General features: G+C 71.0%; 46 protein-coding genes and 1 pseudogene. 25 read left to right on the forward strand and 22 right to left on the reverse strand.

What is annotated here, in order from left to right; genetic code table 11:
* The 3 genes from E1202_RS14695 to E1202_RS14705 all read right to left on the reverse strand — a co-directional run.
* A partial coding sequence (locus E1202_RS14695) for a serine/threonine-protein kinase (protein WP_235878380.1) occupies positions 1 to 934 on the reverse strand: 934 nt, incomplete at its 3' end.
* A 162-nt stretch (positions 935 to 1,096) separates the two neighbouring features.
* Positions 1,097 to 2,137: a hemolysin family protein gene (locus E1202_RS14700; RefSeq protein WP_132683626.1), complete on the reverse strand. Its 1,041-nt coding sequence runs from the start codon at positions 2,135 to 2,137 to the stop codon at positions 1,097 to 1,099.
* A complete protein-coding gene (locus E1202_RS14705) occupies positions 2,134 to 3,474 on the reverse strand; it encodes a hemolysin family protein (RefSeq protein ID WP_207918638.1) in 1,341 nt (446 codons plus the stop codon). Before E1202_RS14705 ends, E1202_RS14700 begins: the two co-directional genes overlap by 4 nt.
* A gap of 413 nt (positions 3,475 to 3,887) precedes the next feature.
* Between E1202_RS14705 and E1202_RS14710 the strand changes: the two genes are divergently transcribed.
* Positions 3,888 to 5,366: a peptide MFS transporter gene (locus E1202_RS14710; RefSeq protein ID WP_328590983.1), complete on the forward strand. Its 1,479-nt coding sequence runs from the start codon at positions 3,888 to 3,890 to the stop codon at positions 5,364 to 5,366.
* A 64-nt stretch (positions 5,367 to 5,430) separates the two neighbouring features.
* Here E1202_RS14710 and E1202_RS14715 read toward each other — a convergent pair whose 3' ends face one another.
* The 3 genes from E1202_RS14715 to E1202_RS14725 all read right to left on the reverse strand — a co-directional run bounded on the left by E1202_RS14715 (position 5,431) and on the right by E1202_RS14725 (position 9,794).
* Complete coding sequence (locus tag E1202_RS14715) at positions 5,431 to 6,948, reverse strand: alpha/beta hydrolase (RefSeq protein ID WP_132683627.1); 1,518 nt, start codon at positions 6,946 to 6,948, stop codon at positions 5,431 to 5,433.
* A gap of 100 nt (positions 6,949 to 7,048) precedes the next feature.
* Positions 7,049 to 9,130, reverse strand: a complete 2,082-nt coding sequence (locus tag E1202_RS14720) for an FUSC family protein (protein ID WP_132683628.1) — start codon at positions 9,128 to 9,130, stop codon at positions 7,049 to 7,051.
* Between the two features lie 70 nt (positions 9,131 to 9,200).
* Positions 9,201 to 9,794: a TetR/AcrR family transcriptional regulator gene (locus tag E1202_RS14725; protein WP_132683629.1), complete on the reverse strand. Its 594-nt coding sequence runs from the start codon at positions 9,792 to 9,794 to the stop codon at positions 9,201 to 9,203.
* Between the two features lie 196 nt (positions 9,795 to 9,990).
* On the opposite strand from E1202_RS14725, the gene egtA reads away from it, so the two are divergent.
* From egtA to egtD, 4 genes are read left to right on the forward strand one after another with little or no spacing between them, the layout of a single operon-like run.
* Entirely contained in the window at positions 9,991 to 11,208 is a 1,218-nt protein-coding gene (gene egtA / locus E1202_RS14730; protein WP_328590984.1) for an ergothioneine biosynthesis glutamate--cysteine ligase EgtA, read from the forward strand.
* A 26-nt stretch (positions 11,209 to 11,234) separates the two neighbouring features.
* The gene (gene egtB, locus E1202_RS14735; protein ID WP_408006474.1) at positions 11,235 to 12,560 is read left to right on the forward strand and encodes an ergothioneine biosynthesis protein EgtB; all 1,326 of its coding nucleotides are present in this window, start codon (positions 11,235 to 11,237) and stop codon (positions 12,558 to 12,560) included.
* 2 nt (positions 12,561 to 12,562) lie between these two features.
* Entirely contained in the window at positions 12,563 to 13,339 is a 777-nt protein-coding gene (gene egtC, locus E1202_RS14740) for an ergothioneine biosynthesis protein EgtC (protein ID WP_132683632.1), read from the forward strand.
* Positions 13,321 to 14,286 (forward strand): L-histidine N(alpha)-methyltransferase, encoded by a 966-nt coding sequence (gene egtD, locus E1202_RS14745; protein ID WP_235878383.1) that lies wholly within the window; start codon positions 13,321 to 13,323, stop codon positions 14,284 to 14,286. The genes egtC and egtD overlap by 19 nt, the downstream gene beginning before the upstream one ends.
* A gap of 1 nt (position 14,287) precedes the next feature.
* On the opposite strand, the gene E1202_RS14750 is transcribed toward egtD, so the two are convergent.
* Positions 14,288 to 14,518, reverse strand: coding sequence for a hypothetical protein (locus tag E1202_RS14750; RefSeq protein WP_132683634.1), 231 nt, complete (start codon positions 14,516 to 14,518; stop codon positions 14,288 to 14,290).
* 459 nt (positions 14,519 to 14,977) lie between these two features.
* On the opposite strand from E1202_RS14750, the gene E1202_RS14755 reads away from it, so the two are divergent.
* From E1202_RS14755 to E1202_RS14765, 3 genes are all read left to right on the forward strand, one after another.
* The gene (locus E1202_RS14755) at positions 14,978 to 16,267 is read left to right on the forward strand and encodes an aspartate aminotransferase family protein (RefSeq protein WP_132683635.1); all 1,290 of its coding nucleotides are present in this window, start codon (positions 14,978 to 14,980) and stop codon (positions 16,265 to 16,267) included.
* 107 nt (positions 16,268 to 16,374) lie between these two features.
* Entirely contained in the window at positions 16,375 to 17,823 is a 1,449-nt protein-coding gene (locus E1202_RS14760; protein ID WP_132683636.1) for a PrsW family intramembrane metalloprotease, read from the forward strand.
* Between the two features lie 101 nt (positions 17,824 to 17,924).
* Complete coding sequence (locus E1202_RS14765) at positions 17,925 to 18,800, forward strand: LysR substrate-binding domain-containing protein (protein WP_132683637.1); 876 nt, start codon at positions 17,925 to 17,927, stop codon at positions 18,798 to 18,800.
* Positions 18,801 to 19,271: 471 nt separating this feature from the next.
* Here the strand turns inward: E1202_RS14765 and E1202_RS14770 are convergent, their stop codons facing one another.
* The 3 genes from E1202_RS14770 to E1202_RS14785 all read right to left on the reverse strand — a co-directional run bounded on the left by E1202_RS14770 (position 19,272) and on the right by E1202_RS14785 (position 22,404).
* Positions 19,272 to 19,994 carry a haloacid dehalogenase type II gene (locus E1202_RS14770; RefSeq protein ID WP_132683638.1) on the reverse strand — a complete coding sequence of 241 codons (723 nt, stop codon included), beginning with the start codon at positions 19,992 to 19,994 and terminating at the stop codon, positions 19,272 to 19,274.
* A 76-nt stretch (positions 19,995 to 20,070) separates the two neighbouring features.
* On the reverse strand, positions 20,071 to 21,072 hold the full coding sequence (locus E1202_RS14775) for an aldo/keto reductase family protein (protein WP_132683639.1): 1,002 nt from the start codon (positions 21,070 to 21,072) through the stop codon (positions 20,071 to 20,073).
* A 114-nt stretch (positions 21,073 to 21,186) separates the two neighbouring features.
* Positions 21,187 to 22,404 (reverse strand): helix-turn-helix domain-containing protein, encoded by a 1,218-nt coding sequence (locus E1202_RS14785; RefSeq protein WP_235878385.1) that lies wholly within the window; start codon positions 22,402 to 22,404, stop codon positions 21,187 to 21,189.
* A 155-nt stretch (positions 22,405 to 22,559) separates the two neighbouring features.
* On the opposite strand from E1202_RS14785, the gene E1202_RS14790 reads away from it, so the two are divergent.
* Positions 22,560 to 23,252 carry a type 1 glutamine amidotransferase domain-containing protein gene (locus tag E1202_RS14790; protein WP_132683641.1) on the forward strand — a complete coding sequence of 231 codons (693 nt, stop codon included), beginning with the start codon at positions 22,560 to 22,562 and terminating at the stop codon, positions 23,250 to 23,252.
* 50 nt (positions 23,253 to 23,302) lie between these two features.
* Here the strand turns inward: E1202_RS14790 and E1202_RS14795 are convergent, their stop codons facing one another.
* Entirely contained in the window at positions 23,303 to 25,126 is a 1,824-nt protein-coding gene (locus E1202_RS14795; RefSeq protein WP_132683642.1) for a glycoside hydrolase family 3 protein, read from the reverse strand.
* Between the two features lie 339 nt (positions 25,127 to 25,465).
* On the opposite strand from E1202_RS14795, the gene E1202_RS14800 reads away from it, so the two are divergent.
* Entirely contained in the window at positions 25,466 to 26,911 is a 1,446-nt protein-coding gene (locus tag E1202_RS14800) for a glycoside hydrolase family 30 protein (RefSeq protein WP_132683643.1), read from the forward strand.
* A gap of 45 nt (positions 26,912 to 26,956) precedes the next feature.
* Here E1202_RS14800 and E1202_RS14805 read toward each other — a convergent pair whose 3' ends face one another.
* Positions 26,957 to 28,153 (reverse strand): cytochrome P450, encoded by a 1,197-nt coding sequence (locus E1202_RS14805; RefSeq protein ID WP_132683644.1) that lies wholly within the window; start codon positions 28,151 to 28,153, stop codon positions 26,957 to 26,959.
* A gap of 216 nt (positions 28,154 to 28,369) precedes the next feature.
* Between E1202_RS14805 and E1202_RS14810 the strand changes: the two genes are divergently transcribed.
* Positions 28,370 to 29,800 carry a serine/threonine-protein kinase gene (locus tag E1202_RS14810; protein ID WP_132683645.1) on the forward strand — a complete coding sequence of 477 codons (1,431 nt, stop codon included), beginning with the start codon at positions 28,370 to 28,372 and terminating at the stop codon, positions 29,798 to 29,800.
* Between the two features lies 1 nt (position 29,801).
* Here E1202_RS14810 and E1202_RS14815 read toward each other — a convergent pair whose 3' ends face one another.
* On the reverse strand, positions 29,802 to 30,455 hold the full coding sequence (locus tag E1202_RS14815) for a response regulator (protein ID WP_132683646.1): 654 nt from the start codon (positions 30,453 to 30,455) through the stop codon (positions 29,802 to 29,804).
* The gene (locus E1202_RS14820) at positions 30,452 to 31,546 is read right to left on the reverse strand and encodes a sensor histidine kinase (RefSeq protein WP_132683647.1); all 1,095 of its coding nucleotides are present in this window, start codon (positions 31,544 to 31,546) and stop codon (positions 30,452 to 30,454) included. The genes E1202_RS14815 and E1202_RS14820 overlap by 4 nt, the downstream gene beginning before the upstream one ends.
* A 209-nt stretch (positions 31,547 to 31,755) precedes the next feature.
* Between E1202_RS14820 and E1202_RS32180 the strand changes: the two are divergent.
* Positions 31,756 to 32,230: pseudogene (locus E1202_RS32180) on the forward strand (ATP-binding cassette domain-containing protein); the annotation flags it as partial.
* Between the two features lie 5 nt (positions 32,231 to 32,235).
* Here the strand turns inward: E1202_RS32180 and E1202_RS14830 are convergent.
* On the reverse strand, positions 32,236 to 32,433 hold the full coding sequence (locus E1202_RS14830) for a hypothetical protein (RefSeq protein WP_132683648.1): 198 nt from the start codon (positions 32,431 to 32,433) through the stop codon (positions 32,236 to 32,238).
* A 128-nt stretch (positions 32,434 to 32,561) separates the two neighbouring features.
* On the opposite strand from E1202_RS14830, the gene E1202_RS14835 reads away from it, so the two are divergent.
* The 8 genes from E1202_RS14835 (at position 32,562) to hpnH (ending at position 41,860) form a co-directional block, all read left to right on the forward strand.
* Positions 32,562 to 33,755, forward strand: a complete 1,194-nt coding sequence (locus E1202_RS14835; protein WP_132683649.1) for a dipeptidase — start codon at positions 32,562 to 32,564, stop codon at positions 33,753 to 33,755.
* 372 nt (positions 33,756 to 34,127) lie between these two features.
* Positions 34,128 to 35,036 carry a squalene synthase HpnC gene (hpnC, locus tag E1202_RS14840; RefSeq protein WP_132683650.1) on the forward strand — a complete coding sequence of 303 codons (909 nt, stop codon included), beginning with the start codon at positions 34,128 to 34,130 and terminating at the stop codon, positions 35,034 to 35,036.
* A complete protein-coding gene (gene hpnD / locus E1202_RS14845) occupies positions 35,000 to 35,896 on the forward strand; it encodes a presqualene diphosphate synthase HpnD (protein WP_132683651.1) in 897 nt (298 codons plus the stop codon). The genes hpnC and hpnD overlap by 37 nt, the downstream gene beginning before the upstream one ends.
* On the forward strand, positions 35,893 to 37,254 hold the full coding sequence (gene hpnE, locus E1202_RS14850; protein WP_132683652.1) for a hydroxysqualene dehydroxylase HpnE: 1,362 nt from the start codon (positions 35,893 to 35,895) through the stop codon (positions 37,252 to 37,254). Before hpnD ends, hpnE begins: the two co-directional genes overlap by 4 nt.
* Positions 37,251 to 38,258 carry a polyprenyl synthetase family protein gene (locus E1202_RS14855; RefSeq protein WP_132683653.1) on the forward strand — a complete coding sequence of 336 codons (1,008 nt, stop codon included), beginning with the start codon at positions 37,251 to 37,253 and terminating at the stop codon, positions 38,256 to 38,258. The genes hpnE and E1202_RS14855 overlap by 4 nt, the downstream gene beginning before the upstream one ends.
* Positions 38,255 to 40,195: a squalene--hopene cyclase gene (gene shc / locus E1202_RS14860; protein ID WP_408006484.1), complete on the forward strand. Its 1,941-nt coding sequence runs from the start codon at positions 38,255 to 38,257 to the stop codon at positions 40,193 to 40,195. The genes E1202_RS14855 and shc overlap by 4 nt, the downstream gene beginning before the upstream one ends.
* A 1-nt stretch (position 40,196) precedes the next feature.
* Positions 40,197 to 40,856 carry a 5'-methylthioadenosine/S-adenosylhomocysteine nucleosidase family protein gene (locus E1202_RS14865; RefSeq protein WP_132683654.1) on the forward strand — a complete coding sequence of 220 codons (660 nt, stop codon included), beginning with the start codon at positions 40,197 to 40,199 and terminating at the stop codon, positions 40,854 to 40,856.
* 2 nt (positions 40,857 to 40,858) lie between these two features.
* Positions 40,859 to 41,860 carry an adenosyl-hopene transferase HpnH gene (hpnH, locus tag E1202_RS14870; protein WP_132683655.1) on the forward strand — a complete coding sequence of 334 codons (1,002 nt, stop codon included), beginning with the start codon at positions 40,859 to 40,861 and terminating at the stop codon, positions 41,858 to 41,860.
* A 79-nt stretch (positions 41,861 to 41,939) separates the two neighbouring features.
* On the opposite strand, the gene E1202_RS14875 is transcribed toward hpnH, so the two are convergent.
* The 4 genes from E1202_RS14875 to E1202_RS14890 form a co-directional block, all read right to left on the reverse strand.
* Positions 41,940 to 42,626: an SDR family NAD(P)-dependent oxidoreductase gene (locus E1202_RS14875; RefSeq protein ID WP_132683733.1), complete on the reverse strand. Its 687-nt coding sequence runs from the start codon at positions 42,624 to 42,626 to the stop codon at positions 41,940 to 41,942.
* Complete coding sequence (locus E1202_RS14880) at positions 42,623 to 43,531, reverse strand: DMT family transporter (protein ID WP_132683656.1); 909 nt, start codon at positions 43,529 to 43,531, stop codon at positions 42,623 to 42,625. The genes E1202_RS14875 and E1202_RS14880 overlap by 4 nt, the downstream gene beginning before the upstream one ends.
* A complete protein-coding gene (locus E1202_RS14885) occupies positions 43,528 to 45,900 on the reverse strand; it encodes a wax ester/triacylglycerol synthase domain-containing protein (RefSeq protein ID WP_132683657.1) in 2,373 nt (790 codons plus the stop codon). The genes E1202_RS14880 and E1202_RS14885 overlap by 4 nt, the downstream gene beginning before the upstream one ends.
* A 109-nt stretch (positions 45,901 to 46,009) precedes the next feature.
* Positions 46,010 to 46,642, reverse strand: a complete 633-nt coding sequence (locus E1202_RS14890) for a carbonic anhydrase (protein ID WP_132683658.1) — start codon at positions 46,640 to 46,642, stop codon at positions 46,010 to 46,012.
* Positions 46,643 to 47,444: 802 nt separating this feature from the next.
* Between E1202_RS14890 and E1202_RS14895 the strand changes: the two genes are divergently transcribed.
* Positions 47,445 to 50,414 (forward strand): AfsR/SARP family transcriptional regulator, encoded by a 2,970-nt coding sequence (locus E1202_RS14895; RefSeq protein ID WP_132683659.1) that lies wholly within the window; start codon positions 47,445 to 47,447, stop codon positions 50,412 to 50,414.
* Here the strand turns inward: E1202_RS14895 and E1202_RS14900 are convergent.
* The 3 genes from E1202_RS14900 to E1202_RS14910 all read right to left on the reverse strand — a co-directional run bounded on the left by E1202_RS14900 (position 50,392) and on the right by E1202_RS14910 (position 53,110).
* Positions 50,392 to 51,648, reverse strand: coding sequence for an APC family permease (locus E1202_RS14900; RefSeq protein ID WP_268952324.1), 1,257 nt, complete (start codon positions 51,646 to 51,648; stop codon positions 50,392 to 50,394). The two genes, E1202_RS14895 and E1202_RS14900, sit on opposite strands and share 23 nt — an antisense overlap.
* A gap of 4 nt (positions 51,649 to 51,652) precedes the next feature.
* A complete protein-coding gene (locus E1202_RS14905; protein ID WP_132683660.1) occupies positions 51,653 to 52,306 on the reverse strand; it encodes a class I SAM-dependent methyltransferase in 654 nt (217 codons plus the stop codon).
* Positions 52,307 to 52,444: 138 nt separating this feature from the next.
* Entirely contained in the window at positions 52,445 to 53,110 is a 666-nt protein-coding gene (locus E1202_RS14910; protein WP_132683661.1) for a YitT family protein, read from the reverse strand.
* Positions 53,111 to 53,326: 216 nt separating this feature from the next.
* Here E1202_RS14910 and E1202_RS14915 point away from each other — a divergent pair, with 216 nt between their 5' ends.
* The 4 genes from E1202_RS14915 (at position 53,327) to E1202_RS14930 (ending at position 57,364) form a co-directional block, all read left to right on the forward strand.
* The gene (locus E1202_RS14915) at positions 53,327 to 53,800 is read left to right on the forward strand and encodes an Lrp/AsnC family transcriptional regulator (RefSeq protein WP_207918640.1); all 474 of its coding nucleotides are present in this window, start codon (positions 53,327 to 53,329) and stop codon (positions 53,798 to 53,800) included.
* A 123-nt stretch (positions 53,801 to 53,923) separates the two neighbouring features.
* The gene (locus E1202_RS14920) at positions 53,924 to 54,616 is read left to right on the forward strand and encodes a haloacid dehalogenase type II (protein WP_132683663.1); all 693 of its coding nucleotides are present in this window, start codon (positions 53,924 to 53,926) and stop codon (positions 54,614 to 54,616) included.
* 174 nt (positions 54,617 to 54,790) lie between these two features.
* Complete coding sequence (locus tag E1202_RS14925) at positions 54,791 to 56,284, forward strand: long-chain-fatty-acid--CoA ligase (RefSeq protein ID WP_132683664.1); 1,494 nt, start codon at positions 54,791 to 54,793, stop codon at positions 56,282 to 56,284.
* 78 nt (positions 56,285 to 56,362) lie between these two features.
* Positions 56,363 to 57,364, forward strand: coding sequence for a LacI family DNA-binding transcriptional regulator (locus tag E1202_RS14930; protein ID WP_132683665.1), 1,002 nt, complete (start codon positions 56,363 to 56,365; stop codon positions 57,362 to 57,364).
* The last annotated feature ends 307 nt before the right edge of the window (positions 57,365 to 57,671 follow it).

A 57,671-nucleotide genomic window follows, 5' to 3' on the forward strand; every position in this document is an offset into this window, starting at 1 on the left:
CCACGGGAGCGGGGATGCGCTCGGTCGCCTCCGGGGCGTTGGGGTCCAGCAGGGGTTCGAACGGCTCGTCGCCGGCGGACCTGACGATCTCGTGCAGCCTGCGCCGCACCTCCACCAGCGGCATCCGCCGACCCGGTTCCTTGACCAGGAGCCCGCCGAGGACCTCGCCGATCGGTCCGGTCTGGTGGTGGCGGGGGAGCGGCCCGTGCACGATCGCGCTGATGATGACCAGCGGATCGCTGGTCTTGTCGTACGGCGGGCGGCCCTCGGCGGCCGAGTAGAGCGTGGCGCCGAGGCTCCACAGATCGGCCCGGGAGTCGAGCGCGCCGCGGCGCGCGATCTCCGGGGGCAGGTAGGCGGGCGTGCCCAGCAGCATCTCGGAGCGGGTCATGGTGGTCTCGGCGATGTTGCGGGAGAGCCCGAAGTCGGCGAGCTTGACCTGCCCGCGCGGCCCGAGCAGCACGTTGCCCGGCTTGACGTCGCGGTGCACGATGCCGACCCGGTGAGCGGCGTCCAGCGCCGCCGCCACACCGTCGATCATGACGGCCAGCTGGTAGTGGTTGAGCGCGCGGTGCTTCTTCAGGATCGCCGACAGGCTCCGACCCGGCACCAGCTCCATGACCACGAACGGGCCGGAGGCGCCCTCGCGGACCACGTCGTAGAGCATCACGGTGTTCGGGTGGCTGAGGGTCGCCATCGCCCGCGCTTCCCGCAGGGCCCGTTCGCGCAGGTCAGCGGCCCCTTCTTCGGGCAGGTCGGCGGGCAGGTGGAGTTCCTTGACCGCCACCGGGCGCTCCAGGACCTCGTCCGTCCCGGACCAGACGTAGCCCATCCCGCCCTTGCCGATGGTGCGGTCCAGCCGGTACCTGCCGCCGATCACGCGGCCCGAAGAAGATGTGTCCGCGTGGGACGGCGAGAGCTGATCATCTCGCACGCATGGACACTACCGAGCGGAGTTCCCGGTTCGCGCCGGGGGCATCCCCGGCGCGAACTGGGAAAACGGGATTTTGCGGCCGTTCGGGCAATCCCGTGCACCCGCGGTTTCCCCAGAAGTTGCGCCATCTGGAGGAGGCGCGTCCGCCCGCGCCTCGACCGGTCAGTGGACGTGCGTGCCGTCGCGGACGGTGCCCACGTACTCCTCGACGAGGTCCTCCAGGGCCACCACGCCGACCGCCGCGCCACCGGCGTCCACCGCCGCGGCCAGGTGGCTTCCCGCCCGGCGCAGCGACGTCATGGCCTCATCCAGGCGCGCGGTCACCGGCACCGTGGGCAGGTCGCGCCTGCGGGCGTCGGAGATCGGCGTCTGCGGATCGTCGCCCGCCTGGTCGAGCACGTCCTTGACGTGCAGGTAGCCCAGCAGCCTGCCGTCGTCGCCGCGCACCGGGAACCGGGAGAAGCCGGTGTCGGCCACCACCCGCTCCACATCGCCCAGCGTCGGACGACCCGGCAGCGTCGTGACCTCGGGGAGCGGGACCAGGACGTCGGCGACGGTGTGCTCCACCGACGACAGCGTCTGGGCGAGCCTGCGGTGCTCGGAGTGCTCCAGCAGCCCCTCGCGCCGCGATTCCACCAGCAGCTCCGCCAGCTCGGCGGAGGTGTAGGCGGTCTCCAGCTCGTCCTTCGGCTCGATCCGCAGCAGCTTGAGCACCGCGTTGGCCATCATGTTGAACAGCGCGATGAACGGGCGCGCCAGCTGCACGAACCCGACCAGCGCGGGCACCAGCCACAGCGCCATGCGCTCCGGCTCGGCCAGCGCCAGGTTCTTCGGCACCATCTCGCCGACCAGCACGTGCAGGATCACCACGATCGTCAGGGCGATCGTGAACGCCACCGCGTGCGTCACCGGCTCCGGGATGCCCAGGGCGCTGAACGGCGCTTCCAGGGTGTGGGCGACGGCGGGCTCGCCCAGCCGCCCGAGACCCAGCGAGCACAGCGTGATGCCCAGCTGCGCGCTGGTGAGCATCAGCGAACCCTCCTGGCTCGCCTTGATCACCGTGCGCGCCCGGCCGACCCCTTGGGCCAGCAGGGCCTCCAGCCGGTCGCGGCGGGAGGACAGCAGGGAGAACTCCGCGCCGACGAACAGCGCGTTGAGCAGCAGCAGGAGGACGCCGAGCAGCAGCGCGTAGGAGTCGCTCATCGGGTCGCCTCCATCGCCTCGGCCTGGGCCGGCTGCTTGGTGAGGCGCAGCTCGGCGATGCGGTGCTTGTCCATGCGCATGACGGTCAGCCGCCAGTCCTCCACCTCGAGCTGGTCACCGACCGACGGGATCCGGCCCAGCCGCCACAGCAGCAGGCCGGCCACGGTCTCGTAGTCGCCCTCGGGCATCTCGAAACCGGTGGCCTCGGCGAGCTCGTCGGGGCGCAGCAGCCCGGAGATCAGCCAGGAGTCCTCGCCGAGCCTGCGCACGGCGGAGATCTCCAGCCGGTCGTGCTCGTCGCGAACGTCGCCGATGATCTCCTCGACCACGTCCTCCAGGCTCACGATGCCCGCGGTGCCGCCGTACTCGTCGACGACGACCGCCAGCTGCAGGCCCGAGCCGCGCAGCCGGTTGAGCAGCGCGTCTCCGTCCAGCGTGGCCGGCACCGTCGGCACCGGGCGGGTCAGCGTCTCCACGCGGGTGGACTCCCGGCGCGAGGCCGGAACGCCGAAGGCCTGCTTGACGTGCACGACTCCCTGGATCTCGTCGAGGTCGCCGCCGTGCACCGGGAACCGGGAGAACCCGGTCCGGCGGGCGAGGTCGAGCAGGTCCACGAGGGTCTCGCCGACCTGCAGCGACGCCACCCGCACGCGCGGGGTCATCAGTTCTTCCGCGCTGCGGTCGCCGAAGCGCAACGAGCGGTCCATCAGCCGGGCCGTGGACTCGTCGAGCGTGCCGTGCGCGGCGCTGGAACGCACGATCGAGCCGAGCTCGTCGGGGGAGCGCGCCGAGCGCAGCTCCTCCTGGGGCTCGATGCCGAACCTGCGCACCACCCAGTTCGCGCTGTTGTTCATGGCGTCGATCAGCCACTTGAACACCTGCGAGAACCGCGCGTGGTAGCCGGAGACGGCGCGCGCCGTGGGCAGCGGGCGGGCGATGGCGAGGTTCTTCGGCACCATCTCGCCGAAGACCATCGACAGCGCCGTCGCCAGCAGGATCGCCAGCGCCAAGGACACGCCCCCGGCCACGCCCAGCGGCATGCCCAGGGCCGTCAGCACCGGCTGGATCAGGTCACCGATGAGCGGCTCGGCCACGTAACCGGTGATCAGAGTGGTCAGGGTGATCGCGACCTGCGCGCCTGAGAGCTGGAACGACAGCGTGCGGTGCGCGCGCTGCACGGCGCGGGCGCGCTTGTCGTCCACGGAGTGCACGTGCGCGTCCACCGTGGAGCGTTCCAGCGAGGTCAAGGAGAACTCCGCTGCCACCGCGAGACCGGTGCCCAGCGTGAGCACTGCGATGAACAGAAGGCCGACAACGGCCAACAGGATTTCGATCAACCCTCGGCCCGCCTCGTGTGAGTGACCGATGATCGGAGATAGCCGGGTCTACTGCCCGGCTCGGTACTGCTTCCCTCTGGGGATTGTGCCGCTGGCACTGAAGTGCTCACTCCCGTGAATTGAATGGGCCAGTTGGAAAAGGTCGTTCCGAGTATACCGGCGCTGATGCGATGCAATCGGTAGCGGCGCGATCACGATTCCCGGCTTTCCCGGAGTTCGGCGGCTGCCGGGTGCGCGCGCAGGTGCTCCTCGCGGCCTGCTCCCACCAGGTGCGTTGGGGCGGAGCGGAGTCCGTTGTGGCCGGTCGTTGGCTGCTTCTCGCCCCGATGGTCTGATCCTGTCTACCTAGAAGTAACCTGCGACGAAGTTGTCGCGGTCACCGCCGCGCTGAACAATCACGAGAGGACGTGATCGTGAGCACACCCACGGTTGCGGACGCGCCGCAGAAGGGTTTCTTCGGACACCCGCGCGGTTTGTTGACGCTGTTCTTCACCGAGATGTGGGAGCGGTTCTCCTACTACGGCATGCGCGCCATTCTGGCGTACTACCTCTACTACGCCGTGTCCGAAGGCGGCCTGGGAATCCCCGAATCGACCGCGCTGTCGGTGGTCGGGGTCTACGGCGCCTCGGTCTACATGACCGGCGTCCTGGGCGGCTGGCTGGCGGACCGGGTCGTCGGAGCCCAGCGCGCGGTCCTCTACGGCGGCGTGATCATCATGCTCGGCCACATCGCACTGGCCATGCCCGGTGGCATGACCACCGTGCTGATCGGCCTGGTGCTGCTGGTCATCGGCACCGGCCTGCTCAAGCCGAACGTCTCCGGGCTGGTCGGCGGCCTCTACGGCGAGCAGGACAACCGCCGCGACGCCGGTTTCTCGATCTACTACATGGGCATCAACCTGGGTGCCTTCATCGCGCCGTTCGTCGTGGGCACCCTCGGCGAGAAGGTCAACTGGCACCTGGGCTTCGGCGCCGCCGCGGTCGGCATGGCGCTGGGCCTGATCCAGTACACGCTGGGACGCAAGAACCTCGGCAGCGCGGGCCTCGTCCCGGTCAACCCGCTGCCCGCCGACCAGAAGGGCCGCGTCCTGGGCCGCGCGGGAGGCATCGCCCTGGGCTTCGTCGTGGTGCTGGTCGCGCTCTCGGCGACCGGCGTGATGGGGCTCGACGGTCTGGTCAACCTGATCAGCATCATCTCCGCGGTGCTGCCGATCATCTACTTCGTGGTGATGCTCTCCAGCAAGGAGATCACCAAGGTGGAGCGCGACCGGCTGATCGCCTACATCCCGCTGTTCCTGGCCACCGCGCTGTTCTTCCTGCTGTTCGAGCAGCAGCCGAACACGCTGGCGAACCTGGCCGAGGCCGACACCGACCTCAACGTGTTCGGCTTCGCCGTCCCGGCGTCCTGGTTCCAGTCGGTCAACCCGCTGGCGATCATCATCCTGGCGCCGGTCATGGCCGCGCTGTGGATGAAGCTGGGCTCGCGGCAGCCGTCGACCCCGCAGAAGTTCGTCGGCGGTCTGTTCTTCGTCGGCGTGTCGTTCCTGTGGGTCGTGCTGTCGAAGTTCGCCGCCGGTGACGACGGCAAGCACCTGCCGATCATGCTCGCGCTGGTGTTCGTGATCATGACCGTGGGTGAGCTGATGCTCTCGCCGGTCGGCCTGTCGGCGACCACGAAGCTCGCGCCGAAGGTGTTCACCTCGCAGATGATGGGCCTGTACTTCCTGGCCCCGGCGATGGGCCAGGGCCTGGGCGCCCAGGCTGTGAAGCTGTACTCGGTGGAGAACCAGCAGCTGTACTTCTCGATCGTCGGCATCGCCACGATCGGGTGCGCGGTGCTGCTGCTGGTCTCGGCGCGCGTCATCAAGCGCTACATGCACGGCGTGAACTGACGGTTCAGCGCGCGAAGAAGGCCGGTCCCGTTCCCGGGGCCGGCCTTCTTCGTCGTGGCGAGGTTCAGCGCAGGTCGAACGTGCGGGAGTCGCGCGTGTCCGATGCCGAGGGGTCCGGCTCGGGGTGGCCCGGGATGGCGACGTCCTCGGCCGGCAGGGCGCCGTGCACCAGGTAGTCCGCGCCGATCCGGTCCGCCTCGGCGTTGCCGGACAGCGCCCAGACCCCGTGCTTGCCCGCGTCGCGTTCGGTGACCAGCACCGACGACGGCAGCGAGTGGTGCATCTCGACGGCACCCGCGTACGGGGTCGCGACGTCGTGCTCGGAGTTGAACATCAACACCGGCGGCAGCTTCTCACCGGTGATCTTCGTGGGTTGCTGCCGGGGCGCGTGCCAGGTGCGGCACGGCGCGACGGTCCAGCTGTTGAACCACGCGGCGAACGGGTTCCCGGTCGCCATCCGGCGGGAGTCTCGCTCCCATTCCGCGCGGCGGGTCGGCCAGGGCGCGTCGGCGCACTCCACGGCGTTGTAGATCGCGTTGCCGTTCTCGGCCAGCGCGTCCTTCGGGGTGACCATCGCGGCCAGCGCGCGGTCGTCGCCCCGCAGCTGGAAGTCGGCGAGCCCCTGCGCCAGCGGCTGCCAGTCGGACTCGCCGTAGAGCGCGTTGAAGCTGATCTCGATCAGCTCCGAGGGCCCCAGCGGTCCGCGCGGTGCCTTGCGCAGCTCCTCCTGCGTGCGCTGCCACGCGGCCTTCACCTGCAGCCCCTCGGTGCCGAGGTGGAAGACCCGGTCGTGCCGGGCGACCCAGTCGAAGAAGTGGTCGAGCCGCTGCTGCGCGGCCACGTCCTGGGCGAGGTTGTTGCCGTACCAGATCTCCGAGACGTCGGGGTTGACCGAGCTGTCCAGGACCATCCGGTCCACCCGCTCCGGGAACAGCTGCCCGTAGACCGCGCCGAGGTAGGTGCCGTAGGAGTAGCCGAGGAAGCTGATCTTCTGCTCGCCGAGCGCGGCCCGGACGAGGTCCATGTCGCGGGCGTTGGTGGGCGTGTTCAGGTGCGGCAGGTACTTCCCGGCGCGCTGCGCGCAGCCGTCGGCGTAGGCCTGCGCGCGCTGCCAGTTGGTCTCGCGGGCGGCGGGGGAGTCCGGGTCGGGCAGCGGGTTGGCCCAGTAGGTCGCCGGGTCCACGCAGCTGATCGGCGTGCTGTGCGCGGTGTTGCGGGTGTCGAAGCCGATCAGGTCGTAGGAGTCGCGCACCTGCGGCGGCACCAGACCGCCCAGCGTGCCGGCGAAGTCGGCTCCGGGGCCTCCGGGCCCGCCGGGGTTGACCAGCAGCGCGCCGCGCCGCGCCTGCGGATTCCGCGCGGGCAGCTTGGAGACCAGGATCTGCACCCGCTCACCGCCGGGGTTGGCGTGATCGAGCGGGACCTCGACGGTCGCGCAGCTCAGCTGCGGGTACGGCGTGGCGATGTCCTGCGGGCACTGCCCGAACTGCAGGGCAGGTCGGGGCGCCGCGACGACCGCCGCGGGTGGCGCGACGGCCAGTGCCGCGACCGCAGCCAGACCGAGCGCGATCGAACGCTTCACGTGGGGGCTCCTCAGACGCGTGGAGGCAGTTGATCTCGCAGCGTAGGAGCGGGGGCGGTGGCGACCTACGGACTCGGTGCCGTGTCGCCGGGAGGGGGTGTCAGCTTCGCCCGGCCAGGTGAGCGTCGGTGCCGAGTTCGCGCGGCAGCTCGTCGAGGACCTGCGTCGTGCGGTCCAGCCAGCGGATGCTGCGGTGCAACGACGTCGGTCCGTCGGTGAGCGATTCGGCCAGGTCGTGCAACTCGTCGGAGCGTCGGTGCGCCGCCGCGATCGCCTCCTCGAACGGGACCTGGCCCTCGTCGGTGAGGGACTCGGCGGCGTCGGCCAGCGCCCACAGCTGCTCGGCCAGCCGCTCCCGCGTGTCGGCGTCGACCATCTCGGCCGCATCGCCCAGCGCCACCGAGAGGTTGCGGACGTAGTAGGCGCAACCGCTGAGCTTGGTGGCCGTGCGCTGCACCTGGCTGCGCCGGGACCGGAACCGGTAGGCGGTGAGGGGGTTCGCGCTGGTGAGCACCTGCTGCAGGGCGTCGTCGAGCGCGCGCGTGGGTTCCTGCAAGCCCGAGGCGGTCCCGTGCTCGCTGAGCTCGGTGCCGGTGCTGCGCAGGAAGTCCCGCAGAGCCTTGAGGAACTCGCCGGTGTTGGTGCGGACCAGCTCGCGGGTGCGGGTCGGCAGCACGAACACCGCGGCCAGCACCCCGGCGAGCGCCCCGACCGCGGTCTCGGCCAGGCGGGTTTCCAGCACCGAGGCGTCGAAGGTGCCGAGCATCCCGTACAGCGCCCCGAGCAGGGTGGTGATGAAGAAGGTCATCGCGGCGTAGGAGTAGCCGACGAAGTAGAACGCCAGGAACACGCACAGCAGGATCACCGCCAACTCGGCGGTGAGGTCCCCGCCGACCTGCGCGGCGACCACGATGCCCGCCAGCACGCCGAGGATGGTGCCCGCCGTGCGCTGCCAGGCGCGCACCAGCAGCTCGCCGCGGCTGTTGGCGCTGATGAACACCACGAACGCGGTGATCACCGCCCAGTACCAGCGGTTCGGCGAGACCAGCTGACCGAGCACGATCGCCAGGCCCGCGGCCACGGTGACCTGGATGGCGGTGCGCAGTTCCGGGCGTGCCAGCCCGGTCTGCTCATCACCGGGCTCCTCGGCGTCCTCCTCGGCAGCGCTGTCCGGTTCGTCCCGCTGCTCGCCCAGCTCCCCGGCGGCTTCGGCGAGCTCGGACAGTTCGGTGCCGAGCCTGCGGACCGCCATCGCCAGGTCGACCGACCCGCGGTCCTCGATCTGCTCGGACACCCGACGGGTGGCCTCCCGGATCTCGCGCGGGCGGCTCTCGAGCACCGACAGCAGCGCGCCGACCGCGTGCGGCACGGCACCACCACCGCTGGGGTGGTCGACCAGCCGCAGCAGCCGGGTCACCAGGTTCTCCGCGGCCAGCTCGACGTCCAGGATCCGCTGCCGGAGCACGTCGCGGCCGGACTCGGAGAGCTCGTCCATCCGGCCGACGGTGGTTTCCAGCATCAGCGAGGTCTCGTTCAGCCGCACCGAGCGGTTGTGCAGCTTTCGCCGCCGTCCCGCGGACGTCGGCTGGTCGGCGACGTCGCGCACCGCGTGCAGCAGGCCGTGCACCTGCGCGCGCAGCGTGCGGCGGCCGCGCGCCAGCACCCCTTCGGGATCGTCGCGCAGCACCAGGAACCGCAGGCCGGCGGCCATGATCGTGCCGATGAGCACCGCCGCGACCAGCGCCGGGAACTGCGCGGACTGCGGGCGCAGGAACATCGCGAAGAAGTAGCCCATGAACGCGACCATGCCCAGCGGGAAGTACCGCGGGCCGAACCTGCGCACGTAGACTGCCACGAAGATGACCAGCAGGAAGACCCCGCTGTGCAGCGGCGGCGAGAACTGGGTGGCGATCGCCAGACCGAGGGCCGCCAGCACCGGCAGCGGCAGCAGCGCGTAGGTGATGGCCTGGCCGCGCCGGTCCGGGTCGTTGACGCCGAGCGAGCCGTTGATGGCCACCACCGCGCCGATCATGGCGCTCGGCAGCGGCTGCCCCCACCAGGCCAGCAGCGGCACCGCGGCGGCCAGCGTCAGCGCCACGGCGAGGGTGACGCGCACGGCGGTGCGCAATCTCCGCAACGACGGATCGGAAGCGAGGAAGCGGTTCCACCACTCGCTGCCCATGCCGCGCGGTCTCCTTCGCCTCAGCCGTCGTTGGCGTGAGATTACGCCGAACCGCGCTCGAGCTGTTGGATCACCGGCCTCGGTGCCGTCGCACGCTCTCCTCGACGACGTCGAGCACCGAACCCAGGTGCTTGGCCGGAAGTCCCATCGCCAGGTGCGAGACCAGTCCTTCCAGGACCAGTTCCAGGTAGGCGGTCAGCACGTCGACGTCGACGTCGTCGCGCAGGTTCCCGGCCCGGTGCTGCCACTGCAGACGCGCCCGGGTGGCTGCCGTGAGCAGCTCGGAGCGCTGCGCCCAGCGCTCCCGGAACTCGGTGTCGGTGCGCAGCCTGCGGGAGACCTCCAGCCGGGTTCCCAGCCAGTCGGCGCCGAGCGCCCTCGCCTCGGCGCCGGAGGGGGCGTCGAGCAGGTTGCGCATCACCTGCACCAGGCCCTGCTCGGCGACCACGTCGGCCATCCGCGCGGCGTCGTCCTCGGCCAAGGCGAGGAACAGCGATTCCTTGTCCTTGAAGTGGTGGAAGATCGCGCCGCGGGACAGGCCGGTGGCTTCTTCGAGGCGTCGCACGGTGGCACCCTCGTACCCGAAGCGCGCGAAGCAGGACCGCGAACCGTCGAGGATCTGACGGCGTCGCGCGTCCAAGTGGTCCTGGCTGACCCGGGGCATGGCGTGAATCCTGGCAGGACAGTCCGCGCCATTGCAATCCGTACGTACGTTTTGTTGACTTTTCAAGCCGATGCCCGCGCAACTGCACCGGATCGGGCGGAGTTTCGCGCCGCTTCTAACAGCTGCCCGAGCGCAGAACAAGGGTCGCGACTGTCGGGGGCTGACGGTAGCGTCGGTAACCGGCCAATCACGGGCGGTGATCATCTTGGCGATATCGACCGATCCTGCAACCGGCGAGTTCCCGACCTCACGAGTGCGCACCAGGGCGGAGGCGGAAGCCTACGTCGCGTCGGTGTGCTTCAAGCACGGACCTCCCCGGCTGCTGGGTGTCGAACTCGAATGGACCGTGCACCACCGATCTGATCCGGGACGTGCCCTCGACGCCGCGACGCTCATCGCCGCGCTCGGCCCGCACGCACCCCGCTCCCTGGTTCCCGACAGCCCGCAACAACCGCTGCCGAACGGCTCCGTGCTCACCGTTGAGCCTGGTGGCCAGGTCGAGATCTCCAGTCTTCCCACCACATCGCTGCGCTCCCTGCTGAGCGTCGTGGCCGCTGACGCCGACTACCTGCACCGCCTGCTGGACCGAGCGGGCTTGGCGCTGGGCGACAGCGGAACCGACCCCTACCGGCATCCGAACCGGATCCTGCGCGTGCCGCGCTACCAGGCCATGGAGACCGCGTTCGACCGCATCGGCCTGGACGGCAGGCTGATGATGTGCAGCACCGCAGGCGTGCAGGTGTGCCTGGACGCCGGTGAACCGGACCGGATCGCCGCGCGCTGGAACGCGCTGCACGCCCTCGGACCGGTCATGATCGCCGCCTTCGCCAACTCCCCGCGGTTGTTCGGCGAGGAGACCGGCTGGGCCTCCACCCGCACCCGCGTGCTGCTCGACACCGACCCGCCGCGCACCCGACCCGGCCCGACCAAGGGCGACCCGGTCAGCGGCTGGGCGCGCCGCATGCTCGACATGGCGGTCGTCTGCCGACGCCGCGAGGGCGAGGACTGGTCGGCGCCCAGCGGCCTGAGCTTCGCCGAGTGGATCCACGGCGGGCTCCCGGAACCGCCCACCCGCGAAGACCTGGACTACCACCTGACCACGGTGTTCCCGCCGGTCCGCGCCCACGGCTACCTGGAGGTGCGCTACCTCGACGCGCAGTCCGGAACCGACTGGATGCTGCCCACCGCCGCGCTCGCCGCGCTGTTCGGCGACGAGTCCATCGTGGACAAGGTCGCCGTGATGGCCGCGCCCGCCGCCGGGCGCTGGGTGCACGCCGCCCGCTTCGGCCTCGCCGACCCCGTGCTGGCCCGCTGCGCCCGCGACATCTTCGACCTGGCCTGCCGGCTCCTGGGCGGCACGGGCGACGGCCTGTCCGACCGACTCGCCGAGCACGTCGCCCGGCGCCTGAGCTGAACCCGTCACGACCGGAGGTGTGCACGGTGAAAGACCTTCACGAACTGGGAACCGAAGACCTGCGCGAGCACGTCGCCGCCGAACTGGCGCGCACCCGACAGCGCAGCGCGCAGCTCACCGACGCCGTCGACGACGAGGACCTCGTCAAGCAGCACTCACCGCTGATGTCGCCGCTGGTCTGGGACCTCGCGCACGTCGGCAGCCAGGAGGAGCTGTGGCTGGTCCGCGACGTGGGCGGGCGCGAGGCCGTCCGGCCCGACATCGACGACCTCTACGACGCCTTCCAGCACCGCCGCGCCGACCGGCCCGAGCTGCCGCTGCTCGGTCCGCGCGAAGCCCGCGACTACGTCGCCACCGTGCGCGACAAGGTCTTCGACCTGCTCGACGAGACGCCGATGGAAGGCCGCAGGCTCGTCGAGCGCGCCTTCGCCTTCGGCATGATCGTGCAGCACGAGCAGCAGCACGACGAGACGATGCTGGCCACCCACCAGCTCCGCGACGGCCCGCCCGCGCTCACCGCCGAACCGCCGCCGCCCTCCTCCGGCGCGCTGCCCGCCGAGGTGTTCGTGCCGGGTGGACCGTTCACCATGGGCACCTCCACCGAGGCGTGGGCGCTGGACAACGAACGTCCCGCTCACGAAGTGCACGTGGACGCCTTCCACCTGGACACCGCACCGGTCACCAACGCCGCGTTCGCCCGCTTCATCGACGCCGGCGGCTACCACGATCCGCGCTGGTGGAGCGAAGCCGGACAGCACTACCGGCACAAGGCCTCGCTGGAAGCGCCCCGGTTCTGGTTCCGGGACGGAGAGCGGTGGATGCGCCGGCGCTTCGGCCACGTCGAAGAGGTGCCCGGCGACGAACCCGTGGTGCACGTCAGCTTCTACGAGGCCGAGGCCTACGCCGCCTGGGCGGGCAAGCGGCTGCCCACCGAGTCCGAGTGGGAGAAGGCGGCCCGCTACGACCCCGGCACCGGGCGCTCCCGCCGGTACCCGTGGGGTGACGAGGACCCGACGCCCGAGCACGCCAACCTCGGTCAGCAGCACCTGCAACCCGCACCCGCCGGGGCCTACCCGCTGGGCGAGGCGCCGTGCGGTGCGCGGCAGCTCATCGGTGACGTGTGGGAGTGGACCTCCAGCGACTTCCTGCCGTACCCGGGCTTCGCGGCGTTCCCGTACCGCGAGTACTCCGAGGTGTTCTTCGGCTCCGACCACAAGGTGCTGCGCGGCGGCTCGTTCGGCACCGACCGGTCGGCCTGCCGAGGCACCTTCCGCAACTGGGACTTCCCGATCCGGCGGCAGATCTTCGCGGGCTTCCGCTGCGCCCGCACCCCGAACGCGGACGAGCGCTGAGCATGTGCAGGCACCTGGCTTACCTCGGAACACCCGTGCCGCTGGCCGAGCTGCTGCTCGACCCGCCGCACTCGCTGCTGGAGCAGTCCTGGGCGCCCAACGACATGCGCGGCGGCGGGACCGTCAACGCCGACGGCTTCGGCGCGGGCTGGTTCCGCGACGACGGCGCCACCGGCGTCTACCGCAACGGCGCGGCGATGTGGACCGACACGTCGTTCCCGCGGCTCGCCCGGGACCTCCGGGCCTCTGCGGTGGTGGCGGCCGTGCGGTCGGCGACCGTCGGCATGCCGGTGGGACCCGAGCTGTGCGCGCCGCTGACCGACGGCCGGTGGCTGTTCAGCCACAACGGCAAGGTCGGCGGCTGGCCGGACTCGCTGGCCAAGCTCGCCGCGCGGCTGGACCCGGCCGATCTGCTCACCGCCCAGCCCACCGACTCCGCCGTGCTCTGGGCGCTGCTGCGCAGAAGTCTCGCCGACGGTGCCGAACCCGAGACCGCGATGGCGGAGCTGGTGCGCGACGTGCACGCCGCAGCCCCCGACTCGCGGCTGAACCTGCTGCTCGGCGATGGCACCCGGATCGTGGCCACCACCTGGACGCACTCGCTGTGGGTGCGCCGGGATCGCGATGCGGTGACCGTCGCCTCCGAACCCTTCGGCCAGGCCGCTGAGCCCGGCGGAACCCGATGGGTCGAGATCCCCGACCGCTGCCTGCTGGTCGCCGACACCGAACACACCGAGGTCGTTTCCCTGGGGGAGGATTCGTGCGAATTCCCGAGCTGACCGTGCGCTTCACCGAAGCCGATGCCGATCGCGAGCTGCGCGCCGAGGTCCGAGAAGGACTCACCGACCACCCGAAGTGGCTTTCGCCGAAGTGGTTCTACGACGCGGCGGGCAGCGAGCTCTTCGAGCGCATCACCGAGCTCGACGAGTACTACCAGACCCGCGCCGAGCACCAGATCCTGCGGCGGACGGCGCTGACCATCGCCGAGCTGACCAACGCCGCCACGCTGGTCGAGCTCGGCTCCGGCTCGTCGGAGAAGACCCGGCTGCTGCTCGACGCGCTGAGCAAGCACGGCACGCTGCGCCGGTTCGTGCCGCTGGACGTCTCCGAATCGGCACTGCGGTCAGCGGTCGCCGCCATCGAGGCCGACTACCCGGACCTGGAGGTCTCCGGAGTCGTCGACGACTTCACCACCGGCCGCCTCGACCACGGCGAGAACAGGCTGGTGGCGTTCCTGGGCGGCACGATCGGCAACCTGCTGCCGGAGGAGCGCGCCGGGTTCTTCGCCTCCCTGCACGCCGCGATGCGGCCGGGGGAGTGGCTGCTGCTGGGCACCGACCTGGTCAAGGAGCCGTCGCGGGTGATCCGCGCCTACGACGACGCCCGCGGCGTGACGGCCGAGTTCAACCGCAACGTGCTCAGGGTGCTCAACAACCGGCTCGGCGCGGACTTCGACGCGGACGCCTTCGAGCACGTGGCCCGCTGGAACACCGATCAGGAGTGGATCGAGATGCGGCTGCGCGCCACGCGGGCGGTGCACGTGCGGGTGCGCGAGCTCGCGCTGGACGTCGACTTCGCCGAGGGCGAGGAGATCCGCACCGAGATCTCGGCGAAGTTCCGGCGTAATCGCATCGCCGACGAGCTGGCGGTGGCCGGTTTCGACCTCGGGAGCTGGTGGCTGGACGACGCGTCGGAGTTCGCGCTGTCGCTGTCGATCGCGCGCTGACTCACCGCTCGAGCTCCGGCTCGGAGGAACCGGGCAACCGCGACATGCACCGCACGCAGGGCATCCCGGCCGGGTGGTCGGACACCTCGGCGACGTACGACGGGATCTGGATGCCGCACAACGTGCGCCACGCGGCTGGGAACGGTCCTTCCGGCTGGGCCGCGAGGTGCGTTTGGCGACGCGACTCGGCCACCACTCCCGCGGCGAACCTGACCGCGACCACTGAGCTCATAGTGCCGCCCCCGGTGGTTGTGCCCGGCCCGGCCGCAGGCTGGTGTCCACCGGGTCTCCCGGCAGACCGCGGGCGGGCAGGGCGATGTGGACTCGGTTGATCATCTGCCACCTCCTGCGGACGGGACTCGTCCGCAGGAAGCACGTGACGCGAGGTTAGGCGTGTTGACCCGTTCGGCCTAGCGACGTTGCGCGAGAACGACCAACTGATCACCCGAAGGGATTGCCCAGGTGCGGCCCTCCGACCTGCTGAGCACGGGGAGTGGAGCTGATAGGGCCGGCCACGCGGCGCCAGCTACTGGGGGGAGGTGCTGGTGCGGCGTGACCGGCGGGGCACAGGCTACACCCGGTGCGCGAACGATCATCGGGGGTAGCCGACAAGTCGGCGGGTCATGGCCCGGAGGCCTTCGACGCGCGACACTGGCCTGACCGCAACGTGGTCGCAAGAGCAGGAGGAAGCATGTCGGATTCGCTGCTGGCTCGGCACAAAGCCGTGCTGCCGGACTGGCTGTCGCTGTACTACCAGGAGCCGATCGAGATCGTCAGCGGCTCGGGACGGCACGTCACCGACGCCGACGGCAACACCTACCTGGACTTCTTCGCCGGCATCCTCACCAACGCCATCGGCTACGACATCGACGAGATCAGCGACGCGATCCGCCGCCAGGTCGACACCGGAGTCCTGCACACCTCCACGCTGTACCTGATCCGGCAGCAGGTGGAGCTGGCCGAGCGCATCGCCGAGCTGTCCGGGCTGCGCGAGCCGAAGGTGTTCTTCACCAACTCCGGCACCGAGGCCAACGAGACCGCGCTGATGCTGGCGACGCAGAAGCGCCGCAGCAACCAGGTGCTGGCGCTGCGCAACTCCTACCACGGTCGGGCTTTCGCGACGCTGGCCGTGACCGGCAACCGGGGCTGGTCGGCGACGTCGCTGTCGCCGGTGAAGGTCAGCTACGTGCACGGCGGCTACCGCTACCGCAGCCCGTTCTCGGCGTTCTCCGACGCCGACTACATCGCCGCCTGCGTCGACGACCTGCGCGAGGTCATCGAGACCACGACGGCCGGTGACGTGGCCTGCATGATCGCCGAACCGATCCAGGGCGTCGGCGGCTTCGCCACCCCGCCGGACGGGTTGCTGGGCGCCTTCGCGGAGGTGCTCGACGAGTACGGCATCCTGCTCATCTCCGACGAGGTCCAGACCGGCTGGGGACGCACCGGAGAGCACTTCTGGGGCATCCAGGCGCACGGCGTCACACCGGACGCGATGACCTTCGCCAAGGGGCTCGGCAACGGTCTCGCCATCGGCGGTCTGGTCGCCGAGGCCTCGCTGATGGACGACATCGGCGCGAACTCCATCTCCACCTTCGGCGGCAACCCGATCTCCACCGGTGGAGCGCACGCCGCGCTGGAGTACCTGCTCGCGCACGACCTGCAGGGCAACGCCGCGAAGCTCGGTTCCCAGCTGCTGCAAGGACTTCGCTCGCACGACAGCGCGCTCATCGGCGACGTGCGCGGCAAGGGCCTGATGATCGGCGTCGAGCTCGTGGCGCCGGGAGGCAAGAAGCCGGTGCCGGAGGCCGCCGCGCGGGTGATGGAGCTGGCCAAGCAGCGCGGCCTGCTGATCGGCAAGGGCGGGCTGCACGGCAACGTGCTGCGCCTGGCACCGCCGATGACGCTCACCGAGTCCGAAGCGACCGACGCGCTGCGGATCCTGACCGACGCGATCTCGCAGGCCGAACGCGAGCTGTGACGTCCTCTGTGGACTCAACGGTGAGGCGGTGATGCACGTCCGGTCGGTCCGGGTGAAAATCGGGGCTGACCGGACGTGATCGGGGTTCATCTCCTACGCTGCCGGGCATGCCCGCTCTGAGCCCGCAGTCGGTCCTGGAAGGCCGCAACTCCAACCGCGCGCCGGTATCGCTGATCATCGGCCTGGTGGTCTCCGGCATCTGCATGCTGCTGGCCCTGGCGTCCTACTTCCTGCTGGTGCCCGGTGCGCCGGGCAACGTCGTGCTCGGCATGCTGCTGGCGCTGCCGACCGCGATCGTGCTGGTCGCGCTGTTCCTGCTGGTGGACCGCCTGGAACCGGAGCCGCGGCTGAACCTGCTCGTCGCCTTCGGCTGGGGCGCGGGCGTGGCGCTGCTGGGCGCCTTGATCGTCAACACCGTCGGCGAGTCGGTGCTGGCCGTGGTCTTCGGGCCGGAAACGGCGACGGTGCTGACCGTTTCGGTGATCGCACCGGTGGTGGAGGAGAGCTTCAAGGGCGCCCTGCTGCTGTTCCTGCTGGTGGTCCGCCGCAACGAGATCGACGGCCCGACCGACGGCATCGTCTACGCGGGCTTGTGCGGGCTGGGCTTCGCGCTGGTCGAGAACGTCCTCTACTACATGCAGGGCCTGGCCTCGGTTCCCGGCGAGATCTGGGGCACGGTCCTGATCCGGGGCGTGGTGGCCCCGCTGGGACACCCGATGTACACGGCGATGACGGGGCTGGGCATCGCCTACGCGGCCACGCACCGGGGTTTCGGCCGGATCTTCGCGATCTTCTTCGGCTGGTGCGCGGCGGTGTTCCTGCACGCGCTGTGGAACGGCGGGTCGGTGCTGTTCGGGCTCGGCGGCCTGATCCTGGCCTACATCGTCGAAGCCGTCGTGCTGCTGATCCTGGTGATCATCCTGGTCCGCGACCGCAGGCGCCTGGTGCACCTCATCGGCCGGTACCTGCCCGCCTACGTCCCCAGCGGTCTGGTCGCCCCGAACGACCTGAACATGCTCGGCACCATGCGGGGGCGCAGGCAGGCCCGGCACTGGGCGCGCTCCCAGGCGGGCAACGTCGGCGCGCAGGCCATGGGTGACTACCAGCTCGCCGCGACGGAACTCGCGCTGCTGCACTCCCAGGCCGAGCGCCGCACGATCGAGCCGCAGGCGTTCTTCACCCGCCGGGACCAGATCGTCGCGCTGATGCGCGTGGCCCGGGACGCCTTCTTCCTCCGCAGGCCCCAGCCGGCACCGGCCCCGTGGGCCCGCAACGAGCAGTCGGGCTTCTTCACGCTGCCCAAGCAGCTCAACGAGATGCCGACCCACAAGCTGCACGTCCAGCCGCCGCAGCATCCCGGTCAGCCGCCGGGAAACTCGCCCCACCCGGGACCGCAGCAGCCGCCGATGCCCCCTGGCCAGCAGATGTCTCCTGGACAGCAGATGCCTCCGGGTCAGCAGATGCCGCCCGGTCAGCAGTGGCCGGGCCAGCCGGGTCCGGGTCAGCCGAGGCCTCCGCAGGGGCCGGGGCAGCAGGGACCGTGGCCGCCGCGGTAGTGGCGGTCTGACAGTCGGTTTCCGGCTGCTGCCTCGGTAGGGTGAACCACTGATGCAGGACCGGACCTGCTGAGGCGGCCACCGATACTGAGGCGGCATCGATGTTCACCCTGACCCACCTGACCGGTTTCGTCGCGGTGGCCGAGGAGCAGCACTTCGCCCGCGCCGCGCAGCGGCTCAGCATGACCCAGCCACCGCTGACGCGGCAGATCCAGCAGCTGGAGAAGGAGCTGAAGGTCCAGCTGTTCGACCGCACCAGCCGCACCGTGCGGCTGACCCCGGCCGGACGTGCCTTCCTGCAGGACGCGCGGCGGTTGCTCAGCGAAGCGGAGAACGCGGCGCTGTCGGTGCGGCGGGTGACGGCCGGGCAGGCCGGGATGATCCGCGTCGGTTTCACCGCGACGTCGTCCTACGGCGAGCTCGGCAGGGTGCTGGCGACCGTTCGGGAACACCTGCCGCACGTGGACGTCGTGCTGCACGAGCTCGTCACCCGGGACCAGGTCGAACGCCTCTCCGGCGGTTCCCTGGACCTGGGTCTGGCGAGACCGCCTGCCGCACGGCCGGAACTGGCGTCGCGCCGGTTGCGCGCCGAACCACTCCTGGCCGCCCTGCCCGAGGGGCATCCGCTGGCCGACGGCTCGGAACCGTTGGAGCTGAAGCGGTTCCACGGCGCGGACATGGTGATGTACTCACCGACCGAGGCCCGCTACTTCCACGAACTGCTGGTCACGATCTTCGGCAACGCCGACGTCCAACCGACCTACGTCCAGCACGTCAGCCAGATCCACACGGCCCTCGCCCTGGTCCAGGTGGGACTCGGCTCCGCCCTGGTCCCCGCCACCGCAGCCCGGCTGCGCCTGGAGGGCGTGACCTTCCGCCCGATCCGCCTCCCAGAACCGGAACCGGTCGAACTCCACCTCCTCTGGCGCCACGCCAACGACAACCCAGCCCTCCACGCCTTGCTCGGCCTGCTCTGAGAGGTCAGCTCGGGGGAGTGTCGGGTTCTTGGCGCGAGTTGGTCTTCGGGTTCGTTGGTGCTGGCAACGATGGGCGTTCGACTGCGGGGGCGACGGCGCTGAGGGGTCGTTCCAGCGCACGATCCAATTCGCCCGACCTGCGCCGGTGGCGTCGAGTGCAAGTGCGCTCCCCGAAGACAAGGCCTATCGGCCATTCCGCCCCCGAACATGCTCGACGCCTCAGGACCACCGACCTCAACCGGCCAACAGCCCCACCGCCTCGTCCCGCACCTGGATTCCCGATTTCAGTGGAAGTCAGGTCCCGGATCTCCACTGAAATCCGGGACGCTGGGCGACCGCCGCGTGTCCGGGCGGTCTACGACGCCGATTCCCGCCGAAATCAGGGACCGGATTCTGCCGCAATCCGGTCCCTGGACCAGCGGATCATCGGTCGGCGGTTCCGGCCGGGTCCGCCATTCACCGGACAGCCCCTCAGCCCGGGGCGTGCTGGGGTAGCTGGACCGAGAGGTCGACGATGTCCTGGGCGATGACGTCCCACGGGCCCGTGGCGTGGAGATCGCGGCGTTGGGCCGGGCCGTACTCGGTGGGGCGTGGGATGAACGCCGTCCGGAGGCCCGCCTGTTGCGCTGCCTCCAGGTCGGTGTTGTGGGCCGCGCACAGCATGACGCGTTCCGGTGGGAGGCGAAGGATGTCGGCCGCGCCGAGGTAGGCGCGGGGGTCGGGCTTGTAGGTGCGGAGCAGATCGGAGCCGAGGATCACGTCCCACGGCAGGCCCGCGTGCTTGGCCATGTTGGTCAGCAGGGCGGTGTGGCCGTTGGACAGCGGGCCGATGATGAAGTGCCGCTTGAGCTCGGTCAGCCCGGGGACGCTGTCGGGCCAGGCGGGGAGCCGGTGCCACGCGCGGTTGAGCCGGTCCACATCGGACGGATCGGCGGTGTCGAGGGGGAGTCCGAGTTCGGCGGCGGTGGCTTCGAGGTTCTCGTGGTGCAGGACGTCGAGGTCGACGAACTCCCGCTCACCGCTGCGAACCGGGGCCATCGACGGCTGGTAGCGGCCGCGCCACGCCAGCGCGAACTCGTCCGGGTCGACGGCGCCGGAGAACTCCGCCACCGCCTGCGAGATGCCGCTCCTCCAGTCGACGACGGTGCCGAACGTGTCGAACAGCACCGCGTCCACCAGGCGTTCCGGTCGCATCGTCGCCCTCCCGGGTCGTGTCCAACGCTCGCAGGTTACGGGCTCGTCGGGACGCCCGGAAGGGCGACGTGGTGGGTCAGCTGCGGGACTTCGGGGCGTTCTCGGCGGTCTTGCCCGGATCGGTGACCGCGACCGGGGCGAGGACGTCGTTCATCTTCGCCACCAGCTCCCCGTCCAGCTGCACACCTGCGGCGACGGCGTTCTCCGACACCTGCTCGGGCCGGGAGGCGCCGATGATGGCGGCCGAGACGTTGTCGTTCTGCAGCACCCACGCGACCGCGAGCTGCGCGAGCGACAAGCCCGCCTCCTCGGCCAGCGGTTTGAGCTGCTGGACGCGGTCCAGGACCTCGTCGCGCAGGTAGCGGGCCACGAACGTCGAGCCGCGCTCATCGGTGGCGCGCGAACCGGCAGGTGGCTCGGCACCGGGCCGGTACTTCCCGGTCAGCACGCCCTGGGCGATGGGGGAGAACACGATCTGCCCGATTCCCAGCTCGCGGGACGCCGGGACGACCTCGCCCTCGATGACCCGCCACAGCGCCGAGTACTGCGGCTGGTTGGACACCAGCGGGATCCGCAGCTCGCGAGCCAGCGCGTGACCCGCGCGGATCTGCTCCGCGGTCCACTCGGAAACCCCGATGTAGTGCGCCTTCCCGCTGCGGACGACGTCGGCGAAGGCCTCCATCGTCTCCTCCAGCGGCGTCTCCGGGTCGTAGCGGTGCGCCTGGTAGAGGTCGACGTAGTCGGTCTGCAGCCTGCGCAGCGAGTTGTCGATCGACTCCATGATGTGCTTGCGCGACAGCCCGCGGTCGTTCTTGCCCTCGCCCATCGGGTGGTAGACCTTCGTGAAGATCTCCAGGCCCTCGCGGCGCTCGGACCGCAACGCCCGCCCCAGGACCTCCTCGGCGCGTCCACCTGCGTAGACGTCGGCGGTGTCGAAGCTGGTGATGCCGTTGTTCAGCGCGGCGCGCACGCAGGCCACGGCCGCGTTCTCCTCGACCTGGGAGCCGTGCGTGATCCAGTTGCCGTACACCAGCTCGCTGATGATCAAGCCGCTGCTGCCCAGATGCCGGTAGTGCATTCGCGTCCTCCTGGTCGCCTCGAAGCGCAAGCCGCCGTTCGCAGCATAAGCCGCTGCTCCACCCGATCGGCTCAACTCTCCATCGATCATCCCAGGTCAGACGTGCAATTTCGATCAACTGAGCGTGTTCGCCGGTGATGATCTCTTGCGTAAACGCGAGGTAACCGCCAAGGTATCCAGCGCACGCCGCGCTTCGGCCGGGTGTGTGGCCTGGCGAGACAACGGAGTCTTGCCAGGCGTCGAAAGTTCAGGGCCGCTGTGCGACGACGCCCGGCCCGACGGATTCGAAGAGGACATCCAGGTGCGCAACAACCGCCGGCAGCAGACCGCCGACGACAACGCAAGCCCCACCCGCCTCCTCCTCCGCGCAGCCTGGCTGCAACTCCTCACCTCCTTCGTACGCTGACCGGCCTGTTCGCGGACGTACCGAACATCACTTCGCGCGACGCCTCCTCCCGCGCCGCCACCCGTTCGCTGGGCGTCAGTCCTGGTCCAGCGCCGCTGGGGTTGCCCAGCTGGCGAGGAGGTTGAGGGCTCGGTGGGACGGCGAGTGGGGTTCCGTCGTGTAGAGGAACAGGGTCGTGTCGGGATCACCGGGTGGTGTGAGGGTTTCGAACTCCACCGCGAGGTCTCCGACGACGGGTGGCGGAGTCGCTTCGAGCCGTGGGTGCGCTGGTGGACTCGGTGCTGCTCCCACCACTGATCGAAATCCGGGCTCTGCCGGCGCAGTGCGGCGACCAGCTCAGCCGTGGCGCGGTCCTGGGGGTCGCGGCCGAGCTCCAAGCGGAGGGTCTCCACGGTGTTGCGGGCCTGGAGCTCCCAGTCGACGAAGAGGGAGCGAGCCGCCTCGTCGAGGAACATCCAGCGGGCGTAGTTGCGCTCGGTCGCGGGCATCTCGTCGAAGTCGGTGAACAGCGCCTTGGCCATGCGGTTGGCGGTGAGGACGTCGAGGCGTCGTCCGAGGATCAGCGCGGGTTCGTCGACGACGGCCAGGAGCTGGTGCAGACCTGGGCGGAGGCGTTGGACCGCGGCGGGACGGCGCGTGCTCGTCGCCGGTCCGATGAGGTCGTCCAGGTGGGCGCGCCCGGCCGCGTCGAGGTCGAGGGCTCGGCCGATCGCCTCGATCACCGACGGCGACGGCGTGATGCGGCGGCCCTGCTCCAGGCGGGAGTAGTAGTCGGTGGACACGCCCGCCAGCCGGGCGACCTCCTCACGGCGCAGTCCGGGAACCCGGCGGACGCGTCCGCCCGGCGGCAGCCCCGCGCGGGACGGGTCGACCTGCGCTCGGGCGCGGCGCAGGAAGTCGGCGAGTTCGCGGTTGAGGTCGGCCACGCCGTCATTGTTCCCGGCAACGCACGCGCCTGCCTGGGCCTGGGCGTCCTAGGTTGCCGCGACCGAGGTCCGGCAGGGCGCGATAGGGCGCCTTGACGTGCGGTTTCGTCGGCCAAGCTGGGAGTCGTCCGGAACTCCGAGAGCGAGGAACCGCCGTGAGCCGCATTCTGATCGTCATGTCCGCCGCCGACACCTGGGAACGCACCGACGGCACGTCGTACCCCACCGGCTACTGGGCCGAGGAGCTCGCCGCGCCGCACGAGAAGTTCGTCGGAGCCGGCTTCGAGGTCGACTTCGCCTCGCCCGGCGGCGTCCTGCAGCCGCTGGACGCCCACAGCGCCGACCCGGCCGTGGCGGGTGAGGACTGCGGGCGCTACGTCGAGCACGCCGAGAAGGCGCTGCGCGAGTTCGGTCCGCTGCTCGCGCTCGCCGACGTCGACATCGACGACTACGTCGCCGTCGTGCTGCCGGGCGGGCACGGTCCGGTCATCGACCTCTTCCAGGACGCCGACCTCGGTCGTCTGCTGACCGCGGCCGACCGGGAGGGCAAGCTCATCGGCGCGGTCTGCCACGGTCCCGCCGCGCTGCTGTCCGCTGTGGACTCCGACGGCCGGTGGGTGTTCGCAGGTCGTGAGATGACCGCGTTCACCGACGAGGAGGAGGAGCTGTTCGGCACCGCCGAGGGAGCTCCGTGGCTGCTGGCGAGCCGGTTGCGCGAAGGGGGTGCGAAGCACTCCGGCGGACCGGCCTACCAGGCCCACACCACGCGCGACGGCAACCTGTTCACCGGGCAGAACCCGGCTTCGAGCGGACCGATGGCCGACGCCATGATCGCCGCCCTCTCCTGAACCGGTCCGGGCGCTCACCCCGAGAAGAGGAGGTGAGCGCCCGGATCACGTCAGTACTGCAGGCCGAAGCCGTAGGGGAACAGGGGTTCTTGGCCGTCCCCGTCGTTGATGGGTTGTTGGTCGGCGGAGTTCATCCAGGTCATCGGCAGGGTGCCGGTGGGGTTGTAGTCGCCGAAGAGGACGTCGGCGACGCCTGCGCCTTCGGTGCCCGGCAGCCAGGAGGCGAGCAGGGCGTCCCAGTTCGGCAGGTCGTGGCCGATGTCCAGCGGACGTCCCGAGACCGTGACCGCGATGACCGGGACGCCGCTGTCCTCCAGCTTCTGCAGCGTCTCCTGGTCCTCCTGGTCCACGCCCATGCCGGACGGGCGGTCGCCCTTGCCCTCGGCGTAGGGGGTTTCGCCGACGACCGCGATGGCGGCGCTGTAGCTGGTGTCGATGCCCGTGCCGTAGCGGTCGTAGGTGACCTGCGAGCCCTTGGCCGCGTCCTTGATGCCCTGCAGGATCGTCGTGCCCGGGGTGATCGGACCGCTCTCGCCCTGCCAGCTGATCGTCCAGCCGCCCGACTGGTTGCCGATGTCGTCGGCGTTCTTGCCCGCCACGAACAGCTTCCCGCCGTCCTTGGGCAGCGGCAGCAGGCCGCCGTCGTTCTTCAGCAGCACCTGCGACTTGCGGACCGCGTCGCGGGCCAGCGCGCGGTGCTCCGGGCTGCCGACCGTGCCGGTGAACCGCCTGTCGGTGTAGGGGTTCTCGAACAGACCGAGCTCGAACTTCTTGGTGAGGATGCGCCGGTTGGCGTCGTCGATGCGCGACATCGGCACGTGCCCGTTCTCCACCTCGCCGCGCAGCAGCTCGGTGAACTTCTTCCAGTCGTTGGGCACCATGATCATGTCCAGGCCGGAGTTGATCGCGGTGGCGACCTCCTCGGCGGTGAAGCCCAGCTGGCCGTCGATCTGGTCGATCGCGTCGTAGTCGGAGATCACGAAGCCCTTGAAGCCCAGCTCGCCCTTGAGCACGTCGTTGACCAGGTACGAGTGGGCGTGCAGCTTGAGGCCGTTCCAGCTGCTGTAGGAGATCATCACCGAACCGACGTCCCGGTTGACGGCCTCCTGGAACGGGGGCAGGTGCACGCGGCGCAGCTCCTGCTCGTCGATCTCGGTGTTGCCCTGGTCGTCACCGCCGGTCGTGCCGCCGTCGCCGATGTAGTGCTTGGCCGTGGCCAGCACCGATCCGGGCGCGTTGAGCGCTTCGCCCTGCAGGCCGTTGACGGCCGTGGCGTGGGCGGTGGGCCGCTCCGGCGTCTCGCCGAAGGACTCGTAGGTGCGTCCCCAGCGGTCGTTGCGGGCCACGCACAGGCACGGGGCGAAGTCCCAGTCGATGCCGGTGCCCGAGATCTCCTCGGCGGTCGCGCGCCCGATGTCCTCGGTCAGCTTCGGGTCGTCGGCCGCGCCCAGGCCGATGTTGTGCGGGAAGATCGTCGCGCCGCGCACGTTGTTGTGCCCGTGCACCGCGTCCACGCCGTAGATCAGCGGGATGCCCAGCGGAGTGGCGGTCGCCGCGCGCTGGTAGTCGTCGTACATGTCCGCCCAGGACTCGGCGGTGTTGGGGTCGGGGGCCGAGCCACCGCCGCTGAGCACGGAGCCGAGTGCGGCTGAGGCCGCGGTCTGCGGGTCCGCCGCGACGCGCTCGGCCTGCGTCATCTGACCGATCTTGTCCTGCAACGACATCCGCGACAGCAGGTCCTCGACCCGGTCGGGAACCGGCGCGGACGCGTCGCGGTAGGTCGGGCCGGCAGCGGCCACCGTCGGGGTGATCACCGCTGTGCACGCGAGGGCGGCGCCGATCGCCGCCACGCGCATCCGTCTGCTGAAGGCCATGAACACATCTCCTCCGCGTTGAGAAAACACAGTGCTGAAAGGCATTCGCGGGACTGCTGGTCGAATTCCGAAATATTTCGAAATTCCCGCGCTGGTCGAACTCCTCCGAACCGATGCAGTCCTGGGACGTCGCGGTGTGGTCGGGTTTGTCGCGATTGCCGAACGTAGCACCGGGGACGCGAATCACGTGATTGTTGGCGAAAGTTCGACACGGTGCCCCGAAAGGCCGTGCCACGTTCGCCGGAACGCCGGATCAAATGGGAATTCCCATGTGCGCTCACGAATAATTCGGCGAACAATGCCGTCGTTCACCCGTCCCTCGGTTGAGAGGAACTCGCGATGAAGCGAACCCGACCCTGGCGCAGGCGCGCCGCGCTGCTGGCCGGCACCCTGCTGCTGGGAACGGCGGCGGGCACCGCGCCCGGCGGTGCCGCGCCGGTCGTGCAGGTGTGGGAGACCACCGGCGACAAGAGCAAGCTCCTCGAACGCCAGGAGGACGAGGAGTTCGGGTCCGGCGGCAGCGCGCAGACCATCATCGACGTGGACCCGGCCACGACCTACCAGACCATCGACGGGTTCGGCGCCGCCTTCACCGACTCCGCAGCCTCCCTTGTCTCCCACAACCTCGACCAGGGCGCGCGCGACGAGCTGTTGAACAACCTCTTCGGCGTCGACGGCATCGGGCTGAGCCTGGTGCGACAGCCGTTGGGCGCCAGCGACTTCGCCACCGCCGAGTCCGGCGACTACACCTTCGACGACACCTGCTGCGACCTCTCCGACTTCAACACCGGGCACGACGAGGCCTACATCCTGCCGATCCTGCGGCAGGCCAAGCAGACCAACCCGGACCTGAAGGTGATGGGCACGCCGTGGAGCGCTCCGGCGTGGATGAAGACCAACGACAACGTCGACGGCGGTGAGCTCAAGACCGAGAACCACGGAGTGTTCGCCGACTACCTCGTCAAGACCGCCCAGGCCTACTCCGACGCGGGTGTCCCGCTGGACTTCCTGAGCATCCAGAACGAGCCCTACCACCCCGAATCCGGTGACGGTTCCGCCGGATACCCGTCGATGCACATGTCCCCGGAGCAGCAGGCCGCGGCGATCGGCGACGAGATCGGCCCGAAGTTCGCCGAATCCGGGTTGAAGACCCAGCTGCTCGCGTGGGACCACAACTGGTCGCACCCCGAGTACCCGGGCATCGTCGTCGACGACCCGGAAGCGGGCCAGTACGTCCCGGGCGCGGCCTTCCACTGCTACGAAGGTGACGTGTCCGGGCAGAGCGAGTTCCAGCAGGCGCACCCGGACAAGGGCATCTGGCTCACCGAGTGCTCCGGTGGCGACTGGTCGCCGGACTTCGCCCAGAACCTCAAGTGGCAGACCCAGCACCTCGTCATCGGCGGAACCCGGAACTGGGCCAAGGGCGTCGCGCTGTGGAACATCGCGCTGGACCAGAACCACGGCCCGACCAACGGCGGCTGCTCCGACTGCCGCGGCGTGGTCACCGTCAACACCGACGACGGGCAGGTCACCTACAACGAGGAGTACTACGTCCTCGGCCACGTCGCGAAGTTCGTGAAACCCGGTGCGCAGCGAGTCGAATCGACCAGCAACCCCAACCGCATCGAGTCCGTGGCCTTCCGCAACGCCGACGGCACCCTCGCCCTGCTGGCGCTGAACGCCTCGGACTCCGAGCAGACCTTCCAGGTCCGCAGCGGCGGTCAGAGCTTCGAGCACACCCTCCCGGCAGGTGCCGTCACGACCTTCACCTGGCAGGGAGCCTGACGCGGGGTGGGGGAAGCGCCGGCGGGAACTTCCCCCACCGCAGCGTCACTCGCCGACGGCCACGACCATGCCGCGGAGCTCGTAGCCGCCGATGGCGTCGTTGAACGACACCCTCGGCGGGGTCTGCAAGCGCACACCGGGCAGGGCGAACAGCCGGGTCAGGAACACGTCGGTCTCCTGGATGGCGATGGTGTTGCCCGGGCAGCGGTGCGGACCGTCGCTGAACGACAGCCCCGGCGCCGTCGCGTCGGTGAGCTCGCGGTGCGGGCACACCTGCAGCGGCTTCTCGCCGAACGCGGCCTCGTCGGCGTTGGTGCTGGTCACGTCGATGTCGATGACCTCGCCGGCCGGAACGGTGTGCGTCCGGCCGTCTTCGCCGGGCAGCTCCACCGGGGCGGTGGTGCGGCGCATCAGGTGCGCGACGACCGGCTCCAAGCGCAGGAACTCGTGCAGGATCGCCAGCCGCTCGGACTCCTCGGCGTTGACGTAGCGCTCGCGCAGGGCGTCATCGGTGAACAGGTGCCAGGCCGCCAGGTTCACGAACTCGCGGGTCGTGACCATGCCCGCCGCCGCGACCGTGATGCACTCGCCGAGGATCTCCGCCGAGGAGCAACCGTCGGCCAGCAGGTGCGAGATGAGGTCGTCCTGCGGCTGCTTGCGCCGGGCCCGCACCGCGGGCAGCACGTCGGCGAAGTAGATGCCGCCCCAGTTCACCGCCTGCCGCCACACCCAGTACAAACCGTGCAGGCTGGTGAAACCCGGTTCGCCGAACTCCTCCGGGAAGAATCGCTCCAGGCGTCCCGCCAGTCCCGGACGGCTCTCGGTCAGCCCGATCACCGCGCACGCCACGCCGATCGCCAGCTCGAAGCTCAGCTCCGAGAGCACCGCGGTCCCGTGGGTGGTGAGCTTGGCCAGCTGCTCGTCGCTGACCCGCTCCATGATCCCCCGGTAGGACTCGTCGACCTTGCGGGGAGTGAAGTACTTCGCCGTCTGGCGGCGGTGCTCGCGGTGCTCCGGGCCGTCCCGGTAGAGGACCGGGCGGCGGATCTTGGCGGGCATCTTCTCCACGGTCTCCACGCCGAGACCGGCCTGGACCGTGTCGGTGCTGCGCAGGGCCGCGCGGGCGGCGGCGTGACCGCGAACTCGCCACACGCCGTCGGAATCCCGGCTCACCGGGCATCCACCGGTGTTCTCCCCGCGATCGATCTTGCGTGCGTCCGTGCCGTCGTCGGTCGTCGACATCTGTGGGACCGGTCCTTTCCCGAAGCCGGTGGCGGAACATGATCTTTCCTCGCCTTTGGTAGCAGGCGCGCGTTGGTCGGCGCAGCCGGGGCCGGCGCTTCGTAGCGGAAACTTCACCGAGCGCAGCGGCCGTTCGGCGGAGCGGGCAGTGGGCCGTGCTGTGCGCTCTGCGTCACCCAATAGGATGGCCGCAACGTCGGACGAGGAGCAGCAGCCGTGCAGTCGCAGTTCGGCCCGTACCGGGTGGAGGGCGTCATCGCCCGCGGGGGGATGGGCGAGATCCTGCGCGCCTACGACACCCGCCACGACCGCATCGTCGCGCTCAAGCTGCTCGCCCCGCACCTGGCGGCTGACCAGGAGTTCCGCGAGCGCTTCAAGCGCGAGGCGCACGCCGCCGGGCGCCTCAACGAGCCCCACGTCATCCCGATCCACGGCTACGGCGAGATCGACGGCCGCCTCTACCTGGACATGCGCCTGGTCGAGGGCGAAGACCTCGGCGCGCGGCTCACCGCTCGCGGTCCGATGCACCCGCAGGACGTGGTGCACGTGATCGAGCAGGTCGCGCAGGCGCTCGACGCCGCGCACGCCGCGCGCGTGGTGCACCGGGACGTCAAGCCGTCCAACGTGCTGCTCGGCGCGGGCGGCTTCGCCTACCTCGTGGACTTCGGCATCGCGGCCTCCATCCAGGACGCCACGAGCCGCACCTCCGGCAGCGTCACCATGGGCACGCTGGCCTACATGGCGCCGGAGCGCTTCGGCGACGCCCCGTCCGACCACCGCGTGGACGTGTACTCGCTGGCCTGCGTGCTCTTCCAGTGCCTCACCGGCGCCAAGCCCTACGGCGTGACCAGCACCGAAGCGCTGATCTACGCCCACCTCAACCGCGAACCCCCGAAGCCCTCGGCCGTGATGCCCGGCGTGTCGCCGGAGTTCGACCGCGTGGTGGCCACCGGCATGGCCAAGAACGCCGCCGACCGCTACGCCAGCGCGGGTGAGCTCGCCGCAGCGGCGCGGCGGGCGCTGCGCAGCACCTCGCCGCTCGGGGCCGCCGCGTCCGGGGTCGAGCCCGAGCGGCGCAAGTCGCGGTGGCCGATCGCGCTGGCCGGCGTCGGCGCGGTCGCGGCGGTGGCCGGTGTCGCCGCCGCGGTCATGACGCTGCAACCCGAGCCCACCGACGGCCAGGCGATGCCGATCCCGGTCTCCACACCGCCCGCGCCGACGAGCGCCCCGGTGAGCCAACCGGTCACGAGCGTCTCGGCGGCGCCGACCAGCGCCCCGTCCTCGGAGGCGTCCAAGCCGCCCAGCAGCACCGCGAGGCCGACGACCTCGCGGCGGCCGTACGCGGCGAAGACCTGCAAGACCATCACCTACGAGGGCAAGGATCGCGGGAACGGTTGCTTCAACGCCGACCGCGACCACATCGGGATCAAGGACACCTACAAGGACGGGTACTGGGTCAAGATCCGCTCGCAGACCGACTACCACCACACCGCGGAGTGCCGGGACACCAGCAGCGAGGGCGAGTACGTCGAGTGCAAGCTCCAGCTCAGGCCGGAGGGCTCGGTGCGGGTTTCGGTCGAGCTGTGGGACGCGAACAAGATGCTCGCCCACACGTCCTGGTCGGACTTCGCGCCGATCAGCAAGTGAGTCAGTCGACGACGCCGGACTGGTAGGCGAACACCACCAGCTGGGCGCGGTCGCGCGCACCGAGCTTGACCATCGCGCGGCTGACGTGCGTGCGCGCCGTGGCCGGGCTGACCACCAGGCGTCCGGCGATCTCCTCGTTGCTCAGCCCCTCGGCCACCAGGGCCAGGACTTCGCGCTCTCGGTCGGTGAGCGTGTGCAGCTGCGGGTGCGGATCGCGGGAGCGCGGCGCCAGCTGGACGAACTCGCGCACCAGCTTCCGCGTCGCCGACGGCGCGAGCAGCGCCTCGCCACCCGCGACCAGGCGGATCGCGCGCAGCAGCTCCACCGGGGTGGTGTCCTTGAGCAGGAATCCGCTGGCACCGGCGCGCAGCGCGCTGAAGACGTACTCGTCGATCTCGAAGGTGGTCAGCACGATCACCTTGGTGCCGGCCAGATCCGCGTCCGCGGTGATGCGCCGGGTCGCCTCCAGACCGTCCACACCGGACATCCGGATGTCCATGAGCACCACGTCGGGGTGGTGCTCGCGCACCTTGCGGACGGCGTCGAGCCCGTCGGCGGCTTCACCGGCGCAGTCGAGGTCGTCCTCGGATTCGATGAGCGTCCGCAGCCCGATGCGCACCAGGTCCTGGTCGTCGACGATGAGCACGGTGATCACTGCTGCGCTCCGATCGGCAGCCGGGCGTGCACCCGGAATCGGCCGCCGGAGGCCCCGGCGCTGAACTCGCCCCCGAGCGCCTCCACGCGGCGGCGCATCCCCGGGATGCCGAGGCCGTCGCCGCCGGTGGTCGCGGGGGAGGGGTTGGTGACCTCGATGGTGACCTCCTCCGGCGAGTAGTCGACGGTGACCTCCGCGCGCTGCTCCCGGCTGTGGCGCAGCACGTTGGTCAGGGACTCCTGCAGTATCCGGTATCCGGTGAGGTCGACGGACTTCGGCAGCTCCGGCCTGTCGCCGCGCACGCGCAGCGAGACGTCCACCCCGGCGTCGCGGGTGCGGTTGACGAGGTCGTGCGCGCGGCTCAGGCCGGGTTCGGGACCCTGGCCGGTTCCGGCTCGGACCACGGCCAGCGTCGCGCGGAGCTCGTCGAGGGCGTCGCTGCTGGTGCGGCTGATCGCGGTGAGGGCGATCTCGGCCTGGTCGGGCTTCTTCGGCAGCACGTGCAACGCCACGTCGGCCTGCATCTTGATCGCGGCCAGCCCGTGGCCGACCACGTCGTGCACCTCCTGGGCGATGCGCAGCCGCTCGTCGTCGACCCGCCGCCGCAGCGCCTCGGACCGCTGCCGGGCCGCGGCCTCCGACTGGGTCCGCGCCACCAGGCCCGCGGCGAAGGGCACCAGCACCCACGCCGCAGCCGGGATGATGCCCGCCCAGCCGGGGCCGGTGAGGAAGGTGTGCGCCCACAGCAGCAGAAGAGCGACGCCGGCGGCGATGCCCGCCGTGCGCGGTGGTCGGTGACGCGCGACCGAGTACACCGCGACCAGCAGCGCCAGCAGGATCGGCCCGTACCGGAACCCGGCGACGAGGTACCCGAACACCGCGACGGACACGACCCCGAGCACCACCAGCGGCATCCGGCGTCGCCACGCCAAGGTCAGCCCCGCGGCCACGACGAAGGCGATGGCGAGCCCGTCCAGGCCGCGCATCCCGTGCCCGGCCCACCGGTGGGCGGCGACGGTCCCGACGACCCCGACCGCGGTCACCAGCAGCGCCAGGACCACGTCACCGATGCGAGGGCGCAACACGCTCATGACGACCAGTCTCACCGACCGGCCCGCGCTCCGGCGTCCTCCCAGTGCCGACACACCGGCTACGTCGCCGAGCGTACTCAACCGTCAGCAGCATCGATAACTTCAGTGCTGGATGAAATCAATCAGGTGCCCGGGTTGAGGAACGTGTCAGTGGTTCAGCGAGAACACCGCGACGGCCAGCAGCACGGCGCTGATCGGCCTGGTGATCGGGCCTGCTGGGGAGCGTGCTGCGCAATCTCGATCGGGCGGCGATGCGGGCCGAGGCGCAGCGGGTGCTCGACGAGCTGGGGATCGCGGTCAAGTCGATCACCCAGCCGGTGGAGGCGCTCTTCGGCGGTCAGCGCCAGGGCGTCGCGGTCGCCCGCGCGGCGGCGTTCGGCAGCAAGGCCGTCATCATGGACGAGCCCACCGCCGCGCTGGGCGTGGCCGAGGCGGGCGAGGCCCTCGAACTCATCGACCGGATCCGCGCGCGAGGGCTGCCGGTCGTGCTGATCAGCCACACCATGCCGCACGTGTTCGACATCGCCGATCGGATCCACGTGCACCGGCTCGGCAGGCGCGTCGGCGTCGTCTCCCCGCGCGCACGACATGAGCCAGGTCGTCGGACTGATCACCGGAGCGTTGGAGCCAGGGCAGGACGGAACGTTGCGCGAAGTCTCAGGTGCTCGGCGCCGCGACCGCTGAGTCCGTCAACTGTCCACAATGGAGTGGTACTCGGTCAGGCGGGCGACGTAGTCGTCGATCTGCTCGTCCAGCTCGGCCAGCCGGGTGCGCAACCGCTCGGCCTGCTGCGTCGAGGCGCCGGGCAGTTGCGCGGCGAGGTGCCCGTACTCGGCCAGCACCGCGGGCAGGTTGCTGGTGTCCTGCTGCCTGGGAATTCGCTCCATAGCACGATGGTGCGGCCGAACGTCCGATTCGTCGATTCGATCTACGGCGTGCCACACGGCCCTGGTCGGGTGATCTCGAGCGGATATGCTCACCAAGAACAACCGACCGGGTGAATTGGGGAGGCGCGATGAGCGACGCGGACGTGGTGGCCGAGGCGCGGGAGCTGCTCAAGGCCACGCCGGTGCTCGACGGTCACAACGACCTGCCCTGGGCACTGCGCGAGCAGGTCCGCTACGACCTCGACCAGCGCGACATCGCCACCGACCAGACCGGTCGCCTGCACACCGACCTCGCGCGCCTGGACGCCGGGGGAGTCGGCGGGCAGTTCTGGTCGGTCTACGTGCCCACCGAGCTGCAGGGCGACGACGCGGTCAGCGCCACGCTGGAGCAGATCGACTGCGTCAACGCCCTCGCCGCCCGCTACCCGGACCGGCTGCGCCTGGTCCGCACCGCCGACGAGATCGAGGCCGCCCGCGCCGACGGCAAGATCGCTTCGCTGATGGGCGCCGAAGGCGGCCACTCGATCAACTGCTCGCTGGCCACCCTGCGCGCCTTCTACGACCTGGGCGTGCGGTACCTGACGCTGACGCACAACGACAACACCCCCTGGGCCGACGCCGCCACCGATCAGCCCGCCCACGACGGTCTCACCGCCTTCGGCGTCGAGGTCGTGCGCGAGATGAACCGGATGGGCATGCTCGTCGACCTCTCGCACGTCGCCGCCGACACCATGCGCGACGCGCTGCGCGCCAGCCGCGCCCCGGTGGTGTTCTCGCACTCCTCCTCGCGCGCGGTCTGCTCGCACCCGCGCAACATCCCCGACGACGTGCTCGCCCAGCTGCCCGGCAACGGGGGCGTGGCGATGGCGACGTTCGTGACCAAGTTCGTGCTGCAGGAGTCGGTGGAGTGGACCGCCGCCGCGCAGCGAGAGCTGGTCGCCCACGGGCTCAGCGACCTGTCGGGCACGCCGGAGGCCAAGGAGGTGCTGCGCAAGTTCGAGGAGGCCAACCCGCAGCCGGTGGCCACCTCGGCGACCGTCGCCGACCACCTCGACCACATGCGCGAGGTCGCCGGCATCGACCACATCGGCGTCGGTGGCGACTACGACGGCACGATCTTCCTGCCGCAGGACCTCGACGACGTCTCCGGCTACCCGAACCTCATCGCCGAGCTGCTCCGCCGCGGCTGGTCGCACGCCGACCTGGGCAAGCTGACCTGGCACAACGCCGTGCGCGTGCTGCGCGACGCCGAGCGCGTGGCCACGGAGCTGCAGCGCACCGAATCGCCGTCGATCGCCACCATCGACCAGCTCGACGGCTGACCTCCTCGTGACGCGTGCCCGGCGGTGATCTCCGCCGGGCGCGTTCTGTCCACACCCTCCTCCGCGGATCCGCTTCGGCCTCGCTGCGCCGACCCGGTGACCCGCGGTCGTTCCTCGCGCCCGCCCGCAGTCGCAGTCGGTAGTCGACTAGTCCAATGTGGTCAGGGTGGGCCACTCGATCCGGCCACCTCCTGGCGGGTCTGCGCGGGACGCGCGCATCCGGTGTCCAATATGGAACGGGGAGAAGGTGCGTGGTCGAACACCGGCGCGAATCACCGTGATTCATGTGGTTCTTCGTTCGCCCTGCGGTGCCGCGAGGGCGCTCATACGATGCCGGTTGCGCCTCCTGGCCGGTGGATAGGAGGAGGACCGATGGTCTTGTCGTTGCCGGACGAGACGCTGTCCGGAGGGGATCCCGAACACCCGCAGCGGTCGGCGCGTCCGGGGGAGCTGCCGCGCAGCGCCGCCGTGCTGGCGAGAATGCGTTCGGAGAACTTCCCGGTGGCTTCCCGCGTCCTGCCCGGCGGTGTCCGCAGGCACCTGCACGCCCTCTACGGCTACTTCCGGCTCGTCGACTACGCCGGCGACGAGGCGCCCGGCAACCGCGACGCGCTGCTGGACTTCCTCGAACACGACCTCCAACGCGCCTACCAGGGCACCGCGCGCATCCCCATCATGCAGGCGCTGGCGCCCACGGTCACCGAATGCGACATCCCGATGTCCACGCTGGTCAAGCTGATCGAGGCCAACCGGTGGGACCAGCACGTCAAGCACTACGACGACTTCGCCGGGCTGCTGGACTACTGCGCGCTGTCGGCCAACCCGGTGGGGGAATCGGTGCTGCACGTCTTCGGTCGAGCCGAGGAGGGGTTGATCGCCCTGTCCGACCGGATCTGCACCGCGCTGCAGATCCTGGAGCACCTGCAGGACCTCGCCGAGGACCACCGGGCCGGTCGCGTCTACGTGCCCACCGAGGACCTCAAGCGCTACGGCTGCGACGAGCAGGACCTCACCGCGCCGCGCGCCTCCACGGCGTTGCGCGGTCTGGTGCGCTTCGAGGTCGACCGGGCGCGCCGGATGCTGCGCGACGGCAGCGTCCTGGTCGGCGCCCTGTCGGGCACCGCCCGGGTGGCCGTCGCCGGCTACGTCGCGGGCGGGCTGGCCACCGTCGCCGCGTTCCGCGCGGCCGGACACGACCCGCTGGCCGCGCAGGTCAGCCCGAGCACATCGCGCACCTTCATCGAATGGGCGCGCCTGCACGTGAGGGGAGGGACCCGGTGACCTCACCGACCCGGTTCCGGGACGCCTACCAGGAGTGCGAGCGGATCACCCGCGAGCAGGCCCGCAACTTCTCCTACGGCATCCGGCTGCTGCCAGGTCCCAAGCGCGGCGCGCTCTCGGCGGTCTACGCCTTCGCCCGCCGCGTGGACGACGTCGGCGACGGCGACCTGCCGCGCGAGGAGAAGCTGCGCGAGCTCAAGGCCTGCCGCGAGGCGGTGCACCAGGCCTCGACCGATTCGACCGATCCGGTGCTGGTCGCGCTCGCCGACGCCGCGACCCGCATGCCGCTGCCGCTGGAGGCGTTCGACGAACTCATCGATGGCTGCGAGGCCGACGTGCGCGGCACCAGCTACACGACCTTCGGCGAGCTGCTGCACTACTGCCGCTGCGTGGCCGGTTCGATCGGACGGCTGTCGCTGGGCGTGTTCGGCACCGACGACCCGCGCGTCGCCACCGCGCGGGCCGATGCGCTCGGCGTGGCGTTGCAGCTGACCAACATCCTGCGCGACGTCCGCGAGGACCAGATCAACGGGCGGGTGTACCTGCCCGCCTCCGACCTCGCGCACTTCGGCGTGCATCTGGAACCCGGTGGCGGGTTCGTCGAGGACAGCGCGCGGTGGAACAGGCTGATGCGGTTCCAGGCCGTGCGCGCCGACCGCTGGTACACCGAGGGCTTCCGGCTGCTGCCGATGCTCGACCGCCGCTCGCGCGCCTGCTGCGCCTCGATGGCCGGCATCTACCACCAGCTGCTGGTGCGCATCGCCACCAACCCCAACGCCGCCCTGCACCAGCGGACATCGCTGTCGGGGTGGCGCAAGGCCGGAGTCGCGGCCCGCTCGCTGGCCGGGATGACGCCGTGAACCGCGGGACCGTGGTGGTCATCGGCGGTGGGCTCGCCGGCATGGCCGCCGCCCTGGACTGCCGGGAGCGCGGGTGCTCCGTGCGGCTGTTGGAGGCCAGACCCCGGCTCGGCGGTGCGACCTACTCGTTCGCGCGCGGAGACCTGCTCGTCGACACCGGCCAGCACGTGCTGCTGCGCTGCTACACCGCCTACCTCGACCTGCTGCGCAGGTTCGGCGCGGCAGACGGGATCCGGATGCAGGAGCGGTTCCGCGTCCCGGTGCTCAGCCCGGGTGAGGCGCCGGCGTCGCTGACCCGCTGGAACCTGCGCGCGCCCGCGCACCTGGCGCCGGCGCTGCTGAGCTACCGGTGGTTGAACTGGGCGCAGCGGGTCCGGGCAGCGCGCACCGCGCTCGCGCTGCGCGGCATCGACCCGGCGGACCCGGCGATCGACGAGCAGAGCCTCGGCCAGTGGTTGCGCGATCAGGGCGAGACGCCGCGCGCGGTCGACGCGCTGTGGGGTCTGCTGGCCGTGGCCGCGCTCAACGCCGAACCCGACGACGCCTCGATGGCACTGGCCGCCAAGGTGTTCCGCACCGGCCTGCTCGACAACGCCGAGGCCTGCGACATCGGGGTCCCGCAGCGACCGCTCTCCGAACTGCACGGCGAGGCGGGGCGACGCACGCTGCTCGCCGCGGGCGTCGACGTCCGGCTCCGGTGCAAGGCGCGAGCGATCCGCCGCGGGCCGAAGGGCTTTCACGTCGCGGTCGAGGCGCAGGACGGCGCGAGCGCGCTCGACGCCGACTCCGTCGTGGTGGCCACCCCGCACCCGGCGGCGGCAGCTCTCGTCGGCGAGCTGCCCGTGCGCGGCTCCGCCGAGTGGGCCCGGTTGTCGTCCTCGCCGATCGTCAACGTGCACGTCCACTTCGACCGGGCGGTCACCGATCACGAGATGACGGCCGTGCTCGACTCGCCCGTGCAGTGGGTCTTCGACCGCACCCGCATCTCCGGTGCCCGCCGAGGCCAGTACCTGGCGCTGTCGCAGTCGGCCGCGCAGCAGGAGATCGGGATGCGGACCGAGGAGCTGCGCGAGATCTTCCTCCCGGCGCTGCGGGAGCTGTTCCCCGCGGTCGGGAAGGCGGAGCTGCTGGACTTCTTCGTCACCCGCGAACCCCACGCCACCTTCCGGCAGGCCCCCGGCAGCGCGGCGCTGCGTCCTCCGGCGGTCACCGGCGTGCCCGGCCTGGTGCTCGCCGGTGCGTGGACGGCCACCGGCTGGCCGGACACCACCGAAGGCGCGGTCCGCAGCGGCGTCCGCGCCGCCGAAGTGGTCGACGCCGAACTGCGATCCCGGACGAGCGTGGAGGTGACGGCATGACGACACTGCTGCCTCCGGCCCTGCGCACAGCGCGGGAGCTGGTGGAACCGACGCTGCGCTCGGCGGTGGCGCGGCTGGACGCCGACAGCCGGAGGGTCGGTGAGTACCACTTCGGCTGGATCGGCGTCGACGGCGCGCCCACCGACGCGGGCGGCAAGGCGCTGCGTCCCGCGATGGTCCTCGCCGCGACCGAAACCGCCTGCGGCACAGCAGAACGCGGCGTCCCCGCGGCGGCAGCGGTGGAGCTGGTGCACAACTTCTCGCTGCTGCACGACGACGTGATGGACGGCGACACCTCCCGCAGGCACCGGCCCACCGCCTGGACGGTCTTCGGATCCTCAGCGGCGATCCTGACCGGTGACGCGCTGCTGGCCGTGGCACCGGAGGTCCTGCTGGAATCCGACGCCCCCAACGCGGCCGTGGCGGTGCGGTCGTTGCTGACCACCACGCGGGTGCTCATCGCCGGGCAGACCGCCGACCTCGGCTTCGAACGCCGCCAGGACGTCGACCTCACCGAATGCCTGGGCATGGCGCACGACAAGACTGCCGCGCTGCTGGCCTGCGCCTGCTCCATCGGGCCGCTGAGCGCCGGAGCCCCGCGCGAGAGCGTCCGCGCGCTGCACGCCTACGGCACCGAGCTGGGGATGGCGTTCCAGCTGATCGACGACCTGCTGGGCCTGTGGGGAGACCCGGAGGTCACCGGCAAACCGGTGTTGTCGGACCTGCGCACCCGCAAGAAATCGGTCCCGGTGGTGCACGCCCTGACCTCCGGAACAGCAGCGGGGGAGCGGTTGTGGGAGCTCTACGAGCAGCCCGAACAGCTCACCGAGGCGCAGTTGTGCGAAGCCGCCGAGATGGTGCGTCGCGCCGGATCCGAGGACTGGACGCGGCGGGAGTGCCGCCGCCGGCTCGAACTCGCGGAGGCGCAGCTGGACGTCGGATCGCTGGGCGACACCGCGGCACTGGGAGAGCTCGCCGAATTCATCGTACGGAGGAAGCTTTGACCGAACAGCTGCAACAGCCCGCGCGATCGGCCACCACCGCCGCCGAGATCCCGAGCCAGGGAGCGGCGCGAGCCGACGCCCGGACGGCGGCGCTGGCGGCCCGCGACCACCTGCTGTCGCTGCAGAGCCCGGAGGGCTGGTGGAAGGGCGAGCTGGAGACCAACGTGACCATGGACGTCGAGGACCTGCTGCTGCGGCAGTTCCTCGGCATCCGCACCTCCGCGGAAACCGCGCAGACCGCCCGCTGGATCCGCTCCCAGCAGCGCGAGGACGGCACCTGGGCGAACTTCCACGGCGGCCCCGGCGATCTGTCCACCACGGTCGAGGCGTACGCGGCCCTCAAGCTCGCCGGTGACGACGTCGACGCCCCGCACATGCGCGCCGCCCGGGACTGGATCCTGGCCGGCGGTGGCCTGGAGGGCACCCGGGTGTTCACCCGGATCTGGCTGGCGCTGTTCGGCGAGTGGTCCTGGGACGACCTGCCGGCCATGCCACCGGAAGTGGTGCTGCTGCCCGAGTGGTGCCCGCTCAACGTCTCCGACTGGGCGTGCTGGGCCCGTCAGACCGTGGTCCCGCTGACCGTGGTGTGCACCCTGCGCCCGCGCCGCGACCTGGGCATCACCCTGCGGGAGCTGCGCACCGGGCGGCCCGCGGAGCCACCGAAGCGCGAGTGGTCCTGGGGCTACGGCTTCCACGCCCTCGACCGGGTTCTGCACCGCTACCACCGCCGGCCGGTGAAGTCGCTGCGCACGCACGCGATGCGGCGCGCGGCCGAGTGGATCGTGGCGCGGCAGGAGGCCGACGGCTCGTGGGGCGGCATCCAGCCTCCGTGGGTGTACTCGATCCTCGCGCTGCACCTGCTCGGCTACCCGATGGACCACCCGGTGATCGCCAAGGGGCTCGGTGGCCTGGAGCGGTTCCTGATCCGCGAGCAGACGCCCGAGGGCACAGTGCGCAGACTGGAGGCGTGCCAGTCGCCGGTGTGGGACACGATTCTGGGCGTGCAGGCGCTGCGCGACGCCGGTGTCCCCGCCGACGACCCGTCGCTGCGGCGGGCGGTGGACTACCTGCTGGCCGAGGAGATCCGGGTCAAGGGCGACTGGTCGGTCAAGCGCCCCGAGCTGCCCGCCGGGGGCGGGTGGGCGTTCGAGTTCGACAACGACGGCTACCCCGACATCGACGACACCGCCGAGGTGCTGCTCGCTCTCAACCGCGTCGAGCACCCCGACTCCGACGCCGTGCGCGGTGCGCTCGCGCGCGGTGTCCGCTGGTTGCGCGGGATGCGGTCCAAGGACGGCGGCTGGGGCGCCTTCGACGCCGACAACACCCGGCAGCTGGTGCGCAAGCTGCCGTTCTGCGACTTCGGCGAGGTCATCGACCCGCCGTCGGCCGACGTCACCGCCCACGTGGTGGAGGCGCTGGCCGTCCTCGGCGAGCAGGACGAGGTGCTGCGCGGCGGGGTGAAGTGGCTGCTGTCCAACCAGGAGCGCGACGGGTCGTGGTTCGGGCGGTGGGGCGCCAACCACGTCTACGGCACCGGTGCCGTCGTGCCCGCGCTGGTCGCGGCCGGAGTGGACCGCCAGCACCGCGCGTTGCGGGACGCCGTGCGCTGGCTGGAGAACCACCAGAACGATGACGGTGGCTGGGGCGAGGACCTGCGCTCCTACGACGATCCTCAGTGGATCGGAAGGGGCACCTCCACGCCCTCCCAGACGGGCTGGGCGCTGATGGCGCTGCTGGCCGTGGGCAGGCACGACACCGACGCGGTGCGCCGCGGGATCGGCTACCTGGCCCGAAGCCAGCGCGCCGACGGCGGTTGGGACGAACCCCAGTTCACCGGGACCGGGTTCCCCGGGGACTTCTACATCAACTACCACCTGTACCGGGTGATCTTCCCGCTGACCGCGCTCGGGCGCTACCTGCGGGACGGGGAGTGACATGTCGACGAGGATGCTGATCTGCGCGCCGATGCGACTGGAGGCCAGCGCGCTGCGCTCGGCCCTCGGCGGGGTCGCGCACGGCCAGGAAGCCCTGCGCACCGCCGGGCTCGGAGCCGATTCGGTGACGGTGCGCCGCACCGGGTACGGGCCGCGACGCAGCGCGAGCAGCGCGGTCCGGCTGCTGGCCGCCGACTTCGACGTGCTGGTGATCGCCGGCCTGGCGGGCGGGCTGTCACCGGAGGTGCGCAGCGGGGACGTGATCGTCGCCGACGAACTGCGCGGCCACCGCGAGGTGCTGCGCTGCGACACGGCTCATTCGCTGGCAGCTGAGCTCACGCGCAGCGGGTTCCCGGTGCGCTGCGGGCCCGTCGTGACCGCCGACGCGCTGGTCCGCGGTCAGCGCCGGGCCGATCTCGCCGCCACGGGTGCGCTCGCGGTGGACATGGAATCGGCGGTGCTGGCCCAGGCCGCGGGGCATCGACCGCTGGCGGTCGTGCGCGTCGTGGTCGACACCGCGCAGCAACCCCTGCTGCGGCCCGGAACCGTCCACCGGGCGATGTCCGGGCTGGCGCGGCTGCACGCCGTGGGTTCCTGCCTGCGGCGCTGGGGCCGCCACATCCCACCGGAACTTCGCACGACCTGTGAGGAGGCGTTGTAACCATGGGCATTCCCGTGCGCCAGGCGGTTCGCGTCGGTGCGTACCTGATGAAGCAGAAGCTGGCCCGGCGCGAGAAGTTCGCGCTCACCCTCGAACTGGAGCCGCTGTTCGCCTGCAACCTGGCCTGCGCGGGGTGCGGGAAGATCCAGCACCCGGCGAGCGTGCTCAAGCAGCGGATGCCGGTCGAGCAGGCGCTGGCCGCGGTCGAGGAGTGCGGTGCCCCGGTGGTGTCCATCGCCGGGGGTGAACCGCTGATGCACCCCGAGATCGACGTGCTGGTCAAGGAGCTGGTCAAGCGCAAGAAGTTCGTCTACCTGTGCACCAACGCGCTGCTCATGCCGCGCAAGATCGACGCGTTCGAGCCCTCGCCGTACTTCTCGTTCGCCGTGCACATCGACGGGATGGAGGAGCGCCACGACGCCTCGGTGTGCAAGCAGGGCGTGTTCGCCCAGGCCGTGGACAACGTCCGAGACGCCCAGCGGCGCGGATTCCGGGTGACCACGAACTCGACCTTCTTCACCACCGACACGCCGCAGTCGGTGATCGAGGTGCTCGACTACCTCAACAACGACCTCAAGGTCGACCAGATGATGCTCTCGCCGGCCTACGCCTACGACAAGGCGCCCGACCAGGAGCACTTCCTCGGCGTGACCGAGACCCGCGAGCTGTTCAAGAAGGTCTTCGCCGAGGGGCGGCGGAAGAGGTGGCGCTTCAACCACTCGCCGCTGTTCCTGGACTTCCTCGAAGGCAAGATCGACTTCGGCTGCACGGCGTGGGCCATCCCGTCCTACTCGCTCTACGGCTGGCAGCGGCCCTGCTACCTGATGAGCGACGGCTACGCCGGCAGTTACCGGGAGCTGCTGGAGGACACCGACTGGGAGGCCTACGGGCGCGGCAACGACCCGCGCTGCGCGAACTGCATGGCCCACTGCGGCTACGAACCCACCTCGGTCCTGGCCACCCTCGGCTCGCTCCGGGAATCCGTCCGAGCAGTGCGCGGGTAGACCGGCGGCGGTCGTGCCGGGCACAACGGTCATCGATCGTGGCCGGACCAGAACCGCCCGCAGTCGTCCTGAGCGGAGGTCAGCCGAACCTGCGGGCGAGGTGGTGGAAGACGCCGGGGAGCGCGCCGTGGATGCGGTCGGCCGCGGTCAGCCAGCCGGGGACGAAGACCTCCGCGCGGCCGCGCAGCACCGCGTCCACCAGGGCGTCGGCGACCCGCTGCGGCTCGACCATGCGCGGGAACCGGCGCCGGTAGTCGCGGCCGTGGAAGAACGGCGTGCGCACCGCGCCGGGGAACACCGTCGTCGTGGTGATTCCCCGGTAGCGCAGGCTCGCGGCGAACGCCCGCAGCCCCGCCTTCGTGGCAGAGTAGACGTCCTCATCGCGCACGCCCACCACGGCCACCGAGGCCACGAACGCCACTCGCGGCGGCAGGACCGCGCGCGTCAGCCGCATCGGAACGGTCAGGTTCAGCTCGACGAGCTCGTCGATGCGCTGCGGCGGCATGTCGGCGAACGTTCCCGCCCAGCCGATGCCCGCGCTGTGCACCAGCAGATCGACCCCGCGCGCCGCGTCCGCCACCTGCCGCAGCCCGTCATCGGTGGTCAGGTCCGCGGCGACGGACTCGCCTCCGGTGCGCTCGACCAGCGCCTCCAGGCGCGTCCGGTCACGTCCGGTCAGCACGACCCGCCAGCCGTCGGCGGCGAGCCGGAGCGCGGTGGCCGCGCCGATCCCCGAGGACGCGCCGGTGACCAGGGCCGAGTTCATCCCCACGACTCGCTGTCCTCCCGGGCGGCCAGCTCGCGGCCGATCTGCTCGCTGCGCCGGGCCAGCACGGCGATGCCGCCGATCATGAGCGCCCCCGCGACCGCTTCGCCGGCCAGGATGGCGGGGGAGGATTCGATGCTCTCACCCAGCCAGCTCACCCCGATCGCCGCCGCCACCAGCGGATCGACCGTGGTGATCACCGCCAGCGACGGCGACATCAACCGGCCTCGCTGGAAGGTCTGCTGGCTGAGCAGGAAACCCATCGGCCCGATCACGCACACCACGTACAACGTCCAGTGCCCGAAGGGCTCCACGAACCCGCCCGTGCGGAACTGCCCGGCCACCACCCGCATCAGCCCGGCCGTGACGCCGTAGAAGACCCCGGTGGCCACCGCCAGGCCCACCACGCCGAACTCGCCGGGAAGCCACCGCGCCGCCAGCAGCGACGCGATCACCAGCAGCCCCATCGCCAGCGACAGCGGGAGGACGGGCGCTCCGGTGAACTCGCTGCCGTGGCCCGATGGTCGCGCGAGGAGGAGGAACGCCGCGAGACCGCCCGCGCACAACAACGCGCCCAGCGCGAGGACGAGGTCCATCCGCCTGCCCGCCAGCCACGCCGCGAACGCCGCGCCGAACAGCACCGAGGTCACCAGCAGCGGCTGCACCAGCACCAAGGGGCCGAACGCCAGCGCCACCACCTGGAGCGACAACCCGACGATCACGGTGCCGATGCTCAACACCCAGATCGGTTTGCGCACCAGGTCCCACAGCATCCGCGGGCTGAACGTGGCGACTTCCGGGACCTGCTTGGTGACGCGGTGCTGGATCGCGCTGGCCATCCCGAAGCTCGCGGCACCGATCACCGCGGCAGGCACCGCGACGACCAGGACCGTCCCGGCGGTCAACGCCTCTCCCGCAGCTCGTCGAACGCCTCCCGCAGGTGCGCGGTCAACCGCCCGGCATCGGGTGCGAGCCCGGGATCGGTGGTGATGCCGAAGCCGAAGTCCTCGCCCCATCCGATCGCCCCGATCGCCACACCCACGCCGTCGGCCAGCGACAGCACCGGCAGCACCTGGCCGAGCCGGGTGCCGTTGACCTGGGCGGGCCGCCGCCGTCCCGGCATCACCGAGACCACCGCGTTGAAGAACCGGCGTCCGTAGATGCGCCGCACGAGCCACGCGTGCACCGGGGCGGGCAGCAGGCCGAGCCCGGCCAGCACCGCGCCCGCGGCCTCGGGCTGTCCGCTGTGGTCGGGTTCGGCGAGCGCGTCGGCGACCGCGCGGATCCGCCACACCAGCGGCATCGGCCCGATCGGGAGGTCCACCGACAGCGAATGCGTGTGGTTGCCCGGAGCGGCGGTGCCCGCGCCGTCGCGCCCGGTGCGGGCCGTGCGCGGAACCATCACCCGGAACCGCGCCTCGCGTCGTTGCTCGCCCAGCGCCCGGTGCAGCGCCTCGGCGACCAGGCCGATGAGCAGGGCGCTGCTGGTCACCCCGTGATCGCGCGCGCGTGCGCGGACCTGCACGGCCGGCAGCGCGAGGTGGCCGAAGCTGCGTGCGTGCGAGCTCCGCCCCGTGCAGGCGGGGTTGGTCGCACCGGCGGAGGTGGCCAGGCCGAGGAGTCCGCGCAGCACCACCGGGACCCGTTGCGCCCACGACCGGCCGCTCGTGCTCGGGGCCGAAGCGGGGTGGTGGCCGTCGCAGAGCAGCCGGATCAGCGCGTTGGTGACGGCCAGACCGTCACCGAGGGAGTGGTGCATCTTCGCCAGCAGGGTCGCCCGCCCGGTGGCCGCGTCGTGCAGCAGGCGCAGCTCCCACGGCGGGCGGTCTGTGCGCACCGGCGTGGAGAAGAACTCGCTGGTGAGCCCCTCGGCGTCCTGTTCGGAGCCGAGCTCGCGACAGCCGAGGTGCAGGGCGGGGTCGACCGGACCGGCGTGCCTCCACTGTGGACGACGGCCCGGCCGGATCACCAGCCTGCGGGTCAGCATCGGCAGCGACGGCGCGCGGTCCTGGATCCGGCGCGCGAGGTGTTCGCACCACACCTGTGCTGAATCCGGGGACGGTTCCAGGCGCAGGATCGCGCCGGTCTGCTGCGACACCTCAGGTGTGGTGGCGTAGACGAAGAAGGCGTCCTGCGCGCGCAACCGACGCGGGCCGTGGTGGCGCGGCACGTCGGCCAACGCCGCGACCTGATCGGCGAACTCCGCCGACCGGCTGTGCTTGAGCGCCCGCTCCTCGCGTTCGCCGACCTCCTGCGGGTCGGCGGCCCAGCGGCGCAGCGTCGCGGTCAGCTGGGTTTCCCTCGGGCACAGCTCGGCCAGTCCGGCATCGGCCATCAGCTCGGCGTTGGCCCGGCCGTGACCGGCGATCGGCTCGAACATCAGCACCGCGCGCCCGCACGCCAGCGCTTCCAGCGCCGTGGCGCCACCGGCGTTGGTGATCACCACGTCCGAGCAGGCCATCAGACCGGGCATGTCCTCGACCCAGCCCAGCGGCACGATCCGCTGGTCTCCCCGGGCGAGCAGGCGCTCCCGCAACGCCTCGTTGCGCCCGCACACCACGAGCACGCGGGCGAGCCCGTCGACCCGCAGCGCCGCGTCGATGGCGCGCTCCACCGCGCCGAAGCTCATCGCACCGCACGAGATCAACGCCGTGAACCCGGTTTCCGGGAATCCGAACTCGGCCCGCGCCTCGGCGCGGTCGCGGGGGTGGAAGTCGCGTCGCACCGGCGGCACCGACACCGCGCCGACCGCCCCGGGCTCGGCGCGGTGCATCGCGCGCAGGCTCGCCTCGCTCATCACGTAGTGCAGATCGGCTTCGGGGTAGACCCAGAACGGGTGCGGCGCGAAGTCCGACACCACCGCCGAGACGGGGAGGTCGAGCTCGCCGTGCCGCCGCATCCAGTCCAGCCCCGCGGTACCCAGCGGGTAGGTGGACACGATCAGGTCCGGGTCGACCCGTCGGATCTCGCGGCGCAGCAGCGGGCCGCACCAGGCGCCGACGAAGCGCCGCGAGGCGTTGGCGAACCACCGGTAGCGCCACAGCGAGTCGTAGAAGAAGTCGTAGAGCCACGGCGTGGATTCGACGTTGGTGACGTAGATCCAGTTGAACGCCCCGGGGACCCAGCGGCCCATGATGCGGAGCGCGTCGAGCCACACCACCTCGCAGCCGGACCAGACCTCGCGGGCCGCCTCTTCGACGGCACGAGCGGTCGCGTTGTGGCCCTCACCGATGGTGGCGCTGATCAGGAGCACTCGACGGGGCTGGAAGCTCACGCGGCCGGTTCCTTTCGCCAAGCACGTGCCATCGCAGGCTAACGCGTGACGAGAGGACCGGCTTCCCGAGAACGGCCACCGCGGTCATCATCCACAGTGGCCGGTGCCGCTAGGCCGCGCTGCGCTCCAGCGGGCCGTGGCTGGCCACGAGGCGAACCGTGCCGTCGGCCAGCCGGTAGGACAGGCCCGCCACGGCGCAGCGGCCTGCGGCGACCTCGTCGGCCAGCAGCGAGGAGCGCTCGACCAGCAGTTCGCTGGTGCGCTGGATGTGGACGTCGACGATGTCGTCGACGTCCTCCTCACCGGCGGCCCTGGCGGCCAGCACGCTCGGCGTCACCCGCTCGACGATGTCGCGCAGGTACCCGGGCGGGTTCGTGCCCTCCACGACCGCTTGCCGCGCCGCGACGACCGCGCCGCAGGAGTCGTGGCCGAGCACCACGACCAGAGGAGTGCGCAGCACCCCCACGCCGTACTCGATGCTGCCCAGCACCTCCGGACCGGTCACCTGACCGGCGGTGCGCACGACGAACAGGTCGCCCAGCCCGCGGTCGAAGATGATCTCCGCCGCGAGTCGCGAGTCGGAGCAGCCGAACAGCACCGCGAAGGGCGTCTGACCCGGCGCCAGCGAGGCGCGGTGGTCGGCGTCCTGGTGGGGGTGCAGGCGGGTGCTCTCGACGAAGCGCTGGTTGCCTTCCATGAGTGTCGCGAAAGCCTCGGCGGGCGTGGCGGGCGTGCGGTTCATGGTGTTGACATTAACCCAGCCGGGTGGCCGCGGCAGATCGCGAGTGGGGGAGACCACGCTGGTGGCAGCGGTGCTTGAGTTCGCAACGACCTCCTGTCCGTCGTATTCTCGGCGCGCGGTGGTGAGGCGGATGAGGGGGCCGCCTCACCACCGATCTGTCGTTCGGAAGTGGTCCGCACACGAGGCCCGACACGGCCTCGGCGTGTCGGAGCGAATTGAAAGCGAGCAATTCGCACAGAGTTTCGCCAGGTCAGGATGGCGTCGACGGCGAGCCTCGAAAATTGTTCGGCTCAAGAGCTTGTGCGCTGTTCGGGGGAACGGTCATCATCGGAACCGACGCCGGTGGTTCAACCACCGCGCTCTGGGGGAAGAAGCTACGCGAACACCTGGGGGGTGTAGCGATGGATCATCGTCTTTTCTGGCCACGCGTGTAGCCGACGCCGCGTGGGCCGACCTGCTTCGCCAGCAGGTCGGACGCCGATCACACGCCGGCCCGCGAGGCCGGATCACGGTGACGTTCCTGTGGCCTGGGCCGTCGCGTTCTCGCGCGCGGCTCGGATTCTCGGAATGTCGTTCCATTGGCTGAGGACCTGTTGTCGCACGCCATTCGTGCTCCCATTCCGAAATCCGATCCTGCATCGAACAGGTAGTCGGTATCACTCATTGGAGTGCTTCTCGTTGAGTTGGCCGACGATGTGCGGCCAATGTGCGCGGCGTGGCTTTCTCGCCGCTTTCCGGAGGCAGCGGCGAAGGGGCGAAGTGCGGCAGGATTGATCGTTTGTGGATTTCTGGGGGAAGCGAGATGCGGTTCGAAGTTCTTGGACCGGTCCGGATGTTCGACGGGGACAGAGCGTCGCTGCTGACGGGTGCGCTGCGACGCAGCCTGCTGGCGGTTCTGCTCGCCCACGCCAACGAACCGGTACCGGTCACCGTCCTGTTGGAAGCGCTGTGGGGTGGGTCGGTGGAGCACGGGGCGAGCCGGCTCCAAGTGCACGTTCACCGGCTGCGCCGGGAACTCGACGACCCGGACCGGCTGATCTACGGCCCCGCCGGTTACTGCCTGCGGGTCGAGAAGGGAGAGCTCGACGCGGCGGTCTTCGCGGCGTTGCTCGACGAAGCGGCGGGCGAGCCTGATCCGACCTGCGCCGCCGGGTTGCTGCGGCGTGCCCTGGGCCTGTGGCGGGGCAGGCCGTACCAGGAGGTCGACCTGCCTGACGTGGACGCCGTCGTCGAACGGCTCACCGAGCAGCGGTCGCTGGCCGTGGAGGAGTGCTACGCCGCCGAGCTGCGGGCCGGTCGGCACGAGGCCGTCGCGGGCGAACTCCTCGACGCGGTGCATCGCAACCCGCTGCGGGAGCGGCTGCACGGCCTGCTCATGCTCGCGCTCTACCGCAGCGGACGGCAGGCCGAGGCGCTGGCGGCCTACCAGCACGCGTGCGAGGTGCTCAACGACGAACTCGGCCTGGACCCGGGGCCGGAGCTGCGCGCCCTGCACGGTCAGATCCGCGCGGGCGAAGCGGTCGAGGTCATGGGAACGACGCAGGTGCCCGCCCAACTGCCGCACAGCGCAACGGGTTTCGTCGGCCGCGAGCTCCCGCTGTCCGAACTGGACGCGATGCTCGACGCCAAGACCCGCACGATCCCGATCGCGGTCATCGTCGGCACGGCCGGAACCGGCAAGACCTCGCTGGCGCTGCGCTGGGCGCACCGGGTCAAGACCCGCTTCCCGGACGGCCAGCTCTACACCGATCTGCGCGGGTTCGGCACCGGGACACCGGCCGAACCCGGCGACGTGCTGGCCGGGTGGCTGCGGGCGCTGGGCGTGGACGGCAAGGACGTACCGCTGGACCCGGCCGAGCGCGGTGCCCGACTGCGCAGCCTGCTCGACGGCAAGCGAGTGCTGCTGGTGCTCGACAACGCCGCCAGCGCCGAGCAGGTGCGCCCGCTACTGCCCGGCAACTCCGACTGCGCGGTGGTGGTCACCAGCCGCCACCAGCTCGACGGACTGCTCGTCGGGCACGGAGCGAACCTGGTCGAGCTGGACCGGATGACCGCGGACGAGGCGCGACTGCTGCTCAAGGAACTGCTGGGCGACCTGGTCACCGACGAGGGCGCGGTGGACGAGCTCATCGAGTGCTGCGCGCGATTGCCGCTGGCGCTGCGCATCGCGGCCGAACGGGTGCGGCGGCACCGCAACCGCGGCATCAGCCAGACCATCGCCGAATTCGGTTGTGCCCAGGCGCGTCTGGACCTGCTCGACAGCGGCGACCCGCAGGCGTCGGTGCGCACCATCTTCGCCGCGTCCTACCGGAACCTGTCGGTGGCCGAGGCGAAGCTGTTCCGGATGCTCGGACTGCACCCCGGCGACGAGGTGGACGCCTGCTCGCTGGCCGCGCTGGCCGGTGAGGACGACGTCCGCGTGATCCGCCGGGGGCTGGCCGAACTGGTGCGCGCGCACCTGGTGGAGGAGGTCGCGGGCAAGCGGGTGCGGCTGCACGACCTGCTGGAGACCTACGCCGCCGAGCTGTCCAGCATCACCGAGACCGCCGCCGAGCGGCGGGAAGCGCTGCGACGGCTCTACGACTACTACCTGCAGGTCGCCACCACCGCCTCCGGGTTCTTCGCCCCGGGCTCGCTACCGGTGCGAGAACCGGCCTTCCGCGCGCCGCCGATCCGCGACCACGAGGACGCGGCCCGCTGGCTCGACGACAAGCGCGACACCATGGTGCGCATCGCCGAGACCGCCGACGGCGAATTCGAGCACTACGCGGTCGATTTCGCCATCGTGCTGGACGCGGCGCTCGACCTCGGCTGGCACGTCGACGCGGCCCAGCGGCTCCACGGCAAGGCGCTGGAGATCGCCGCGCGGCGCGGGGACCGGGTCGGCGAGGGGATCGCGCTGCGCGGACTGGGCGTGGCGCACTGCCGGCGCAACGACTTCGCAACGGCCCGCGATCTGCTGGAAGAGGCGCTGCTCAAGGCCGATGGGCCGGCCGGGACCGCGGCGGTGCTGCAGAGCCTGGGGGAGGTGTGCGTGTTCACCGGGCACACCGAGCTGGCGCTGGACCACCTGCGCCGTTCCACGCGGCTCTACCAGCAGGCAGGTCTGCGGTTGCTGGGACTGCGGCCGATGATCTGCCTCGGACGGCTGCACCGGCGGTGGGGGCGGCACGAGGAGTCGCTGGAGTGCCTGCGGGAAGCCTCGCGGGTGGCCGCAGCGCACGGGTACCGTCCGGCCGAGGCCGACGCGTCCTACGCGCTGGCCGGCGTCTACCGGGATCTCGACCGGTTCGCCGAGGCGGCCGAGCACGCCGAGCGCGCGCTGGTGCTCGCCCGCCGCGGCAAGTTCCGGTTCCTCGAAGGCATGACGTTGCACCGGCTGGGCACCATCCGCCGTTGCCTCGGTGACCACCCGCAGGCTTTGGAAAGCCACCGCGCGGCGCTGGTCTTCGCGCGCCAGATGCGGTCGGCGAACCTGGAGGCGATCGCGCTCACCGCGCTGGCCGAGACGCACGCGGCGATGGGAGATGAGGCCGAAGCCACCCGTTGCCACCTGCACGCCCTGGGCGTGGCCAGCAGCGGGTGCAGCAACTACGTGCGGGCCCGCGCCCACACCGGGCTCGGTGATCTGCACGACGCGGCGGGCAGGCGCGAATCGGCCACCCGGCACTGGGAAACGGCGGTGCGGATCTACGAGGAGCTCGACGCCCCGGAGGCCGGCGAGTTGCGGAGGAGGTTGAGCGCGGACATCAGCCCGAGCGTGCCCTGCTGAGCAGCCGAAGGCCGAGCCCGACGGCGAACACCGCCAGCCCCGCCACCACCGAGGTCCAGGGCAGCGTCGCGGCCAGCAGCAGGCACCCCGCCAGCCCGGCGGCGTTGAGCGCCCTCGGCCACCGGCGCTCGGCCGGTGGCTGGGTGAAGGCGGAGGCGTTGGCGATCGCGTAGTACACCAGCACGCCGAAGCTGGAGAACCCGATCGCCCCGCGCAGATCGGTGGTGAGCACGAGTGCGATCACCACCGCGGCGACGGTCAGCTCGGCGTGGTGCGGGACCTGGAAGCGCGGGTGCACCGCCGCGAGGGAGCGCGGTAGGTCGCCCTCGCGGGCCATCGCCAGTCCCGTGCGCCCGACACCGGCGATCAGCGCGAGCAGCGCGCCGAGGCTGGCCGCTGCCGCGCCGATCCGCACCACCGGCGTCAGCTGCGGGTACCCGGCCGCGGTGATCGCGTCGGCGATCGGCGCGGTGCTGGCGGCCAGCGCGTGCGGGCCGAGGACCAGCAGCACGGCCAGTCCGACGATTCCGTAGGTGACCGCGGCGATCGGCAAGGCCAGCAGGATCGCGCGCGGGATGGTGCGTGCGGGGTCGCGGACTTCTTCGCCGAGGGTGGCGATGCGGGCGTACCCGGCGAAGGCGAAGAACAGCAGACCGGACGCCTGCAGCGCGCCCAGCGGACCGCGCGGCAGCCAGTCGTGCGCACCGGCGGGCCCGGCGGACGGGTAGAGCAGCGCGGCCGAACCGGCCAGCACGATCAGCACGAGCACCAGCAGGATCCGGGTCAGCGCGGCGGTGCGGGTGATGCCGACGCAGTTCACGGCCGCGAGCACCGCGACCGCCAGCGCAGCGGCCGGTCGCTCGAAACCCGGTGCGGCGTAGGCGGCGAAGGTCAGGGCCATCGCCGCACAGCTGGCCGTCTTGCCGATCACGAAACCCCACCCGGCGGTGAAACCCCACCAGTGGCCGAGCCGGACGCGGCCGTAGACGTAGGTGCCACCCGAAGCCGGGTGGACCGCCGCCAGCTGCGCCGAGCTCGTGGCGTTGCAGTAGGCGATGAACCCGGCGATGACCAGTGCGAACAGCAGTCCGCTACCGGCGGCGGCAGCGGCGGGAGCGAACACCGCGAACACCCCGGCGCCCAGCATCGAGCCCAGGCCGATCGTGGTCGCATCCACGGTGCCCAACCGCCGTGCCAGCGGAGCACCCGGGGACTGCGGGTTCGGCGTCACCACCGGATCAGCGGTGCGCGGTGAGGAAGTGGGCCGGGACGAGCGCGCGTCCCGCTTCGTCGGCCGGGTGGTGGGCGCCGACTCCGGCGGGCAGGAAACCGGCGATGGTGCTCGGTTCGATCGAGTCGATCGTCCAGTGCTCGGCGACCGCCGCGCGCAGTTCGTCGGCGTCCACGGCGTTGGGGCCGCTGCCTTCCGGGAACGCGCCCTTGTCGAACACCAGCATGTGCAGCTGCGCGCCTTCGCGGGCCGCGCGAGCGATGGCGGCGACGTAGGCGGCGCGGCTGGCGACGGGCATGGAGTGGAACAGGGTGCTGTCGATGACCGTGCCGAAGTACCCGTCGTGGCCGGAGAACTCCGTGACGTCGCCGACCTGGAACGTCGCCGAGGCGTGTCGTTCGTCGCGGGCGGCCTCGGCTTGCGCGATGGCGGTCGCGGACAGGTCCACGCCCAGCACCTCGAAGCCGCGCGCGGCCAGTTCCCGCGCGGTCACACCGACGCCGCACCCGGCGTCGAGGACCGGACCGACGATGTCACCGCGTTCGATGACCTCGGCGATGGCCGGCTGCGGCACACCGATGTTCCACGGCACGCGCGCGTCTTCGGTCACCGGCGACTCGCCCCGGTAGACGGCGTCGAAGTCGGGGAGTTCGGTGCTCACGCGAGCCTCCGCAGCAGATCGCACATGCCTGGTCAACGCGGGAAAGCTACCACGCTGCGAAGACCTGCTCCGCGGTGCGCGAAGCCGAGTCCGATGGTCGGCTTCGCCGACGGCAGCGCCGCTTTCGCGCCCGCGCGATCATGCCCCCAGGTAGCGCCCGGGCCGGTGGTTGAGCGCGAGGACTCCGTTGAGCAGCACCGCGCCCAGCGCCGAGATCAGCATCGCGGTGGGGGAGACGACGAGCAGCGCTGCGGCGATCACCAGCACGTCGAGCCCCATCTGCACGTAGCCCGCCCGCCACCGCAGCCGTTCCTGGGCGACCAGGGCCACGACGTTGAACCCGCCGAGGCTGGAGTCGTGCCGGAACACGATCAGCAGCCCGATGCCGATGAGCAGGTTGCCGCTGACCGCCGCGTAGACCTGCGGCAGGTGCAGGGCCCCGAACAGCTGCGCGTGCAGCGGGGCGAACGCCGAGACGAGCGCGATCGAGATCAGCGAGCGCACCGCGAACCGACGGCCCTTCTTGGCCACCGCCAGGGCCATGAAGGGCAGGTTGACCAGGAGGAACAGCACCCCGAAGGGCACCGGCAGCCCGTAGCTGAGCAGCAGTGACAGCCCCGCTGTTCCGCCGGTGACGATCTGGCTCGACTTGAGCAGGTGCAGGCCGAGCGAGACCACGAAGGTGCCCGTGAGCAGACCGAGCGCGTCCTCGATGCGGGTGTGCGGCAGTGCGATCGGCTGCCGGGTCTCGGCTGCGCTGGTCGGTGCGGTCACGGGGGTCGGGGTCGCGGTCTGCGCAGGCATGCTCGAAATTCTCGGGTCAGCACAGCACAGCAGGCAACACAGCCCTCCGCGGCTGCGCCAGAATTCGCGAATGGCCGGGCCGGTGTGGCACAGTGCTCAATCCGCAGGTGCTCGTCACACGGTTCTCCCCCGATGTGTCCGGCACCACATCTGACCTGGGGTTTCGGTCGTGCGCTCACCGCGCGGCGACCCCCGACCTCCCGGAGCGTGCCGCTGGTGAACGAGATCGATGCCCTCGACGCCCGAATCCTGCTCGCCCTCGACGACGACCCGGACCTGACCATCCTCGGCCTGTCCCGCCAGCTCGGCGTCGCGCGCAACACCGTGCACGCGCGGCTGCGCAAGCTGGGCCACAACGGCGTCATCGGTGACTTCAGCCGGCGCGTCGATCCGGTCGCGCTGGGCTACGACCTGGTGGCGTTCGTGTCGATGCAGATCAGCCAGACCAAGCAGCCGGTGACCACCACGGCACTGCGCGAGCTGCCCGAGGTGATCGAGATCCACGCGACCTCCGGTGACGCCGACCTCATGGTCAAGGTCGTCGCCCGCGACACCCAGGACCTGAACCGGATCACCAACGAGATCCTCGGCATCGACGGAGTCGAGCGCACCAGCACCGCCATCTCGTTGCACGAGGCGATGACCACCCGCATGCGGGGCCTGCTGGAGGTCGCCGCCCGCACGTCGTGACCGGCCGCGCGGCGAAGTGGTCGAGTTCCCTCCGTCTTTTGCTGCTTCGGCAACCGACTCGAGATCGAACCGTGTTCACCCGAAGGGGTGTGATCTTGCGTTCCGAACGGGCATGATCACCCGGTGTCGCTCGATGTCTCTCGCCTGTCCGTGCTGATCTTCGATGTCCTGGGAACCGTTGTCGACGAACGAGGTTCGACCCGCACCGCGGTCCAGGGCGCGCTGGAGGAGGCAGGTGAAGCGGAGGGCAGCGTCGACGCGCTCGCGACCGCCTGGCTGACCAGGCTCGACGAGCTGCTGTCCGAGGCGGCCGAGGGCGAGTACCGGCCGATGGACGAGCTCAACCGGGAGGCCTTGGAGCACGCCGTCAAGGCCGCCGACGTCTCGCTCGGCGAGGACGCGCTGGCCGAGCTCGCCGCGGAAGGTCTGCGCCCCAAGCCCTGGCCCGACGCCGCGCCCGGTGTCGGCGCGCTGGCCGACCGGTTCAACGTCGTCGCCCTGTCCAACACGACCATGCTCGCGCTGGCCGAGATCACCCGTCGCGGCGGCCTGCGCTGGGCGTTCGCCCTGTCCTCGGAGCTGGTCGGCGCCTACAAGCCGGACCCGTCGGTCTACCGCAAGGCGCTGGAGCTGATGCGCGTCGAACCCGGTCAGGCCCTGATGGTGGCCTCCCACCCGTGGGACCTGCGCGCCGCCGCGGAGCAGGGCATGGCCACCGCCTACATCGCCAGGGAAGGCGAAGGCGAGCCGGTCGAAGAGGACGAGTTCGACCTCCAGGCCTCGACGATCGCCGAACTCGCCGCCCAGCTGCTCTGAGGCGCCCCGAGGCGGGGCGATCGGCCGTTCGGCGCATTGCCGCAGGTATGACGGCTACGTGTTACCGAAATGTACACCCGAACGATTGCCACCGGGCTGCGGAACATGGACGATTTGCTGGGGATCGATGATCTCGCCTGCTCCGAACCACCTCAACGACGACGGGAACGGAACATGACGAACCTGGCAGCGAACCTGGTCGCGTCCGCTCAGCGGCACGGCGACCGGCCCGCCGTCCGTCTCGACGAGCACGTGCTCAGCTACGCCCAGCTCCACGCCTCGGCCGCTGCCGTGGCCGGTGACCTGCGGGAACGCGGCATCTCACCTGGCGACCGAGTCGGCTTGGTGTTCCCGAACGTTCCCGCCTTCCCGATCCTGTTCTACGGCGCGCTGCTGGCAGGCGCGACCGTGGTGCCGATGAACCCGCTGCTCAAGGCCCGCGAGGTCGAGTACTACCTGCGCGACTCGCAGATGTCGCTGGTCTACGGCTGGGACGGCGGCGGCGACGCGGTGCCGGCCGCTGCCGCCGAGGTCGGCATCCCGGGCGTGGTGGTGGGCGCGGTCGGCCCGCTCGAACTCGGCGGCGAGCCGATCACCGAACCCGTCGAGCGCACCGACTCCGACACCGCCGTGCTGCTCTACACCTCGGGAACCACCGGCAAGCCCAAGGGCGCCGAGCTGACCCACCACAACCTCGCCTCCAACGCCGAGATGGCGGTGGAGACGCTGTTCGAGCTCACCCCCGACGACGTGGTGATGGGCTGCCTGCCGCTGTTCCACGTCTTCGGCCTGACCTGCGCGCTCAACACCTCGGTGATGGTCGGCGCGTGCCTGACCCTGCTGCCGCGGTTCGACCCGGCCAAGGCCCTGCAGATCGTGCCGCGCGACAAGGTCACCATCTTCGAGGGCGTGCCCACCATGTACGCCGCGATGCTCAACCACCCCGACGCCGACGGCGCCGACATGAGCTCGCTGCGCACCTGCGCGACCGGTGGTTCGGCGATGCCTGTGGAGGTGCTGCGCGGTTTCGAGGCGAAGTTCGACTGCCAGGTGCTGGAGGGCTACGGCCTGTCGGAGACCTCGCCGGTGGCCTCGTTCAACCAGCCCGGCTACGAGCGCAAGCCCGGATCCATCGGGCTGCCGGTGCGCGGCTGCGAGATGAAGGTCGTCGACCTCGACGGCAACGAGGTCGGACTCGACGAGCCCGGCGAGATCGTCATCCGCGGCGAGAACGTGATGAAGGGCTACTGGGGCCGTCCGGAGGCCACCGCCGAGGCGATCAAGGACGGTTGGTTCCACACCGGCGACATCGCCACCAAGGACGCCGACGGCTACTACTTCATCGTCGACCGCAAGAAGGACCTGATCATCCGCGGCGGCTACAACGTCTACCCGCGCGAGGTCGAGGAGGTGCTCTACGAGCACCCGGCCGTCGCCGAGGCGGCCGTGGTCGGCGTCAAGCACCCCGACCTCGGCGAGGAGGTCGGCGCGGCCGTCTCGCTCAAGCCCGGTCAGGACGCCACGGAGGACGAGCTGCGCGAGTTCGTCAAGCAGCGCATCGCCGCCTACAAGTACCCGCGCGAGGTCTGGCTGGTCCCGGAGCTGCCGAAGGGACCGACCGGCAAGATCCTGCGCCGCGAGGTCAAGGAGATGCCCCGCGAGGTGTGAGCGGTGCCGGGCCCGGCCGCGCGCTGGGCCCGGCACCGGCGGACTAGGCTCACGGAAGTCTGTGAGTGAGGTCTGAGCATGGTCGGAATCAAGGACGTCGCGCGGCTGGCCGGGGTTTCCATCGGCACGGTGTCCAATGTGGTCAACCGCCCGCAGCTGGTGTCGGACGAGACGCGGCGGCGGGTGCAGTCGGCGATCGAGGAGCTCGGCTACGTCCGCGACGAGTCGGCTCGGCAGCTGCGCGCCGGCAGCAGCCGGATCATGGCGCTGCTCGTGCTCGATCTGGCCAACCCGTTCTTCGTCGACCTCGCCCGAGGGGCCGAGGAGGCCGCTCACGAGGCCGGGCTCAACGTGATCACCTGCAACAGCGGCCAGCGCGTCGACCTGGAGTCGTCCTACCTGTCGATGCTGGCCGAGCAGCGGGTGCGCGGACTGCTGCTGTCGCCGGTGGACACCACCGGCGAGCGGCTGCGGACCTTCGCCCGCAGCCGCATCCCGTACGTGTTCGTCGACCGCACCGTGCCGGAGGTGCAGGGCAGTTCGGTCGCCGTCGACGATGTGACCGGGGGAGCGCTGGCTGCGCGCCACCTCGCCGAGACCGGGCACCGCGAGATCGCGATGGTCAACGGCCCGTCGATGCTCGCGCAGTGCCGGGACCGCGAGTCGGGCGCCCGGTCGGCGCTGGAAGGCACCGGCGCGCACCTGACGGTGCTGGAGTCCTCCGCGCTGGACGTCGCATCGGGTCGCGACGCGGGCGCGCGGCTGCTGGGCATGAGCCCGCGCCCGACGGCGGTGTTCTGCGCCAACGACCTGCTCGCGCTGGGCCTGCTGCAGGCGATGGTGGCCGCCGGGGTACGGGTGCCGGAGGAGATGGCGATCGTCGGTTACGACGACATCGAGTTCGCCGGAGCAGCGGCGGTGCCGCTCACCTCGGTGCGTCAGCCTGCCCGCAAGCTCGGCCGCACGGCGGCGGAACTGCTCATCGCCGAAACCTCGGGTGAGCCGATCCGGCACCGCCAGATGGTCTTCCAGCCGGAACTGGTCGTCCGCGACTCAACTCGCGTCAAACGTCAGAAGTAGCCGATCCACATCGCACCGACCGCGAGGAAGGTGGTGATGGACAGCGTCGCCGTGATCATCTCGGCGTGACGTGCGGTCATGGCGGTTCCTCGGGTGGGCTCAGGTTCGGGCGGTGGCGCGGCCGGGGTGACCGGCAGCGGCGTGCGGATCGGGGAGGTGCCGGGGCGAGCGGGCAGCGGGCGCCCCACCCAAGGGCGGGTGGCGGTCGGGCGCGTGTTGTGCCTGCCGCGGGAGTGCTGCCTGCGCCGTGCCTTCCGGTGGACCTGTGCGGTGTTCAAACCAGCGCCCCCTCGCGGCCGATCATCCT

Source organism: Saccharopolyspora karakumensis (genome assembly GCF_004349225.1).
Classification (GTDB): domain Bacteria; phylum Actinomycetota; class Actinomycetes; order Mycobacteriales; family Pseudonocardiaceae; genus Saccharopolyspora; species Saccharopolyspora endophytica.

Excerpts from the sequence above, each read along its gene's own strand:
- E1202_RS14765 (WP_132683637.1), top strand. The coding sequence starts at position 17,925 with ATGTTCACCCTGACCCACCTGACCGGTTTCGTCGCGGTGGCCGAGGAG.
- E1202_RS14875 (WP_132683733.1), bottom strand. The coding sequence starts at position 42,626 with ATGAACTCGGCCCTGGTCACCGGCGCGTCCTCGGGGATCGGCGCGGCC.
- E1202_RS14795 (WP_132683642.1), bottom strand. The coding sequence starts at position 25,126 with ATGGCCTTCAGCAGACGGATGCGCGTGGCGGCGATCGGCGCCGCCCTC.
- E1202_RS14865 (WP_132683654.1), top strand. The coding sequence starts at position 40,197 with ATGTCGACGAGGATGCTGATCTGCGCGCCGATGCGACTGGAGGCCAGC.
- E1202_RS14755 (WP_132683635.1), top strand. The coding sequence starts at position 14,978 with ATGTCGGATTCGCTGCTGGCTCGGCACAAAGCCGTGCTGCCGGACTGG.
- E1202_RS14925 (WP_132683664.1), top strand. The coding sequence starts at position 54,791 with ATGACGAACCTGGCAGCGAACCTGGTCGCGTCCGCTCAGCGGCACGGC.
- E1202_RS14910 (WP_132683661.1), bottom strand. The coding sequence starts at position 53,110 with ATGCCTGCGCAGACCGCGACCCCGACCCCCGTGACCGCACCGACCAGC.
- hpnC (WP_132683650.1), top strand. The coding sequence starts at position 34,128 with ATGGTCTTGTCGTTGCCGGACGAGACGCTGTCCGGAGGGGATCCCGAA.
- hpnH (WP_132683655.1), top strand. The coding sequence starts at position 40,859 with ATGGGCATTCCCGTGCGCCAGGCGGTTCGCGTCGGTGCGTACCTGATG.
- egtC (WP_132683632.1), top strand. The coding sequence starts at position 12,563 with ATGTGCAGGCACCTGGCTTACCTCGGAACACCCGTGCCGCTGGCCGAG.
- E1202_RS14820 (WP_132683647.1), bottom strand. The coding sequence starts at position 31,546 with ATGAGCGTGTTGCGCCCTCGCATCGGTGACGTGGTCCTGGCGCTGCTG.
- E1202_RS14775 (WP_132683639.1), bottom strand. The coding sequence starts at position 21,072 with ATGCACTACCGGCATCTGGGCAGCAGCGGCTTGATCATCAGCGAGCTG.
- E1202_RS14720 (WP_132683628.1), bottom strand. The coding sequence starts at position 9,130 with ATGGGCAGCGAGTGGTGGAACCGCTTCCTCGCTTCCGATCCGTCGTTG.
- E1202_RS14750 (WP_132683634.1), bottom strand. The coding sequence starts at position 14,518 with ATGAGCTCAGTGGTCGCGGTCAGGTTCGCCGCGGGAGTGGTGGCCGAG.
- E1202_RS14895 (WP_132683659.1), top strand. The coding sequence starts at position 47,445 with ATGCGGTTCGAAGTTCTTGGACCGGTCCGGATGTTCGACGGGGACAGA.
- E1202_RS14770 (WP_132683638.1), bottom strand. The coding sequence starts at position 19,994 with ATGCGACCGGAACGCCTGGTGGACGCGGTGCTGTTCGACACGTTCGGC.
- E1202_RS14725 (WP_132683629.1), bottom strand. The coding sequence starts at position 9,794 with ATGCCCCGGGTCAGCCAGGACCACTTGGACGCGCGACGCCGTCAGATC.
- E1202_RS14700 (WP_132683626.1), bottom strand. The coding sequence starts at position 2,137 with ATGAGCGACTCCTACGCGCTGCTGCTCGGCGTCCTCCTGCTGCTGCTC.
- hpnD (WP_132683651.1), top strand. The coding sequence starts at position 35,000 with ATGGGCGCGCCTGCACGTGAGGGGAGGGACCCGGTGACCTCACCGACC.
- E1202_RS14835 (WP_132683649.1), top strand. The coding sequence starts at position 32,562 with ATGAGCGACGCGGACGTGGTGGCCGAGGCGCGGGAGCTGCTCAAGGCC.
- E1202_RS14890 (WP_132683658.1), bottom strand. The coding sequence starts at position 46,642 with ATGAACCGCACGCCCGCCACGCCCGCCGAGGCTTTCGCGACACTCATG.
- E1202_RS14930 (WP_132683665.1), top strand. The coding sequence starts at position 56,363 with ATGGTCGGAATCAAGGACGTCGCGCGGCTGGCCGGGGTTTCCATCGGC.
- E1202_RS14800 (WP_132683643.1), top strand. The coding sequence starts at position 25,466 with ATGAAGCGAACCCGACCCTGGCGCAGGCGCGCCGCGCTGCTGGCCGGC.
- E1202_RS14855 (WP_132683653.1), top strand. The coding sequence starts at position 37,251 with ATGACGACACTGCTGCCTCCGGCCCTGCGCACAGCGCGGGAGCTGGTG.
- E1202_RS14805 (WP_132683644.1), bottom strand. The coding sequence starts at position 28,153 with ATGTCGACGACCGACGACGGCACGGACGCACGCAAGATCGATCGCGGG.
- E1202_RS14760 (WP_132683636.1), top strand. The coding sequence starts at position 16,375 with ATGCCCGCTCTGAGCCCGCAGTCGGTCCTGGAAGGCCGCAACTCCAAC.
- E1202_RS14830 (WP_132683648.1), bottom strand. The coding sequence starts at position 32,433 with ATGGAGCGAATTCCCAGGCAGCAGGACACCAGCAACCTGCCCGCGGTG.